Origin of the sequence: Cupriavidus sp. WKF15 (genome assembly GCF_029278605.1) — a bacterium.
Classification (GTDB): Bacteria; Pseudomonadota; Gammaproteobacteria; order Burkholderiales; family Burkholderiaceae; genus Cupriavidus.
In genome coordinates this window covers 114,331-168,800 of record NZ_CP119572.1, presented here as the reverse complement: position 1 = coordinate 168,800, position 54,470 = coordinate 114,331, and the positions used below count along the sequence as shown (strand labels likewise).

The following is a 54,470-nucleotide window of genomic DNA, read 5'->3' as shown; positions in this document are numbered from 1 at the left end:
TCGTTCGTTGCGAAGTCAACTTTTGGCTTAAGATGGAGACGACTCGCACGAATTGACGTTTACGTTAGCGTCAACTCACGCGACTGGCAACCGGCGCCCTCGTGCCTGGTCGGCAAGGCCTGGCATCACGGCAAAGACGAGAAAGCCCCCGCCTGCCCCGGCGTGACACGGCGCAGGGCTTCGATGACGAGACTCCTCATGAACGCACTCGAACACCAGCTCCAATACCCGTTCGCGGACACCATGCCCGAGCCCGGCAGCAAGCAGGAAGTGGCGCCCGGCGTCTACTGGCTGCGCATGCCCCTGCCCTTCGCGCTGGACCACATCAACCTGTGGCTGCTGCGCGACCGGCGCGACGGCACGGACGGCTGGACCATCATCGACTGCGGCATCACCAACGACACCATCAAGGCGCACTGGGAAACCATCTTCGCCAACGAGCTCGAAGGCCTGCCGGTGCTGCGCGTGCTGGTCACGCACAGCCACCCCGACCACGTCGGCCTGGCGCACTGGCTGTGCAAGCGCTTCGACGCGCGGCTGTGGATGAGCCTGGGCGACTACATGAGCGCGCGCGTGATGGGCAGCGGCACCGGCGCGGGCTCCAGCGCCGGCGGCGAACTGGCGGCCGAGCACTTCGCGCGCCACGGCCTGACCGACCCCGACAGCCAGGAAAAGCTGCGCGCCCGCAAGACCTACTACCCGTCGCTGGTGCCGGACCTGCCCACGCAGTACCGCCGCCTGATGGACGGCGATACCGTCGCCATCGGCGCCGATCCGGCCACCGCCGGCTGGCGCGTGATCACCGGCTTCGGCCATTCGCCCGAGCACGTGGCGCTGTACAACGCCGCCGCCAACGTGCTGATCTCCGGCGACATGGTGCTGCCGCGCATCTCGACCAATGTCAGCGTGTTCGACATGGAGCCCGAGGCCAACTCGCTGCAGCTCTATCTGGATTCGCTCGGCAAGTACGAAGGCCTGCCAGAGGACGTACTGATCCTGCCCTCGCACGGCCGCCCCTTCCGCAACCTGCACACGCGCATTGCGCAGCTGCGCGAGCACCATGTCGAGCGCCTGGCCGAGACATTGGAAGCGTGCCGCGAGAAGCCGTGCTGCGCGCATGACATCGTCAGCGTGATCTTCAGGCGCCAGTTCGACATCCACCAGATGACGTTTGCCATGGGCGAATCGCTCGCGCATCTGCACGCGCTGTGGCACCGCGGGGAACTCGTGCGGGAAACGGGGGATGACGGGGTGATCCGCTTCCGGGCGGCCTGATCCCTGCGATGGCTCAGCCGCGCTCGGCCAGCGCGGCCAGATAGCGCACCCCCTCGATGGCGCGGCTGCCGTACCACGACAGCATCTCGCCATCGACAAGCTGCACCGGCTTGCCTAGCTGGCGCTCCAGCGCGTCGGCGTGGTCTTCGGTGAAGCGATAGGGCTCGGTGGACAGCAGCACCTCGTCGAGCCCGCGTACCAGCGCATCATTCCAGCGGAAGCTCGGATAGCGTTCGCCCGCCGTGTTGGGGCGGCTGCAGTCGCCGTCCGCGCAGGCCTGCGGTGCCGCTTCCGGCCAGGTCTGCCAGTTCACCAGCGCCAGCATGCGGCTGATATAGGTGTCGCGCGACACCGTCATCCACGGGTCTTGCCAGATTGCATAGAGCACCTTGCGCGCCGGCCAGACGCGGGCGCGGATGGCACCCAGCTCCGCCTGCAGCGCGGCGCAGAGCGTTTCCGCCTGCGTCTGCCGCCCGAAGATGCCGCCCAGCAGCCGGTAAAGTTCGAGATTGTCTTCCGGCGCGCACGGATGCGTGACGATCACGTTCGGCACGAAGCGGCGGATCTCGTCGACGGTTTCGCGCCGGTTCTCGTCGACATTGACCACGACATGCGTGGGCGCCAGCGCACGCAGACGGTCCAGCTTCACGTCCTTCGTGCCGCCGACCTTGGCCACCGCGCGCACTGCCGGCTCGGGATGGATGCAGAAGCCCGTGCGCGCCACCATCGACCCGCCCAGTTCCAGCGCGAACAGCAGTTCGGTCACCGACGGCACCAGCGAGGCAATGCGGACATCGCCGCTGGCCGCGGCGTGCTGCAGGCCGATGGCGTCGCGCCACATGTCAGTCTCCCGAGCCGCGGCGGGGCTTGCGCGGAGCCTTTGCGGCCAGCGCGTCGTAGAGCCAGCGCGGCATCACGTGCATCAGCGCCGCGACCACGCCCATCTGCCACGGAATCACCTTGAAGCGGCTCCCCGCCGCAATCGCGCGCACGGCCTTGCGGGCGAACACGTCGGCATCCGTCAGGAACGGCATGCGGTAAGGGTTATGCGCCGTCATCGGCGTGCGGATATAGCCCGGCGCAATGGTCACCACGCGGATGCCATGGCGCCGCTGCTCCAGCCGCAGGCTTTCCAGAAGCTTGATCACCGCCGACTTGGACGCGCTGTAGGCGCCGCCGCCCGGCAGCCCGCGCACGCCCGCCACGCTGGCAATGCCCACCAGCGTACCGCGCCAGCCGCCGGCGCCGGGTTCGCGCTCATGCATCGGCTGCAGGAAGGGCTGGAACGTGGTGAGCACGCCGAACCAGTTGGTGTCCATCACCATGCGGAAGGCCTCGAGATCCTCGCGCTCGCTGGCCACCGTGCCGACCGACACGCCGGCGTTGGCGATGACCACGTCGGGCACGCCGATACGGTCCAGGAAGTCGTGCGCGGCACCCGCCATCGCGTCGGCATCGCGCACATCGGCGGCATAGACGTGGACAGCGCCCGGATTGGGCAGGCTCTGCGCAAGATCACGCAAGGCGTCCTCGCGCCGCGCCACCAGGCCGAGGATGGCGCCTTGCCTCGCATACTCGCGCGCCAGCGCCTGGCCGAGGCCGCTGGAAGCGCCGGTGAGGAAGACTTTCAGGGGGCGCATCGGCTTACCTGAGGCTCAAATGAAAAAAGGCCGGTACGGCAACGTACCGGCCTTCGGGAATGCCGCTCAGAGCTTCTTGTCGCGGACCTGGGTCACGAGGTAATCCATGGCCTGGATCGCGCTGGCCTTGGTACCGGCGACGGACGGCGAGGTCACGTACTTGCCCTGGACCACCACGGTCGGCACGCCATCGACCTTGTAGGCGTCGGCGATCTTGTTCGCGCGCTGCGCATTGGTGGTCACCGAGAACGAGTTGTACGCGTCCAGGAAGGCCTTGCGGTCGATGCCGTTCTTGGCCATGAAGTCGGCGATCTCGTTCGGGTCCAGCATGCGCTTGCGGTCGACGTGGATCGCATTGAAGACCTTGGCGTGCATGGCGTCCAGCTTGCCGATGGACTCCAGCGCATAGAAGATCTTGGTGTGCGGCAGCAGGTCGTCGCGGAAGGCCACCGGCACGCGCTTGAAGACCACGTCCTTGCCCTGCTTCTTGACCCACGCCTCGAGCTCGGGCTCGAAGTCGAAGCAGTGGGGGCAGCCGTACCAGAAGAATTCGGTGACCTCGATCTTGCCGGCCGGCACGGGCTGCGGCGCCTTGAGCACCTGGTATTCCTTGCCTTCGGCGGGTGCCGCCTGGGCGGGAGCGGTCATCAGCAGGCCGCCGACAGCGGCGAACGTGGCGATCAGTGCGGCGAGTTTCTTCATCTTGGAGCGGCCTTCCGGTTTTGGGGCGATGAGCGTATGACAGCGGCGGCGGCATCCGGTTCAGCGGGCCGCCAGCCTGGGGGTTACAGCGCGTTACTGCTTGGTGAAGCGGATCACCGAGGCATCGAAGCCGGCCGACTGCAGCCGGTCGCGCGCCTTGTTCATGTCCTCGATGCGGTTGTACGGCCCGATCCGGACCCGGTACATCTTCACGCCGTTGACGTCGCGGTCGGTAATCTTGGCCTCGAAGCCCTGCATGGCCAGGTTGGCCTTCTGGCGGTCGGCGTCGTCGGACGAGCGGAACGCACCCACCTGCAGCAGGTAGCCGACCTTGTTGGCATCCGCCTGGGCGATCTCGGCAATCGGGTCGACCACCGGCTTCTCGGCCGGCTTGTTCATGGCGAGAGGCTTCTCGGCGGGCTTATCCGCCGGCTTTTCGGCAGGCTTTTCGGCAGGCTTTTCCGCCGGGCGCGACACGGCCACCGGCGGCTGCCGCTCGGCCTGCCGCTCCCCGTTATGGTTCTCCGGCGCGGCGGCGACCGGCGCCTGCGGCTGCGCCTCGGGTGCGGGCGCGGGCGCGGGCTGGCCGACCGGCTTGGCCGGGGTCTTGCTCCACAGCGGCTTGTTCGGGTCGGTCGGGGCTTCCGGCTGGGACTGGGATTGCGTGGGACTGGGCAGCGTGCTGGCCACGTTGCCCGGCTCGGACGGCCGCGGCGCGTTCTTTTGCTGGAACGGCGCCGGCGACTTGGTGATATACAAGGCGACCACCACGGCAATGGCCAGCCCGACGATCAGCCCGAGCACCAGGCCCAGGAACGTTCCACCGCGCTGCTGGCTGCGGCGGGCACTGCGCGCCTCGCGCTTGCGTTGCTGTTGCATAAGTCCTCTTAGGTGTTGCCGGGAGATTATAGTGCCAGCGCCGCCCGCGGCGGCACCGGCAACATCGCGGGGCAGCATTGCCCCGCGATGCGACCGGCCCGATCGCACGCGTGTGCCGTGAATGACAGCCGTGGCTTACATGCGGCGCGGCGCCGAAACGCCGATCACCGCCAGGCCGTTGCGCAGCACCTGGCGCGTTGCCGCCAGCAGCGCCAGGCGCGCGCGCTTGACCGTCTCGTCGTCGACCAGCACGCGGTCGGCGTTGTAGAACGCGTGGAAATCTCCCGCCAGGTCGCGCAGGTAGAACGCGACCGCATGCGGCGCCAGCTCGCCGGCGGCGGCGGCCAGCATCTCGGGGAACTCGGCCAGGCGCTGGCCCAGCGCGAGCGCCTGCGGACTGGCGTCGGCGCCGGTGACGGCCGCCAGGTCGGAGCCGGCCAGTTCGGGCAGGCGGCTCTCCCAGTCGGCGCCGCCCCACGACTCGAAGATCGAGCAGATGCGCGCATGGGCGTACTGCACGTAGTACACCGGGTTCTCGTCGTTCTGCTTGAGCGCCAGGTCCACGTCGAACACGAACTCGGTGTCGGCCTTGCGCGACAGCAGGAAGAAGCGCACGGCGTCGCGCCCGCGCGTGAAGTGCGCGGGCCAGTCGGCCACGCCGGCGTCAAGGCAGGCGCGGATGGTTTCGCAGGTGTCATCCTGGCCGTTGGACCATTCGATCAGGTCGCGCACGGTCACATAGGAGCCGGCGCGCTTGGAGATCTTCACCTCCTCGCCGTTCTTCATCACGGTGACCATCTTGTGCAGCACGTAGTCGGGGTAGCCCTTCGGGATGCCGATGTCCAGGCCCTGCAGGCCGGCGCGCACGCGCGCGATGGTGCCGTGGTGGTCGCTGCCCTGCACGTTGATGACCTTGGTGAAGCCGCGCTCCCACTTGGTGGTGTGGTAGGCCACGTCCGGCACGAAGTAGGTGTAGGTACCGTCGGTCTTCTTCATGACCCGGTCCTTGTCGTCGCCGTCGTCGGTGGTGCGCAGCCACAGCGCCCCTTCGCTCTCGTAGGTCTTGCCCTTGGCGACCAGCGCCTGCACCGCGGCTTCGACGCGGCCGTCGGTGTACAGCGACGACTCCAGGTAGTAGTGGTCGAACTTGACGCCGAAGGCCTGCAAGTCGATGTCCTGCTCGTTGCGAAGGTAGGTCACCGCGAACTTGCGGATCGAGTCGACATCCTCGGGGTTGCCCGATGCGGTCACCGGCTCGCCGTCCGAGGCGCTCACGGTCTTGCCGGCCAGGAAGTCGGCGGCGATATCGGCGATGTAGTCGCCGTTGTAGGCGGCTTCCGGCCAGTTGGCGTCGCCCGGCTTGAAGCCGCGCGCGCGGGCCTGGACCGACACGGCCAGGTTCTGGATCTGCACGCCGGCGTCGTTGTAGTAGAACTCGCGGTGCACGTCGTAGCCCTGCCACGACAGCAGGTTGGCGAGCGCGTCGCCGAGCGCGGCCTGGCGGCCGTGGCCGACGTGCAGCGGGCCGGTCGGGTTGGCCGAGACGAACTCGACCAGCACATGGCCGTGCATGCCGCGCTCCTGCGCGCCGTAGTGGTCGCCCTCGGTCAGCACCGCGCGCAGCACATCGGCCTTGGCCGCCGGCGTCAGGCGCAGGTTGATGAAGCCCGGGCCGGCGATCTCCATGGCCGCGACCAGGCCGGCCGCGCGCGGATCGGCCTGGACCGCCGCCACGATGCGCTGGGCCAGCTCGCGCGGATTGCTCTTGAGCGCGCGCGCCACCTGCATGGCGATGTTGCAGGCCAGGTCGCCGTGGGCTGCGGCCTTGGGCCGCTCGAAGGTCACGGCCGGCAGGGTCGCGTCGGCCGGAGCAAGCGCGCGTACCGCATCAGTGAACGCAGCGGCAAGATTGGAGGTCTGAACAGGCAGCATGGATGTCGAAGCCCTGGTGGGCAGTAGTCCGGCAGGCGGCGCGGCGCGCCCGGGTGACAGCCGGCAATGCCGGCGGAAAGCCACGGGCAAGGCGCCGCGAAGTGGCGCGCATGTGAACGCCGCGCCGCGTGACCGGCAATGGAATTCGGAAACGCGGAATTTTATCAGGTGCTATGCTGACATCATGCGCGCGGCTCGCAAGAGCCACAATCCGCGCGGCCGCTCCCGCCCCCGGGGGCCCGCGTTCCGCATGTCCGTAAAAGGAAACAACATCATGCTGATCACCTTCAAATCCCACGCCGCGCAGGACCTGATCATGATGAGAGATCTGGCCGTGACGCTTCTGGGCATCATCGGCAAGCATCTCGGAGAGCGGGGGGTGATCACCGTGGAAGAGCTGCCTCGCGCGATCCACAAGCTCGAAGCCGCCGTCAGCGATGCCAAGCGCAACCACCCCGCCGAAACCTCGGTCAGCGACGGCAAGCATGAAGACGACGAGGAGGAACCGCTGCACCTCGGGCAGCGCGCCTATCCGTTCCTTGACATGCTGCGGGCCTCGCAGCGTGAAGGGGTCGATGTGTTATGGGGCGTGTGATCGGATTCTGGCGACCGAGGACGCGCCTGAGCGGGCTTCTAGGCAATCTTCTTTTCTCGGCAAAAGGCCAAAAAAAGGTTCTTCGCTGAATGCGGGGAAGGGGTAATGACAACCTCATCATTACCCATTCCACCAAACAACCAAAAAAAAATGCCCGACACCGCCACAGCGGAGCCAGGCTTCCGGAACGTGAATGCCATCCGGACAAGGGGGGAATGTTACCGTGGCCGTCGCACCTGCCCGCGGACGGCCGCAGCGTGCTACTCCCGGTGACGAGTCGCCAGCAACAAGCCGATCAGCGCACCGATCGCGGCCGCCAGCCCCACTGACTTGAGCGGGGATTCGGCCACCCGCTGCTGCGCCTGCACCACCGCTCCGTCCATGCGTTCGCGCACGTGGGTGACGCTGTCTCCGGCCTGCGCACGCAGGCGGTCGGTCATCTCGGCGGCACGTTCGCGCAGGCGGCGCCCGGCGTTCAGGCTCTGCTCCGATCCTTCGCTCGCCAGCACCTCGATGGTGTGCTGAAGCTGGGCGATCAGGGATCTCACCTCGTCCGAGATCGGTCCTGCCGCTTCGCGCGTGTCGCGCGCCGCGTGCCGGATCCGGCGAATGGTGCTGTCTGCGCTGTCGGCAAGGTGGTTGATTTCCTTCCGGACATTCGGGTTCTGCGTCAGCATAGGACTACTCCTCAGGGCACAGTTAGGGGGCGCGGATGCGCGTCACCGTCTGCGGACCAGACCCATGACGGCCGCGACCAGTGCCACGATCAGGAAGATGAAGAACAGGATCTTTGCAATCTCTACGGCGCCGGCAGCAATACCGCCAAAACCGAAAACCGCGGCGATCAGCGCAATAACGAAAAAGACGAGTGCATATTGCAGCATGACTGGAACTCCCGATGGTGGCGCCTGCCCGCCTGACGGACAGGTCGCCGGTTAGGGCTTGCGCGGTGACGGACAAGCTCATAGCCTCATCGTAGGAAGCCGTCCCCGGCACAGACACCGACAGCGGGCCGATTCCGCTGTCAGCCGAGTCCTACAGTGCCGTCCGGCGGCGGCACGCGCGCATCACGACCGCCCTGCGCGACGTGGCCGTGGTCACAATTGCTGGTTGACCCCACCCCTGGGATGTGATCCCATGACCACACCCCGGCGGCAAGCGCCTCACCGAGGAATTGCCTCATGTTCAAGCAGTTCAAGCAGTCTTTCCTGCCCCATACCCTGCTGCTCGCTGGCGGCATCCTGCTGACCCTGGCGGTACTGGTCGCCTCCGAGACCGGCAATATCCGCCTGCGCGAGAGCTACAACGATGTCATCCGCTCACAGCGCGTGCAGACGCAGCTGGCCGCGCTCAACGGCGAGCTGGTCAATGCCGAGGCCGGCGAACGCGGCTTCCTGCTGACCGGCAAGGACAGCTATCTGGAGCCCTACTACCAGGCGCTGCCGCGCATCAACGACTTGATGGCGCGCATCCGCGCGGACTACGCCAACGATGCCGAAGGTCTCAAGCTGTTCGGCGAGACCTCCAAGCAGATCAGCAGCAAGCTCAATGAAATGGCGCTGACGCTGCTATACGGCAAGCGCGACCTGGCGGTGGCGCTGGACCTGGTGCGCACCGACTATGGCAAGCAGACCATGGACAACGCGCGCCGCGGCCTGGACGCGCTGCAGGCGCGCGAAGCCGAAACCGTCGCGCATCGGCTGGAGGGCGCCGAGCGCGATGTGCAATTGTCGCGTTACGGCATCGCCCTGCTGACCGCCATCAATATCGTGTTACTGATCGCCGTTGGCCTGGGCCATGCCAAACGCCTGACCTTGTCCGAAGCAGGACGCGCGCAGGCCGAGGAGGAAGGCGTCCGGCTGGACCGCAAGGTGCGCGCGCGCACGCGCCAGCTATCGGCGCTCGCGGGCCACCTGCAACGCGTGACGGAAGACGAGAAGACCCGCCTCGCGCGCGAACTGCACGACGAGCTCGGCGCCATCCTCACCGCGATCAAGCTGGACCTGCACTGGGTCCGCCGGCGCGTGCAGGAAAGCCAGCCGGAAGCCGCGGACAAGCTGACGCGGGTCATGCTCCACGTGGACCAGGGCATCCAGATCAAGCGCCGCCTGATCGAAGACCTGCGCCCCACCGTGCTGCTCAATCTCGGCCTGCGGGCCGCGTTGTGCCAGCTCGTCGAGGACGTCGCGGGGCGCAATCACTGGGAGTCCGAAGTCGACGTGCCGGAAGACCTGCCGCGCCTGAGCGACGCCGCCGCGATTGCGCTCTATCGCATCGCCCAGGAATCCCTCACCAACGCCAGCAAGTATTCGCAGGCGACCCATATCCGCCTGTCGCTGGGCTGCACGGACGAGCAGCTCACGCTGACGATCCACGACGACGGCAAGGGCCTGCCGCCTGATTTCGATGCCGGCAGCACCGCCGGCCACCATGGCCTGCTGGGCATGGAACAGCGCGTGACGGCGCTTGGCGGCAGCATGGAGATCGTGTCCTCGCCCAACACCGGGGTGAGCATCCGCGTCGAGGTGCCGCTCGCCGCGTCGATCCTGGCATCTGCGGAAGAACCGGCCGAAGTCCAGCCGGAATAGAGGAAAAGGCAGAATAGAGGAAAAGGGTCAGGAACCGGCGGCCGCGCGTTCCTCGATGACGCGGAACACCTGTTCGAGCTCCAGCGACTTGTCGAAGAAGTAGTCGGCCCCGGCGTCGGCGCACTGGCTGCGGTACATCGACACCTGCGCGTGGTTGGTATAAACGATGCGCAGGCCCGGCAAGCCTTCGCGCTGCATCGCGCGCAGCACGTTGATGCCGTTGCCCTGGCGCAGCTGCAGGTCGACGATCACCACGTCATAGGGCATGTCGCCGCTCACCATGCGCAGCGCCATGGCCTCGGTATCGGCCCAGTCGACGCTGCGCACATACGGGAAGTCGCTCAGGTATTCGAGGAGCATGCCCCGCAGCACTGCCGAATCCTCGATCAGCAGAACGCGCAGTGCCCGGTGGGGGGAGTTCGAAGCCTGCTCCGACATTCTTCTACGTTCAGTGGGGTGGTTGCAGCCGGCCCGCCATGCGGTCTGCGCAGCGGGTTCGCCTGTCCGTCATTCGACCAGGCCGTTCTTGATGGCGTAGTAGGTCAGGTCGGCATTGGTCTTCATGCCCATTTTCTCCAGAATGCGCGAACGGTAGGTGCTGACGGTCTTCACGCTCAGGAAAAGCTCATCCGCGATCACCGAGACCGACTGGCCGCGCGACAACTTGCAGAAGATCTGGAATTCACGCTCCGACAGCATCTGGTGCACCGGCTGCTCGGTCGGCTTGTCGAGCCCGCCGATCAGCAAGTCCGCCACGGCCGCGCTGACATAGCGGCGGCCCTGGGCCACGGTGCGGATGGCCTTGACCAGGTCGTCCGGATCGCTTTCCTTGGTGAGGTAGCCCGAAGCCCCCGCGCGAATCAGGTTGATTGCGTACTGGTCTTCGGGATAGGTCGAGAGGATCAGCACAGGCAGGTCCGGCTTGCGCTGGCGGATCAGCTTGAGCACATCGATGCCGTTGCGTTCGGGCATCGAAATGTCGAGGACCAGCACGTCGAACTCGCCGTCGCGCAATTGCGCCATGACTTCGTCGCCACTGCCGGCCTCGCCGGTGACCTGGATATCAGGCTCATCAGCAAGAAACTGGCGCAGCCCTGCGCGAACAATCTCGTGATCATCGGCGATCAGGACGCGGATCATCATGGGCTCCACTGGTAGGGCTTTCGCCCAGTCAACTCGGGTGCAGGCGGAACCGCTTGCTGTGTTTGCATTGTAGTGCCGCAAGCGGCCGCGGACTGTCGGTGTCAGGCTGACATTGATGCGCCGGCGCAAAAGACACCGGCACGAGAGAGAGGAAGGGACAAGTGCGGCACAGATAGCGCTACTGCCGCGCCGCATGGACAGCCGATAGCACAAAAGCAAAGCGGGACGGCTGGAGGTCCGTCCCGCTTTGCTGCATTGCATCAGGCCGCATCGGCCCCGTCGGGCCAGATGCGGCCGGCCCGGCTTACTGGGCCTTGGCGCCCGCTTCGGCACCCGCGCTGGCGCCCAGGCTGGCGTCGGCCTTGTCCTTCTTGTGCGACTTCGCGCTGTGCTTGCTCTTGGCCTTGGTGCCGGCATCGGCACTGGCGGCACCACCCATGTCGGCCGAGGTGGCCGAGGTGGCCGCCGCGCCCTTGTCCAGCGAAGTCGATGCGCCCACACCTGCTTGCGCGCCGCCTGCAGCCGGAGCCGGCGTGTTCACTGCGGCGCCGACGTCGGCCCTGACCCCGGGGTTGCCCGTGGTGGTGCCAGTGCCTTGCGCCATGGCCAGCGACGAAGCAGCAGCGATCGACAGGGCGGACAGGGAGATCAGCAGTTTCTTCATGGAAAGGCTCCTTTCAGGGTGATCCGCGGCGAAACATTCGCTGCGGCATCCACGCTGTTGTTCACGTGAACTTGGAGCCAGTCTAGGGGCGCGTCCGCCCCCGGTCTGTGAGCGATTGCAATGCAGTGTAAGGAGTTGTGAAGCGACGCGAACAGCGCTTGCGCCCCCTCCATGCTGCGATGCAAGGCGGATTTCCTGCCGCATCAAGGACCTGCGCCACGCGGGCGCCGCGCGATCGCGGCGCCCTGGCGACGCATGCAGTTACAGGTTGGGTGCCAGCGCCCGCGCGACGGCGTTGCGGTCCTCGTGGCGGCGGGCCGCCATGTCGTCGAGCTGGTCCTGGCCGATCTTGCCGATCGTGAAGTAGGTCGAGTCCGGATGCGACAGGTAGAAGCCGCTGACCGACGCGGCCGGCGTCATCGCCAGCGATTCGGTGATGCCCATGCCGATCTCGGCCGCGTCGAGGAAGCTGAACATCGGGCCCTTGACGGTGTGCTCCGGGCAAGCCGGGTAGCCGGGCGCCGGACGGATGCCGCGATACTTCTCGGCGATCAGTTCGTCGTTGGAAAGCTGCTCCGCCGCGTCATAGCCCCACAGGTCCTTGCGCACGCGCTCGTGCAGGCACTCGGCGAAGGCCTCGGCGAGGCGGTCGGCCAGCGCCTTGAGCATGATGGCGCTGTAGTCGTCGTGGTCGGCCTCGAACTGCGCTTCCTTCTTGTCGACGCCGATGCCGGCGGTGACCGCGAACAGGCCGATATAGTCCGCCACGCCAGACGACTTCGGCGCGATGAAGTCGGCCAGGCAGCGGTTCGGACGGCGCACGCCGTCGACCACCGGGCGCTCGCTCTGCTGGCGCACGTTGTGCCAGGTCAGCGCGACCTTGCTGCGGGTTTCGTCGGTATAGATCTCGATATCGTCGTCATTGACGGTATTGGCCGGCAGCAGCGCCATGACGCCGTTGGCGGTCAGCCAGCGGCCCTGGATCAGGCGCGACAGCATGCTCTTGCCGTCCGAGAACACGCGGCGCGCGGACTCGCCGACGATCTCGTCGTTGAGGATGTCCGGGAATTTGCCGGCCAGGTCCCAGGTCTGGAAGAACGGGCCCCAGTCGATGAAGTTGGCCAGTTCCGCCAGGTCATAGTTGCGGAACACGCGCCGGCCGATGAACTTGGGCTTCGGCGGCACATAGGCGCTCCAGTCGATCGGCGTCTTGTTGGCGCGCGCCTCGGCCAGCGTCACCATCGGCGTGGCCTTCTTGCCGGCGTGCTGCGCGCGGATGCGCTCGTAGTCGGTCTTCAGCTCGTCGAGATACTTCGCCGCGCCTTCGTCCGACAGCAGGCTCGACGCCACGCTGACCGAGCGCGAAGCGTCCGGCACGTACACCACCGGGCCTTCATAGTTCGGCGCGATCTTCACCGCCGTATGCACGCGCGAAGTCGTGGCACCGCCGATCAGCAGCGGGATCTTCTTCACGCGGAAATAGTCGTCGCGCTGCATTTCCGAGGCCACGTAGGCCATCTCTTCGAGCGACGGCGTGATCAGCCCCGACAGGCCGACGATGTCCGCGCCCTCGACCTTGGCCTTGGCCAGGATCTCGTTGCACGGGACCATCACGCCCATGTTGACCACTTCGAAGTTATTGCACTGGAGCACCACCGACACGATGTTCTTGCCGATGTCGTGCACGTCGCCCTTGACGGTGGCGATGACGATCTTGCCGCGCGAGCGGACATCGCCGCCGGCCTCGGCCAGCTGGCGCTTCTCTTCCTCGATGAAGGGCAGCAGGTGCGCTACCGCCTGCTTCATCACGCGTGCGCTCTTGACCACCTGCGGCAGGAACATCTTGCCGGCGCCGAACAGGTCGCCGACGATGTTCATGCCGTCCATCAGCGGGCCTTCGATCACCTCGATCGGACGTCCGCCGCGCGCGGCGATTTCCTGGCGCGCCTCTTCGGTATCGTCGACGATGAAGTTGGTGATGCCATGCACCAGTGCATGCGCGAGGCGCTTCGCGACCGGCACCGGCTGCTCCGGCGTGCCGCGCCAGGCGAGGTTCTCTTCCTTCTTCGCACCACCGCCCTTGAAGCGGTCGGCGATTTCCAGGAGCCGGTCGGTAGCGTCTTCGCGGCGATTGAGCACCACGTCTTCCACGCGCTCGCGCAGTTCGGGGTCGAGCTGGTCATACACGCCGAGCTGGCCCGCGTTGACGATGCCCATGTCCATGCCCGCCTCGATGGCGTGATACAGGAACACGGTGTGGATCGCCTCGCGCACCACGTCGTTGCCGCGGAACGAGAACGACACGTTCGACACGCCGCCGCTCACCTTGGCGTACGGCAGGTTCTGCTTGATCCAGCGCGTGGCTTCGATGAAGTCCACCGCGTAGTTGTTGTGTTCCTCGATACCCGTCGCCACCGCGAAGATGTTCGGGTCGAAGATGATGTCCTCGGGCGGGAAGCCGACCTCGTTCACCAGGAAGTCATAGCTGCGCTTGCAGATCTCGGTCTTGCGCGCGAACGTGTCGGCCTGGCCTTTCTCGTCGAAGGCCATCACCACGGAAGCCGCGCCGTAGCGGCGGATTAGCTCGGCGTGGTGGCGGAACTGCTCCTCGCCTTCCTTCAGCGAGATCGAGTTCACCACGGGCTTGCCCTGCACGCACTGCAGGCCGGCCTCGATCACTTCCCACTTGGAGGAGTCGATCATGATCGGCACGCGCGCGATGTCGGGCTCGGAGGCGATAAGGTTCAGGAAGCGGACCATCGCCGCTTTCGAATCCAGCATCGCCTCGTCCATGTTGATGTCGATGATCTGCGCGCCATTCTCGACTTGCTGGCGGGCCACGGCCAGCGCCTCGTCGAACTGGCCGTTCAGGATCATGCGGGCGAAGGCCTTCGAGCCCGTGACGTTGGTACGTTCGCCGACGTTGACGAAGAGCGTGTCGTCGTCGATCGTGAACGGCTCCAGGCCGGACAGGCGCATCGGGCGCGGGGGCAGTTGGTTCGTGCTCATGTTCTTGTCTCGCTGGCTCAGGCGGCTTCGCTGTACTGGCCCGGCCAGGTGCGCGGGCTCTTGTTGGCCACGCGCTGGGCGATCGCGGCAATATGTTCGGGCGTGGTGCCGCAGCAGCCGCCCACCAGGTTCACCAGGCCGGACGCGGCGAATTCCTCCACCAGCGACGAGGTGACTTCCGGCGTTTCATCGAAGCCGGTCTCGCTCATCGGATTGGGCAAGCCGGCGTTCGGGTAGCAGGAAATCGCCACGTCGCACACCTTCGCCAGTTCGGCGATGTACGGACGCATCAGCGTCGCGCCCAGCGCGCAGTTCAGGCCGAAGGTCACAGGCTTCACGTGGCGCAGGCTGTTCCAGAATGCTTCCACGGTCTGGCCCGAGAGAATGCGGCCCGAGGCATCGGTCACGGTGCCCGAGATCATCACGGGCAGGCGCTCGCCGGTGTCCTCGAACAGCTGGTCGATCGCGAACAGCGCGGCCTTGGCGTTGAGCGTATCGAAGATCGTCTCGACCAGGAACACATCGGCACCGCCCTCGAGCAGCCCCTTGCCCTGTTCGTAGTACGACGCGCGCAGCTCCTCGAACGTGATATTGCGCGCGCCCGGGTCGTTCACGTCGGGCGAGATGCTGGCGGTCTTCGGCGTCGGGCCGAACGCGCCGGCGACGAAGCGCGGCTTGTCGGGCGTGCTGTACTTGTCGCAGGCCGCGCGTGCGAGCCTGGCCGCCACGACGTTCATTTCGTACGCGAGGTCGGCCATCTTGTAGTCTTCCTGCGCCACGCTGGTGGCACCGAAGGTATTGGTCTCGATGATGTCCGCGCCGGCGGCGAGATACTGCTCGTGGATCTCGCTGATGACCTGCGGGCGCGTGAGCAGCAGCAGTTCGTTGTTGCCCTTCACGTCCACCTTGTGTTCCGCGAACCGCTCGCCGCGATAGTCGGCTTCGGTGAGCTTGTAGCGCTGGATCATGGTGCCCATGGCGCCGTCCAGGATCAGGATGCGCTCGCGCAGCAGCCGGGGCAGGTTGGCAGCCCGGGTATAGGGACGCAAGGTGGGTTGGTCAGGGGCACTCATGGCGGGGACGGTGAATAGGCGGGACAAATCGTCAAGAGGCCGATTTTATCAGGTGCATCAAGGCCTTGCGGGTGCCCGAGGTTGCCTGCGCATGGGCGGTGGGCCTACACTGAGAGGCGTAACGATCACCATCGCCGACCTTCCCGCCGGCTCCGCCGCCCTGCCATGGAACACCTCAGCCCCGCCGACGCCCAGAAGCTGCTGCTGGAGTCACCCGACACACTGTTCATCGATTGCCGCAGCGAAATGGAGTACCTGTTCGTCGGCCACCCCAAGAGCGCGCACAACGTGCCGTGGAATGACGGCCCGGACTGGGAGGTGAATCCCCATTTCGTGCAGGTCGTGAAAAAGCTGGCGGGGCACGTCTCGGCGCGGCCCGTGCTGCTGATCTGCCGCAGCGGCAACCGCTCCACGGCCGCGGCGCGGGCCCTGGAAGGCGCCGGGTTCGCGAACGTGTACAACGTGCTGCACGGATTCGAAGGCGATCTCGATTCCGAGCGGCATCGGAATACGGTGAACGGCTGGAGATTCGAGGGATTGCCGTGGGAGCAATATTGATCCCACGGCTAAAACAACAACGCCCGCGTCACCGCGGGCGTTGCCAGATGCCAGGAAGAGCGGAAAGAGCAGACACTCAATGCATCACCAGCGGATGCGTCATCACCGTATCGAACTTCCCGAGGAAATCATCAACCTCTTCCACCGACGGCTCGCTTTCAATCAACCGTTGCACGTCGGCGCGGAAATTCTCGGCCAGCTTGCCGCCGAGGAAAATCTCGCGCTTCATGTTCTTGTCGACGATTTCGTAACCGCCGAATTCGAGAGGCGCTTGCTCGACATCCGCACCGAATTCGACGATGCAGTAGTTGTCGCTGTTGTAGATCATTTGCATGGCACACCTCCTGGCGTCATGGTTGGGCGGCCGGCCTTTTCATTGTTGCGTTGAGAGGGGGGCGCCGGGTCGTTACCTCCAAGCTAGGGGCGGCCCCGGCAATTTCAAGTTTTGCGTGCGGGCCGCCGTACGGATACGACGTTACCTATCTCAGTAAATTGGGCAACGGCAACATCAACAAGTTTCTTGAGAATAGGACATCACTGCGTTGTGCGTTATGGAACGTCGCATTGGCCGCCGCATGCGGCGTGGCCAAGGAAGCTGTCCAGGGCGGCGTGGAAGCGGTCTGGCTGCTCCACCGGCACCAGATGCGCCGCGGGCAAGACTTCGAGCCGCGCACCGGGAATCGCCGCGGCGATGGACTGCGCCATGGCCACCGTCGCACCCTGGTCGTGCTCGCCCGCCACGACCAGCGTGGGGCAATGGATGCGATGCAGCGCACTGGCTGCATCGAACGCCATGATGGCCTGCCCCACGCCGACATAGCCGCGCACCGGCGTGGCCAGCAACATGGCGCGGATGCGCGCGACTTCGTCAGCATGCGCATGGCGAAAAGGTTCGGTCAGCCAGCGCTCCAGCGTGGCATCGGCCAGGCCCGACATGCCATGCGCTTCGACCTGCCCGATCCGGTTGTGCCACATCGGGTGTGCGTCGAGCGGTGTATGGCTGATGGTCGCCACCAGCGTCAGCGACAGCAGGCGCTCGGCATGGCGCACGCCCAGCGTCTGGCCGATCATGCCGCCCACCGAAATGCCGCAGAAATGCGCCTGCGGGATCTGCAGCGCGTCCATGATGGCCGCCACGTCGTCGGCCAGCCGCATCATCGCGTAGGGCCCTACCGGGGCACTGCTACTGCCGTGGCCGCGCATGTCCGGACGCACGACGCGATAGCGCGCGCACAGGTGGCGGGCGGTGGCGTCCCAGAGCGTGTGGTTGGCGCCGAGCGCGTGCGCAAGGACCACCCAGGGCCCGTCGGCGCCGTCCACGCGGACGTGCAGGTCGACGCCATCGACGTGGATGCGATGCGTCTCGCTCGGTGCGGTGGCTACGGTGCTGGCGGTCATGGCGAAACTCCTTGAAGGGGTGGCGGGTGAACGCGGGCAGGCCCCCGCAGGTCCGGTTACTGGCCCTCGGTACTGCGATAGACGAGGTCGATCTGCGTACCGTCCGGCTCGGTCTGGCGCAGCCTCACCGGCATCCAGCCAAGCGCCTGCGCGAGCCAGATCTCGACGCGCCGCCGGTCGCCGGCGTGCCGTTGCAGCCGCACGAAATGCTTGGCGCGTACCATGCCGCGGCCGATATCGATCTCCTCCTCTCCAACATACTGCACCTGCATCGGTTGCATGTCGCGCGTATCGGCCACCTGGAAGGTTTCGGTGACGCCCGGCGACGCATAGCGTTGCGGATTGCCGCGTACCCGCCCGACCAGTTGCAGGAAGACGCTGAACCGGTCCTGCGCGCCCGGGGCCAGCGCCGCCTGCGTGCCTGGCGAGAACGCCACCGTGCCGGCGGCCTGGTCGAAGCGCGCGGCTTCGGACTTGCCACGCCGGTTTTCCTCATAACGCTCCGGCAGCAGGCCGTTCTCGGTCATGGCGCCGCTGCTCTGGAATGCGAAGCGAAACCACAGCACGCGCGTCTCGACCGACAGGCGGTAGCGCTTGCCATCCTGCTCCCAGCGGATCAGCCCATCCGGGTTCTGCACGCCGTTGACGAAGCTGGCGTAGTGCATGGTGGCCGAAGGCGGCGCCACGTATTTCTCGCCGTCCTGCGCGGGTGGGCCCGGGGGGGCCGGCGGGGAAGGCGCAGGCGTGGCGTTCGGCGCGGTACCGCTGCCGCCGGAGCCGGTAACGGTTTCCGTGGTGCCACGTTCGGATGTCGCCACGGCGGGCGCCGGCGGCTCTGGGGGCGTTTCAACCGGCTTGGGCGCGGGCTGCGGCGCCGCCGGGCGTGGCTTTGGCGCGGGCTTTGGCTCGGCGGGGGGCGGGCGCACCGGCTTCGGCGGCGGCAGCAGTACCGCCTCGAGCGCCGGTGTTTCGCTGACATCGAGCGGAATCAGCGGGCCAGGCATGCGCAGGAAGCCGATCACGGCCAGCATGTGCACGAGCAGCACCAGCAAGATGACGAGGATCCAGCGCCGGCGCCGCCACGCGCGCGGGTCGGCGCCGGATCCGGCGCGGGAATCAGGAGTTGCCGGTCCGTCCGGCCGTTTGGGCGGCGCCAAGGTAGCCGAGTTCCGATGAGAGCTGTTGGGCGATCTCACGCACGCGGCGATCGACCGTACCACCCCATTCTGCATCGAATATGCTCTGTGCGCCCAGCACGATCAAACCCATGGCCAGATGGCCATTGGCATCGAACACGGGCATCGAGAAGGCGTTGATGCCGGGCAGCACGCCGCCGCGCGTACGCGCCGCGCCATGCGCGCGCACGTCGGCACAGATGGCATCGTAGTCGGCAGCGCTGGCCGGAATGTCGGGCACATCGTCCTGCCCGCGCGCGGCCAGTTCGCGCTCGATCAGCGGCTGGGTCTGCTTGCGCGACAGGTAGGCGCCGTACAGGCGGCCAGTGGCGGAGTTCAGCATGGGCATCACGTCGCCGAGCCGCAGGCTGACGGTGACCGGGTGGCTCGACTCCTCCCAGTGCACGATGGTGGGCCCGTGATTGCCCCACACGGCGATGCCCGCGGTCAGGTCGATCTCGTCGCGCAACTGCGACAGGATCGGCCGCGCCTTCTTGACCGGATCGAGCCGGTTCAGGCCCGCCAGCCCGAGTTGCAGGGCGAACGGCCCCAGGTCGTAGCGCCCGCTTACCGGGTCCTGCGCCACGGCCCCCAGCCGCAGGAAGCTGACCAGGTAGCGGTGCGCCTTGGCCGGGTTCATCTCGGCGGCGGCGGCAAGGTCGCGCAGCATCATCGCGCGCGGCGAGGCGGCCAGCGCCTGCAGCAGCTTGAAACCCACCTCGATGGACTGGATACCGGAGCGCAGCTTGGCGTCGTCTTCGTCTGGTTCGGTCATGCAGGGCGAGCGTTGGGGCAGCGTGAGAGGGGGCAGGCGGGAAGCACAGCAGGATTGTGGGGTATTCGCCGCCGCCAGCACAGGGGTTCCGGCGAAATCCCTACGTAAATTTACTATAGCGAAATCGATTTACCAATTTTTAAACGGTGAGTAGACTTTGCCGACAGACCCGGTGCGCCGGCCGGTCCGGTATGGACCACGGTGCCGCAAGCCACGCCGGGCTGAGAACACCAGACGGAGACACCCGATGACGCCTTTCCGCCCCGCGCGCGCCGCGCTGCGCGCCACCTGTACCTTTGCCGCCTTCGCCGCCACCGCTGTGCTTTCGCTCGGCGCCGCCGCACCCGCCAGTGCCACAGACGCATGGCCATCGCAGCCGATCCGCTGGGTGGTGCCTTACCCGGCCGGCGGCGGCACCGACGTGGTGGCGCGCACACTGGGCCAGGCCATTTCCCCGGCGCTGGGCAAGCAGGTGGTGGTCGACAACCGGCCGGGCGCGGCGACCATCGTCGGCGCTGACGCCGTCGCCCACGCCAAGCCGGACGGCTACACGGTACTGACCGCCGACACCGCGACGCTGGCTGCCAATCCGTCCCTGTACAAGAAGCTGCCCTACAACGCCGAGAAGGACTTCGTGCACGTTGGCATGGTGGCGCGCTTCCCGCTGGTGCTGGTGGCCGCGCCCAACTTCCCGGCCAAGACGCTCAAGGAAGTCATCGACTACGCGCAGAAGAACCCCGGCAAGGTCAACTTTGCCTCGCCGGGCGCCGGCAGCCCGCACCACCTGGCTATGGAACTGTTCATGGACCAGGCCCACATCAAGATGACCCACGTGCCCTACAAGGGCGCCGCACCGGCCGTGCAGGACCTGCTGGCCGGACAGGTGGACCTGATGTTCGTGGACCTGGCGTCGGGCCAGCAGAACGTCACCGCCGGCAAGCTGCGCGCCATCGGCGTGGCCACGCCCAGGCGCCTGGCCGTGCTGCCCAATGTGCCGACCGTGGCCGAAGGCGGCGTCGCCGGCTTCGAGGCCTACGCCTGGCAAGGGGTCGTGGCGCCGGCCGGCACGCCCAAGCCAGTTGTGACCCGTCTCAATGCCGAACTGGTCAAGGCGCTGAAGAGTCCCGAGGTGCAGAAACGGATGGAAGGCGTCGGCGTGGAGCCGGTCTCGAGCACGCCGGAAGAGTTCGCGCAATATGCGCACGCCGAAGCCGAGCGCTGGGGCAAGCTCATCAAGGCCAAGGGCATCACGGTAGACTAACGGCCGCCGCATGCGGTGCGCCCGATGTTCCCGCACCGCAAGCACCGACCTGATCAAGCCAAGGCTCTACCGACCATGAAACTCGCCACCCTCAAGGATGGCTCGCGCGACGGCCAGCTGGCGGTCGTCTCGCGCGACCTGAAGACCGCCCACTACGCCGCCGATATCGCCGGCCGCCTGCAGACCGTGCTGGACGACTGGGCCTTCTACGCGCCGCAACTGCAGGACCTGTACGACGCCCTCAATGCGGGCCGCGCGCGTCACCCGTTCCCGTTCGATCCGAAGCACTGCATGGCGCCGCTGCCGCGCGCCTACCAGTGGGCCGACGGCTCGGCCTATGTCAACCACGTGGAGCTCGTGCGCAAGGCCCGCGGCGCCGAGATGCCGCCCGAGTTCTGGACCGACCCCCTGATGTACCAGGGCGGCTCCGACGATTTCCTGGGCCCGTACGACGACATCGTGTGCGCCAGCGAAGCCTTCGGCATCGACTTCGAGGCCGAGGTCGCCGTCATCACCGGCGATGTGAAGATGGGTGCCACGGCCGAGCAGGCCGCCGAGGCCATCCGCCTGGTGATGCTGGCCAACGATGTGTCGCTGCGCAACCTGATCCCGGCGGAACTCGGCAAGGGCTTCGGCTTCTTCCAGAGCAAGCCGGCCACGGCGTTTTCGCCGGTGGCGGTCACGCCCGATGAACTTGGCGAGGCCTGGCGCGAGCGCAAGGTGCACCTGCCGATGACCGTGCACTGGAACAGCAAGAAAGTGGGCCATCCCGACTGCGGCACCGACATGGTGTTCGACTTCGGCCAGCTCATCGCGCATATCTGCAAGACGCGCAACGTGCGCGCCGGCAGCATCGTCGGCTCGGGCACCATCTCCAACGTAGACCGCAAGAAGGGCTACGCCTGCATCGCCGAAAAGCGCATGCTCGAGACCATCGAGGACGGCAAGCCTTCCACCGAGTTCATGAAATTCGGCGACGCGGTGAAGATCGAGATGTTCGACGCACAGGGCCATTCCGTGTTCGGCGCCATCGACCAGCTCGTGGCGCAGCCCTGACGGCAAGACCGCAGGCCGGACAGGGTCATGCCGGATGTGCATATAATTTACCGACCGACCGGTTTGTGAATTGATCCAATTGGATCCATGCACCCGGCACGGCCCTTTTTCGATTGCGCAGCCCTGCCATGACGATACCGACCCCAGCTCCCACGCCGCTCTCTTCCCGCTACGAACGCTATCGCGCACTCACGCTGCGCCAGCATGGCCCGATCCTTGAAATCATCATGGGCGCGGCCCAATCGGCCAACCAGAAACTGGCCACCGCGGACGCCAATATGCACCGCGAGCTGGCCGAGATCTGGCGCGACGTGTCGGCCGACCCCGAGGTGCGCGTGGCGCTGATCCGCGGCGAGGGCAAGGGCTTTTCCGCCGGCGGCGACCTGTCGCTGGTGGAGGACATGGCCAATGACTTCGAGACCCGCACGCGCGTCTGGCACGAGGCGCGCGACCTCGTCTACAACGTCATCAACTGCGACAAGCCGGTGGTCTCGGCCATGCACGGCCCGGCCGTGGGCGCGGGCCTGGTGGCCGGGCTGCTGGCCGATATCTCGATCGCGGCGAAGACCGCGCGCATCGTCGACGGGCACACGCGCCTGGGCGTGGCGGCCGGCGACCATGCCGCGATCGTGTGGCCCCTGCTGTGCGGAATGGCCAAGGCCAAGTACTATCTGATGCTGTGCGAGTCGGTCAGCGGCGAGGAAGCCGAGCGGATCGGCCTGGTCTCGCTGGCGGTGGAAGAGGACGAACTGGTCGCGCGCGCGTTCGACGTGGCAAACCGGCTGGCGGCCGGTTCGCAGACGGCGATCCGCTGGACCAAGTACGCTCTCAACAACTGGCTGCGCATGGCCGGCCCCGCCTTCGATTCCTCGCTGGCGCTCGAATTCATGGGCTTTGCCGGCCCCGACGTGCACGAAGGCATGGCGAGCCTGCGCCAGAAGCGGCCGCCTGAGTTCAAGTAGTCCAACCAGACAGGACGGAGACAGACCGCGGCGCCCCTGCCTGCCCGGCTGCTCCATCCACGGAGCGCATGACATGTTCGGACAGATTCCTGATTTCACCAACGGCTTCGAATTCATGCGCAAGCTGTGGGGCAGCGGCGCGGGCTTGTCCGGCAGCCTGATGCCCGGCCTGCAGGCAGCCATGACGCCCCCCATGGATCTCGAAGACCTCGACAAGCGCATCCACGACCTGAAGGCCGTGGAAAGCTGGCTGCAGCTCAACACCAACCTGCTGCACACCACGATCCAGGGCCTGGAGGTGCAGCGCGCCACGCTGGTCGCGCTGCAGACCTTCGGCAATGCACTGTCGCCCGAGGCCATGCAGAACGCAATGGAAAGCGTCGCGCGCGCTGCCAATGCGCCGAGTGCCTCGCCCTCGCCCTCTGCGCAGCGCCCTGCCGCCAGCGACAAGCCGGCAGATGCAGCGGCGGCCTCTGCGCAGGAAGCGGCGGAACCCGGCGCGCAGGCGGGGTCAGGCAAGAGCGCGGACACGGCCCCGCCGCCCAACGCATCGCTATGGTGGGACATGCTGCAGCAGCAGTTTAACCAGATCGCGAGCGGCGCGGCGGCGGCCAGCATTGCCCCGTTCGGCATGAGCGGCTTTGCTACCGGTACGCCCGCCGCGGCGGCGAAGCCGGACGAAAAGCCCGCCGCCAATCCCGCTGGCACGGACAAGTCCGCGTCCGGCCCCGCGCGCAAGAGTGGCACCGCGCCGAAGGGGGCCACGAAGGACGCAGCCAAGAGCACTGCCGCGCGCAAGAAGCCATCGGGCGCTGGCAAGGCAGCCAAACCCGATAACGGCAACGAATAAGCGCGCCGACGTCCGGCGCCCGGCCGCTCTCAGCCCACCGCATGCATCGAGACAGCCTCCTCCACCATGAGGCCACGCCGCCACGCCACGGGCACCATGGCGGCGTGCAACGCAATGCCACCGCGCTGATCATGATGGGCGGCGGCGCGCGCGCGGCCTACCAGGCCGGCGTGCTCAGCGGCGTGGCGCGCATCGCGGCTCGGCATGGGCATGGCCACGAGCCGATACCGTTCGGCATCATCGCCGGCACCTCGGCAGGCGCCATCAACGGCGCCGGACTGGCGATCCAGGCGGCGGACTTCCAGGCCGCCGCGGATAGCCTGTCGGCACTGTGGCATGGCATCCACACCGACGACGTCTATCGCACCGACGTGCTGCGCGCGGGCGTGTCAGGCGCGCGCTGGTTGTCGGCACTGGCGTTCGGCTGGGTCACGCACCGCCGCGCGCCGCGCGCGCTGCTCGACAACGCGCCGCTTGGCAGCATGCTGGGCGAGCTCTTCGAAGGCCAGCGCGTGCAGGCCAGCCTCGATGCCGGCGTGCTGCAGGCGTTCGCGGTCACGGCGCTGTCCTACAGCACCGGACGGCACGTGACGTTCTACCAGTCGCACCGGCGCATCCACCCATGGCACCGCAGCCAGCGCATTGCGGTGCCCGCGCAGATCACGGTGGACCACCTGCTGGCCTCGTCCTCGATCCCGTTCCTGTTCCCCGCCTTGGCGCTTGAACTTGAAGGCCATCACGAGTGGTTCGGCGACGGGACCATGCGCCAGATGTCGCCACTTTCACCGGCCATCCACCTGGGGGCTGCACGCGTGCTTGCCATTGGCTCCGCGTCGCGGCAGCGTCCGGGCTGGTTCGACACCGTGCCGGCCGGCGGCTATCCGTCGCTGGCCCAGGTCGGCGGACAGGCGCTGGCAAGCATCTTCCTGGACGGGCTTTCGGCCGACCTGGAGCGCCTGCTGCACATCAACCGCCTGCTGGCACGCATGCCGGAACTGGCGGGCGATACCGAAGGCTGGCGGCCCGTGCAGGTCATGACGATCTCGCCGAGCGAGCCCATCGAGGCCATTGCCGCCGAGCACCTGCAGCAATTGCCGCGCACCGTGCGCGCGCTGCTGACCCCGCTGGGCGGCACGGAAGCGCGCGGCGCCGCGTTTGCGAGCTACCTGCTGTTCGAGCCCGAGTTCACCCAGGCCCTGATCGCGCTCGGCGAACGCGACGCGGCAACCCAGGCGGATGAACTGGCGGCCTTCCTGTACGGCGTCATCCCGGGCACGCCGTCGACGCGTGGTGCCGACCACACAGGCGCCGCCCAGGTCACCCAGGCACCTGTTGCATAAAGACCGGTCAGCGCGCCGGCAAGCGCCGCCATTGGCACATTGCTGCGCACTTGTACCGCTAATCGCCCAAAATGGCGCCGAATCCGCTCGAACCACGGTGATAGTCGTTGCATTTGCGGCGATCCGCCCTAAAAAAAGGAAATAGAGAATAATTCGCATCTGGTAGAATCCGCCCGTAATTTCAAAGGCTTACCATGCTCTACCCCGAACTGTTCAAATCGTTGGAAGCGGTCCGCTGGCACATGGACAAGGACATCCCCTGGGATAGCTTCGACGCCAGCCTGCTAACCGACGACCAGGCCAAGACCATCCGCATGAACGCCATCACGGAATGGTCGGCCCTGCCGGCGACGGAGATGTTCCTGCGCGACAACCGCCACGACTCCGACTTTTCGGCCTTCATGAGCATCTGGTTCTTCGAGGAGCAGAAGCACTCGCTGGTGCTGATGGAGTACCTGCGTCGCTTCCGTCCGGACCTCGTACCGACCGAGGAAGAACTGCACGCCGTGCGCTTCGAGTTCGACCCGGCCCCGCCGCTGGAAACGCTGATGCTGCATTTCTGCGGCGAAATCCGCCTGAACCACTGGTACCGCCGCGCCGCCGAATGGCACTCGGAACCGGTCATCAAGCATATCTACCGCACGCTGTCGCAGGACGAAGCCCGCCACGGCGGCGCCTACCTGCGCTACATGAAGAAGTACCTGGCGCAGTTCGGCGACAACGCGCGCGCCGCGTTCGCCAAGATCGGCGTGCTGATGGCGTCGGCGCGCCGCACCGAAAAGCCGCTGCACCCGACCAACCTGCACGTGAACAAGGCGCTGTTCCCGAACGACACCGTGCAGTCGCGCCTGCCCGATCCGGACTGGCTGGAGAAGTGGCTGGACGAGCAGATCCGTTTCGACGAAGGCTGGGAAAAGAAGGTGATCGAACGGATCCTGCACAATATGTCGCTGCTGTTCGAGCGCACGTTCGAAACCGTGCAGGACCTGAATCGCTATCGCAAGGAACTGAATTCGCGCCTGCAGGCCAGTGGCGGCGCGCAGCCGGCTTGAGTTGCGGGATTTTCTGCTGCTGACGAAAAGCTCCATCGGATCGATGGGGCTTTTTTTTTGGGGTTCTTCGCTGGATTGCGGGAATCGGGGAGGGGTTGGGGTGGGGTTAGTCATTCCCCATCCCCCATTCACCACGAAATCATTGAAATAAAAACTAAATCACCCCCCTTCAATAACGTGGTAATCAATATCGATTATCCATGCCCACTCCCGCAAACATTGGACGATTTAATCCAGTCCATTTTATAAGCACCGAAATATACGATAAGATAATCTCGCCTCCCACTCCGGCGAGGCCTTGCCCTGGCGGCGTGCAGGCTGAATCGGCTGCCAGGGGTCAAGCCGGGGTACCATTCCGGGGATGAAAAACCTGGCCCCAGACATGTCCGTACCCGATTTCGAATCCAAACTGACCCTGCCCGACGATGCCGCCGCGCTGGCCGCGCGCATCGCGGCGCTGCCGCGCCCGCTGGTATTCACCAACGGCGTCTTCGACATCCTGCACCGTGGCCACGCGACCTACCTGGCCCAGGCGCGGGCGCTGGGCGGCAGCCTGGTCGTGGGCGTCAACAGCGACGCCTCGGTCAGGATGCTGGGCAAGGGCGACGATCGCCCGCTCAACCATGAATCGGACCGCATGGCGCTGCTGGCTGCGCTGGCTTCGGTGGACCTGGTGGCCATGTTCCGCGAGCAGACCCCGGTGGAGCTGATCCGCCAGGTGCGTCCGGATATCTATGTGAAGGGCGGCGACTACGACATCGAGACGCTCGAGGAAACGCGCCTGGTGCGCAGCTGGGGCGGGCAGGCCATCGCCATCCCCTTCCTCCACGACCGCTCCACCACCAAGCTGCTGACCAAGGTCAGGCAGCATCGTTAAGGCAACGCGCCGGGGCCGGGGCCCTGATCCCGGCCCGTTATCCGCTTCTTTTACCGAAGCCGGGTCCTCAGGCGCCCCCGCAGTTCAGCAGCGTTTCCGCGCCGTAGCGCTGGCGCATGGCGTCCAGCCGCGCGCGCGCCGCTTCGTCGGCGCCGCGCACGCGCAGCCACGGGCGCATAAACGGGCGCGGCGCGTCGGCCAGCACGGCGGTGCGCACGCCTTGTCCGCGCAGGGTCTCCAGGTAGTGTTCGGCGTGTTCGCGTTCGCGGAACAGGCCCAGTGACACGGTGAACGACTCTGCTTCCGCTGCGCCGCTGGTCACCACCGAATAGTCGGTCACGTTGCGGCGGCGCAGTTCGGCCAGCTTGCGTTCGAGGTTCTCGCGAGTGGGCTGCGCCGGCAGGTGGATCCACCAGCGCACCTGTTCGCGGCGCTCGAATTGCTCTACCTGCCAGGAACCGCCGGCAAGGTCTTCGGCGGCGCGGCGCACGCCCTGCGCGCTGAACCCGCCGATTTCCACGCACTGGCTGTCGCTGCCCGCGCCCGCTACCGCCAGGACCTTGCCGGCCGGACCGGCGCCGCGCGGCGCCGCTGCGGGGGCCGCGCCGGACGCCGGAGGCGCGGGCTGAAGCTCCATGCGCTCGGTGCGTACCTGCTGGCGCAGCCGCGCCGGTTCTTGTGGCGTGCCGAGCCAGTCCGACAACGGGTCCGGCCCGAACACGCCCAGCACTGTCGCGAGCAAGACAACGTTTGCCAGCAGGAGCAACGGCAGCAGGATCGACAACCAATGCGGCTGGTCGGGCGGGCCTAGGCGGAACATGGGGGCGGTGCGGTGTGAAAAGTCGACGCGTTGACGATTGCGGGGTCGCCGGGATGTGGGCGGCGGTGTGTCCGGCGTGTCGCTCAGGGCGTTGCCATCGCGTGCAGCCCGAGCAGCACGAGATTATCGTGCATCTCGAACGGCACGGCGAGCGCGCCTGCCAGCGCGTGCCGCGCGCCGCCCGACAGCAGGCAGCGCGTGTGGCCGCGCGCGCTCAGCGTACGCCAGGTCCGCTCCACCGCGCCGGCCTGCGCGGCCAGGCAGCCCGCGGCAATGGCGTCATGCGTGTTGTCGGCCCACGGCAGGCGCGTGGCGGCGGCCGTGCCGGTGTCTGCCACATCCAGCGCCGGCAGTTGCGCCGTGTTGCGCGCCAGCGCGCCGAGCATCAGCGCCAGGCCCGGCAGGATCAGCCCGCCTTCAAAGCGCGCCGGGCCGCCCGGCTGCGCCGTGACGATATCGAGCGTGGTGGCCGTGCCCGCCGTGACGATCAGCAGGGTCTCGCCGGGCAGCCAGCGGTGCGCGCCGATGCTGCCGACCCAGCGGTCCACGCCGAGCTGCGTGGGTTCGCGATAGCCATTGACGAGATCGCCGTGCGTGGCGGTGCTACGCACCCATTGCACCGCAGGGCATGCGCCGAACGCTGTCACGAGCGTCGCGTCGACCTGGGTGGCAATCACCGGTCCCGCGACATTGGCGATCCATACCGACGGTATCGGCCCCTTGCCGCGCAGGTCGCGCAACGCACCGGCCAGCGCGCTCATGGCGCCTTCTTCCGTGTGCGCCACGGCGCCGCCGTGCTGCCATGGCGTGGGCAGGTGCCCGGGTTCCGCCGCGGGCCCAGCCTCGCACCAGGCCCATTTCAGGCGGGTATTGCCGATGTCGATCAGCAGCACCGGCGCGCTCATGCCGCGCCTCCGGCGGGCCGCAGCGACAGTTCGCCGCTGGTGATGCGCTCCAGCCCGGCTGGCGTTTCCAGCAGCAGGTGACCGTCGCCGTCGACGCCGCGCGCCATGCCTTCGGCCAGCACCTGGCCGTCGTGTAGTAGGCGCACGGGCTGGTCGCGATAGGCGTCCAGGGCGGACCACTGAGCCGCCATGGGCGCGAAGCCCTGCGCCAGGAACAACTCGCGCATCGCACCCAGCCGCGCGAGCACGGCGGCCAGCAGCCCGGTCGCGTCGCGCTGGGCGTCGAAGCCCGGCACGGCCTCGGCCACGCCGGCCAGTTTGCGCCCGAGCGCTACCTCCATCTGCGGATCGCGCACCAGGTTCAGGCCGATGCCGACCACGGCCCATACGCGCTGCGGACCGGCCGGCACGGCCTCGATCAGGATGCCGGCGAGCTTGCGCCCGTCGATCTGCAGGTCGTTCGGCCATTTCAGGCCGACGCGCGCGCCCAGGCCCGCGTCGACATCGCCCAGCGCCTGCGCGAGCGCCAGCCCCACGGCCAGGCTCAGGCCGCTCAGCTGCGACGGCGCCAGCGCCAGCGGCAGCGCCACCGAGAACGTCAGCCCGGCCTGCCCCTGCCAGGGACGGCCTTGCCGGCCGCGGCCGGCGGTCTGTCGGTAGGCCAGGCGCAGGATGGCGGCATCCGACCAGGGCGCCTGGCGGCAGGCCAGCGTCAGGTCGGCGTTGGTGGAACCGGTCTCTTCGACCAGTTCGAGCGCCCACCCTTGCAGTGCCTGGGGCAGCGCGGCGCGCAGGGCGACGGCGTCGATGCGCCAGGGTTGCGCGTTGGCGGGCTGCGGATCGGGGGCGGCGGTCATGGGAAAGCGTGGAAAGGACGTGGCAAGGACGTGGAAAACCGGTAAGCGGCGCCGGTCTGGCCGGGTTCGGTAACCGCCGTGATGCAAGCGCCGGTTCCAAGGCCGCATTGTAGCCGCGGGCGCCCTTTGCTCGCGCCACCCCGGCCGGTGGCTTAGAATCGGGACTAAGCCATCACATTGCCCAGCCCTTGGAAAGCCAGACGACGCCTGCCTTCAACATCACGCGCCAGGACGGAACCGTCAGCGTGCAGCTGTGTGGCGACTGGACCGCGCTCGCCCTGGCCGGTTGCCACCAGGCGCGCACCATGCGCTCGCGGCTGCACGCGTTGACGGAAACGCCCGAGGACGCCCACTGGTCGCTGGCCGGCGTGGACAAGCTCGACCATGTCGGCGCGCAACTGCTGTGGCAGGCCTGGAACGGCAAGCTGCCGGAGCAGCTCGACGCAAGCGACGGCCAGCGCCGCGTGTTCGAGCGCATTGCCAACCTGCACAGCGACGGCTGGAAGAAACATATTGTCGACCGGTTCAATCCAATCACGGTATTCGGTGGCTCGGTGCTGTCGTTCGGCGCGCAGGCTGCCAACGGCGTCAGCATGCTGGGGCAGCTCGCCTTCGACCTGATCCGCTTCGCGCGCATGCCGCAGCGCGGACCGTGGCGCGAGATTTCGGCCAATATCTACAACATTGGCTACAAGGCGCTCGGCATCACGGCACTGGTCGGCTTCCTGATCGGAATCGTGCTGTCGTACCTGTCGGCCAACCAGTTGCGCACGTTCGGTGCAAGCACCTTCATCGTCAACATCCTCGGCATGGCCGTGATCCGCGAGCTTGGCCCGGTCCTGGCCGCGATCCTGGTCGCCGGGCGTTCGGGTTCGGCCATCACCGCGCAGATCGGCGTGATGCGCGTGACCGAGGAGCTCGACGCCATGCGCGTCATGGGCATTTCCCACGGCTTCCGCCTGATCATGCCGCGCGTGGTCGCGCTGGCTGTGTGCATGCCGCTGCTGGTGGCGTGGACGGACGTGCTGGCCCTGACGGGCGGGATCCTCGCCGCACGCATGCAGCTCGGCATCAGCCCGACGTTCTTCCTGCGCGCACTGCCCGACGCCGTGCCCGTGGCCAATCTGTGGCTGGGCCTGGGCAAGGGGGTGGCCTTCGGCATGCTGATCGGACTGGCCGCCTGCCACTTCGGGCTGCGCATCAGGCCCAATACCCAGAGCCTGGGCGAAGGCACCACGGCTTCGGTGGTGGTGTCGATCACCATCGTGATCATTGCCGATGCCATCTTCGCCGTGATGTTCAAGGACGTAGGCCTGAGACTATGACCACCGCAGCCACAACGACCACCCTGCCCGCCCTGCCCGCCGTATCCCCGACCCCGGCCCCCGCCCGCGGCGATGCCGTCATCGAGGTGCACGACCTGGTCAAGCGCTACGGCAAGGCCGTCGTGCACGACGGGGTGAACCTGGACGTGTACCGCGGCGAAGTCCTGTCCATCGTAGGCGGCTCGGGCAGTGGCAAGACGGTGCTGCTGCGACAGATCGTCGGGCTGGAGCGGCCCACCTCGGGGTCGATCCGTGTCTTTGGCGAAGATCCGACCCGCCTGAAGCCCGCACAGCTGCAGGCACTGCGCAATCGCTGGGGCCTGCAGTTCCAGGGCGGGGCGCTGTTCTCGGCATTGTCGGTCATCGACAACATTGCGCTGCCGCTGCGTGAACTCCGGGCCCTGCCCGACAATCTGATCTGCCAGGCGGCCCTGCTCAAGCTGCAGATGGTGGGCCTGTCGGCGCGCGATGCCGACAAGATGCCCTCGGACCTTTCCGGCGGCATGACCAAGCGCGTGGCGCTGGCGCGCGCGCTGGCGCTGGAGCCGGAACTGCTGTTCCTGGACGAGCCCACCGCCGGCCTGGACCCGATGGCCTCCGACGGTTACGTGGCATTGATCCGCGAGTTGCGCCGCGAACTGGGACTGACCGTGGTGATGATCACGCACGACCTCGACACGCTGGTGGCGCTGTCCGACCGCGTGGCCGTGCTGGCCGACCACAAGGTGCTGGCCGCGGCGCCGATCGAGGAAGTCGTCAAGGTGGACCACCCGTTCATCCACGACTACTTCCTCGGCGAACGGGCGCAGCGCGCGATGCAGGCCCTGCAGCCGGCCTCCGGCGGCGCGCAACCTGGAGAAGCATGATGGAAAACAAGTCACACGCATTCCTTGCCGGACTGTTTACGATCGGCCTGGCCGTGCTGGTGCTGTTCGCGATCTTCTGGTTCAGCAGCGACCACGCCGTGCGCGTGCCGTACGACCTGATCACGCGCTCGACGGTGAACGGCCTGGGGCCTCAGGCAGACGTAAAGTACCGCGGCCTCGAAGTGGGCAAGGTGGTGTCGATCCGCTTCGACCCGCAGGTGCCCGGCCAGATCATCGTGCGCGTCAATGTGAACAAGGACACGCCGATCACGCGCACCACGTACGCCACGCTGGGCTTCCAGGGCGTGACCGGCATCGCCTACGTGCAGCTCGACGACACCGCTGCGGAGGAAGGCGCTGTCACGTCGCCGCCGCTGCAAACCTCGCCCAAGGCCGTGGCGCGCATCGCCATGCGTCCTGGCTTCTTCGAGGAGCTGGAAAAGCGCGGCGACTCGCTGCTCACGCAGGTCGAGACGATCATGACCTCGCTCAACGACATGTTCCAGGCCAACAACCGTGCCGAGCTGATGGCGGCGATCCGCTCGATCCACAAGACCGCTGACGACTACTCGAGGCTGTCGGCTTCGCTCGCGCCCGCGGCGGCGCAGTTCCCGCAGGTGACCGACAACCTCAATGCGACGCTGCAATCGACACGCCGGCTCACGCATGAACTGGCCAACCCGAACGGCACGGTGCTGCGCACGGTCGATACGGTCGGACACGACCTGCAGGGCGCGGCCGAGTCGATCCAGTCCGCCGCCGGTACGCTCAGCCAGGAAACGCTGCCGCAGGTCAACGGCCTGGCGCGCGACGCACGTCAGACCGCGCGCACCTTCGAACGCGCGGCCGGACAGTTCAGTGACAGCCCGAACAGCCTTCTGTTCGGCTCGCCAACGCCGGTGCCGGGTCCGGGCGAGCCCGGCTTCAGCGCCCCGTGACCGGCAGGCCAGCCCTGATGACCCACCGAGGCCAACCGTGACATCGACACCAGACCTGCCCACTGCCCGCCGCGCCGCCAGGACCCTGTTCGCCGCGCTGGCCATTGTGTCCGCCCTTGCCGGCTGCGCGCTGACCCGCTCGTCGCCGCCCGTCACCACCTACGACCTGGGGCCGCCGCTATCCGTGGAGAATTCGGCCGGCACGCTGCCGAAACTGAGAATCGCCCAGACCGACGGTCCGACCTGGATGGAAGGCAATGCGCTGTTTTACCGCCTGCAGTACGCGCAGGCGCAGCGGATGCAGTCCTATGCCACGCAGCGCTGGGTGGTCCCCCCCACGCAACTGTTCGACGGCCGCCTGCGCGAAGCCGTGGCCGCGCGCGGCGCGCTCACATGGTTTGGCGACACCTCCGTGCCCGCGCTCAAGGTCGACATGCTCGAGTTCGAGCAGGTCTTCGACAGCGCCACTGAAAGCCGCGGCGTGGTGCGCGTGCGCGCCACCGTGTACCACCAAGGCATGATTGGCCAGCAGACCTTTACCGCGCGCGAGCCGGCGCCCAGCGCCGACGGCGCGGGTGGCGTCAAGGCGCTGGCGGACAGCACCGACAAGGTGATCGCCGACATGCTGGCGTGGGCCGCCACGCTGCCCTTGCAGGGCAAGTAGGACAACAGCATCATGGTGCCGGCCCCCACGCCGCCTCCCATGCCACCGCAGGCACCGCCGCCGGAGGCGAACGAGCCCAGGCACTCGCCACTGGCGCGGGTGGGTCTCGTGTGCTTCACGCTGCTGGTGGTCTACGCCAGCCTGTACCCGTTCAGCGGCTGGACCGATAACGGCATCTCGCCGTTTGCGTTCCTGAGCGCGCCCAAGCCGCGCTACATCACCGAGTTCGACCTGCTGACCAATGTGCTCGGCTACTGTCCGTTCGGCGCGCTGGTGGTGCTTGCCTTGCACCCGCGCGTATCGGGCGCGCGCGCCACGCTGATCGCGTTCGTCGCGGGGGCCCTGCTCTCCTGCTGCATGGAGGCGTTGCAGACCTGGCTGCCGAGCCGCATCTCCTCGAACATCGACCTCATCACCAATGCGCTGGGCGCGCTGCTTGGCGGTGCCGTCGTGGCGCCGTTCACCTCCGCGCTGATCGACCGCGGCACGCTCACGCAACTGCGCACCGCGTGGTTCGAACCGCATGCGAGCTTCGCCATCATCCTGCTGCTGCTGTGGCCGTTCGCGCAGCTCTTTCCGCAGGAGCACCTGTTCGGCATGGGCGGCATCGTGCGCGAATGGCTGACCGACCCTGACTCGTGGCCCATGCAGGTGCTGCAGATGCTGGTGCCGTCGCTGCCGGCGTGGCAGGAAAGCATCGGCCTGCGCCCGGAGGACATGCAGAGCCAGCAGTTGCTCGAAACGCTGGTGACGGCCAGCAGCTGGCTGGGCACCGGGCTGTTCGCATCGATCGCGATGCGCCGGCACGCGCCGATGCTGCGCATCCTGGCCGGTCTGCTGGCCACGGCGCTGCTGATCAAGGCCGCCGTGGCGGAACTGCAATTCCCCGATGGCAACGCCTTCATCTGGTTGTCGGAAGGCGGCCGCTTTGCGCTGCTGACCAGCTCGCTGGCCCTGGCCCTGCTGCTGTATGTGCCGCGCTGGCTCCGCGCGGTGCTTGCCCTGGCCGCGCTGCTCACGCTGGTGGTGCTGACCAATGTGCTGCCGTCCAATCCGTATGCGTGGATCTCCGAACAGGGCTGGCGCATGGGGCGCTTCGTCCATTTCAACAGCCTGGCGCAATGGCTCGGATGGCTGTGGCCGTTCCTGGCGTTCTGCTATGTGATGTGGCGCTTTGAACAGGTGAGCCTGGGGCGGCATGAGCGGCGCAAGGCGGCGGCGGCGCGCAGGGCGGCGGTGAAGAGGGAGAAGGTGACATAGCGGCGCGCGAGGCAACGATGGCGATTGCCACCGGATTCGGCGCTTGCAGAAGGGAGTTCGCGGAGAAGTGGCCGCCGGTCTGGAGACCGGCCGGCTACAGTAGTGGATGGGCTCAGTGCAACTGCCCACCCTGTTCACGTACATCGACCTCCGTTGCCAGCGTTGTGGCAACAGCCTGGCGGATACCGCGGATCATCATCTCCAGGGACATGCTGGGCTGGCCCGGATGACGCGCTGCCTGCTCGGGCAGGTAAGGTATATGGATAAAGCCGCCACGCACGCCTGCGCCGGCAGGCGTCGCGAGGGCGTGCATCAGTCCGTAGAACACGTGATTGCAGACGAACGTTCCTGCCGTTTGCGAGACAGCGGCAGGGACACCGGCCTCGCGCATGTCACGCACGATAGCCTTGATCGGCAGCGTCGAGAAATACGCAGCCGGACCGTGCGCGGCGATCTCGGTATCGATGGGTTGCGCACCGGCGTTGTCGGCGATGCGGGCATCGTCGACGTTGATTGCCACGCGCTCGACCGACATCTCGGCGCGTCCGCCTGCCTGTCCAACCGCGATGGCCACGGCGGGCTTCTGTTCGCGCAGCAGCGCGCCCATGGCGTCGATCGCCGCGCCAAACACGCACGGCAACTGGCGCGCAATGACGATGGCATCGCCAATACGCTCGCCATCGAGCGCGCGCACCGCTTCCCATGACGGATTGACCGGCTCGTTTTCGAACGGCTCGAAGCCTGTGAGCAATACGGTGCGCATGTCGGGTCTCCGGATTACATGAGGAAGTACAGCAGTGCGATATTGGCGGTCAGGATGGCCAGCGCGGTAGGCACCTGCGCGCGAATCACGGCGTTCTTGTCTTCGAGTTCCAGCAGCGCGGCCGGCACGATGTTGAAGTTCGCCGCCATCGGCGTCATCAGCGTACCGCAATAGCCCGAGAACATGCCGATGGCCGCCATCACCGCCGGGTTGCCGTGGAACATGCCGACCAGGATCGGCACGCCGACGCCGCCGGTCATGACCGGGAACGCGGCAAAGCCGTTGCCCATGATCACCGTGAACAGCGCCATGCCGACGCAGTACACCACCACCGCGACCAGCTTGTAGTCCATGTTGATGTACGCGGTGGTCAGGTACGCCACGGCCTTGCCCACGCCGGCGTCAGCAAACACGAGCCCAAGCATCGCCAGCATCTGCGGCAGCACCAGCGCCCAGCCGAGCGACTCCGTCAGCCGGCGCGATTCGCGCACGCCCTGCACAACCGAGTCGCGCGTGAGCCAGCACACCACGCCCAGCGAGATCAGGCAGCCGATGCCGAGCGAAACGAAGGTCACGTTCTTCGGATCAAGCAGGGGGATACCTGCGATCTTCACATCCTTGAACAGCACGGTGCCGATCACCGTCACCAGCGGAATCAGCAGCGCGGGCACGAACAGCTTATTGCCAAGGCGGCGCGCGCTGGCGCGGCGCTCTTCTTCGGGCAGCGTGTCGTGCTTGCCGTGGCCGACGCCGCCAAAGCCGGCAATCAGCGCCATCACCACGGCGCCGATGCCCACTGCCGCGGGCGGCAGGCGGTCACCGATCAGGAAGACGATGGCATACAGCAGCCAGAACAGGCCCGTGCTGAAGCGGCGCGGATGCTCGCGGTCGGCGAAGGTCAGCAGCGCGGTAATGGCAAGAACCAGCCCCGCGAGCCAGTACAGGTATTCGATGGAGATGATCATGGCTTACTCCCCGCTCTTGGCAGCGACATTGACGGCGGGAGCCTTGCCCCCAAGCTCGCGCTCCAGCCACCCATCCAGGCGCTTCAGGCGCACCGCGTGGATCAGGAACGCGCAGATCGCGGTCGGGATGCCCCATGCGGCGATATGCAGCGGCTCCACGTCGATGTTCGACGACAGCAGGAAGGTATGCATCAGCGCAATCGCGCCGAAGGCCACGAAGATATCCTCGCCGAAGAACAGGCCGACGTTGTCGGTGGCCGCGCAGAACGCCAGCACGCGCTGGCGGATCGGTTCCGGCAGGTGGCCGAAGCGGTTCTCCGCCGCGCCTTCCGCCATCGGCGCCAGCAGCGGGCGCACCATCTGCGGATGGCCGCCGAGGCTGGTGAGGCCCACCGCCGCGGTCAGCTCGCGCACGCCGAGGTAGACGATCAGCAGGCGGCCCACCGTGGCCGATGCGATGCGCGCGATCCATGCCTGCGCATGTTCGCGCAGCCCGTGCCGCTCCAGCAGGCCGATCACGGCCAGCGGCAACAGGATGATCAGCGGCAAGTTGCGCGCCTTGACGAAGGCGGTGCCGATCGCGGTGAAGATCTGCATGACCGGCATCGATGCCGCAAGGCCCGTGGCAATGGCGGCGAGCGCCACCACCAGCATGGGATTGAAGCGCAGCACGAAGCCGATGATGATGACGCCGACCCCGATCAGGGGCCAAAGGTTGACTGCCTGTTCCATAAGAGACCCCTGAGAGCGTGATGGAAACGAGCGGCCTTCAGCCGTCGGACGGAATGACGGGGAAGGCCGTGGGAAATACCGGTAGCCGGGCTTGCCGCCTCAGGCTCCGGCGCGGACCGCGATGCCTTCGGCGCCGAGCCGCTCGCGGATGCGGCGCGCGAAGTCGAGCGCGTGGGCGCCGTCGCCGTGCAGGCACACGGTTTCGGCACGGATCGGTACCCAGCTGCCGTCGATGGCGCGCACGCGCTGCTCGCGCACCATGGTCAGGGTCTGGTTCAGGGCGACTTCCTCGTCTTCGTGCAGCGCGCCGGGCGTGCCGCGTTTGACGAGCGAGCCGTCAGGGTTGTAGCCGCGGTCGGCAAAGACTTCTTCCTTGACGCGCAGGCCGGCCTGGCGCGCCACCTCGATCATCTTGCTGCCGGCAAGGCCGAAGAAAACGAGGTCGGAATCGAAATCGCGCACGGCACGGACGATTGCCCCGGCCAGCGCCGGATCGCGCGCGGCCTGGTTGTACAGCGCGCCATGCGGCTTGACGTGATGCAGCTGCCCGCCCTGCGCGCGCACCATGGCGGCGAGCGCGCCGATCTGGTACAGCACGTCGGCGTATACGGCTTCCGGGTCGCGCTGCATCTCGGTGCGGCCGAAGTTGTCGCGGTCCGGGAAGCTCGGGTGCGCGCCGATGGCGACGCCCCGTTCGATGGCCCACTTCACGGTCTGCAGCATGGTGGCGGCATCGCCCGCATGCCAGCCGCACGCCACGTTGGCGGAACTGATCAGCGCGAGCAGCGCCTGGTCATTGCCACAACCTTCGCCAAGGTCGGCGTTCAAATCGATCTGCATTGCGTTTCTCCTTAGGCTGCGGCGCGCGTACGGGTGCGGCGGCGCGCGGCTATGGTCATGCCATCGCCCTGCCATTGCAGGGCCTGGTCTATCTGGCGCAGGTAGCGATCCACTGCCGCCTGCGCGGCAGCGGCCTCTTCGAGCGTGACGCGCACAAAGCGTACCGGCGCGCCCAGCGGCACCTGCGCCAGGCGCCACAGGTCGGCGCCAATCACGACGCCGATCTTCGGGTAGCCGCCGGTGGTCTGCGCATCGGCCATCAACGCGATCGGCTGGCCGGCCGGTGGCACCTGGATCACGCCGGGCACCACGCCATGCGAGAGCAGGTCGGCACTGCGCTCTGCCTTGCGCGCGAGCGCCGGACCTTGCAGGCGCAGGCCCATGCGGTTGCTGTTCGGCGTGATGGTCCAGTCGGACTCCCACAGCGCGGCCTGCGCGGCGGGCTCGAAATCGTCATACTCGGGGCCGGGCAGCAGGCGGATCGGCATGGCGCCGCCGGCGTCGGCAACAGGCAGCGCCCACGACGGCGCCTGTACGCCGAGCCAGCCCGGGTCCCCCGTCACACCGGGGCGTGCCGCAGGCAGGCGATCGCCCTCACGCAGCGCACGGCCGGCATAGCCGCCGAAGCCGGCCTTGAGGTCGGTGCTGCGCGAGCCCATCACCGGTTCCACGTCGATGCCGCCCGCGACGCACAGGTAGGCACGCGTGCCGCCGCGCGTGGCGGGCAGTGTCAGCGTGCTGCCGCGGCGGACGTCGAAGGCATGCCAGGACCAGACCGGCACGCCGTCCAGGTTGGCGCTGCACTCGGCGCCGGCCAGTGCCACGCGCAGATCGTCATGGAAGCGCACGGCCGCACGACCGAGCGTGAATTCGATGGCGGCGCAGCCAGGCGCATTGCCGAGCAGCCGGTTGCCGAGGGTCAGCGCCAGCGGATCCATGGCGCCGGCGCGCCCCACGCCGAAGCGGCGAAAGCCGGTGCGGCCAAGGTCCTGCACCGAGGCCAGCGCTCCGGGCCGGATGATCTCGATCACGCGATGACCTCCTCGACAACAAAACGCACGGTATCGCCGGGGGCGAACAGCGAAGGCGGATCGCGATCGGCCACGAACAGCGCGGCATCGGTACGCCCGATCAATTGCCAGCCGCCCGGGGCGGACGCCGGATAGATGCCGGTCTGCTCGCCGCCAATGCCGACCGAGCCGGCCGGCACCGCCAGCCGTGGCTCGCGCCGGCGCGGCGTGGCCAGTTCCGGCGCCAGTCCGCCCATGTAGGCAAAGCCGGGCTGGAAGCCCAGGAAGTACACCACGTACTCGCCTGCGCTGTGGCGGCGCACCACTTCCTGCGGGCTCAGGCCCGTATGCGCGGCCACATCGGGCAGGTCGGGCCCGTGCTCGCCGCCGTAGCGCACGGGGATCTCCACGAGCCGGCCGGCGGCCTGGCTCGCCTCGCCCGACGCCCACGCGAGCTTCAGGTTGCGCTGGAGCGCCGCGATATCGGCCGTCTCGTCGAAGATCACTGTCAGGTTATTCATGCCGGGCACGACGTCGACCACGCCACGCCAGTCGCCCGCACGTGCCGCCATGGCCCAGATGCGCCGCTGGACCTCGAGCGAGGCCGGCGGCGGCACGCTGCAGAGCAGCGCCTGTTCGGCAAGACGGTGGACGGTACAGGAAGTCATGGGCAACACCGGCAGGAACCCTGCTGATCAGTGTAGGCCCGTATGGCACCAGATGTGACCCACCAGCAATTCATCGACAATTTATCGATGAATTCATCATAACGAAACATGGAAGGGCCCGGCACTAAGGATTGACCCTAATAGGGACGAACAAAAGCAAAACGGCCGGGTTTCCCCGGCCGTTTTGCTCATTCCGATGCGATGGTGCCGATCAGGCAAACCCCGCCTGGTGCGCCTGCTGGTCGGCGTGGTACGAGCTGCGCACCATCGCGCCCACGGCGGCGTGCGTGAAGCCCATCTTGTAGGCCTCTTCCTCGAACATCTTGAAGGTGTCGGGATGGACGTAGCGCAGCACCGGCAGGTGGTGGTTCGACGGCGCGAGGTACTGGCCGATGGTCAGCATGTCGATGTCGTGCGCGCGCATGTCGCGCATGACTTCGAGGATTTCCTCGTCGGTCTCGCCCAGGCCGACCATCAGGCCGGACTTGGTCGGCACGTTCGGGTTGCGGCGCTTGAACTCCTGCAGCAGCTTGAGCGAGTGCGCGTAGTCGGCGCCCGGGCGGGCCTGCTTGTACAGGCGCGGCACGGTTTCCATGTTGTGGTTCATCACATCGGGCGGGCAGGCCTGCAGGATGTCCAGGGCCTTGTCCAGGCGGCCGCGGAAGTCCGGCACCAGCACTTCGATGCGGGTTGCCGGCGACAGCTCGCGGGTCTGGCTGATGCAGTCCACGTAGTGCTGGGCGCCGCCGTCGCGCAGGTCATCGCGGTCGACGCTGGTGATCACCACGTAGTTCAGCTTGAGCTGGGCGATGGTGCGGGCCAGGTTGCCCGGCTCGTTCACGTCGAGCGGATCGGGACGGCCGTGGCCGACATCGCAGAACGGGCAGCGGCGCGTGCACTTGTCGCCCATGATCATGAAGGTGGCGGTGCCCTTGCCGAAGCATTCGCCGATGTTCGGGCAGCTCGCTTCCTCGCACACCGTCACCAGGTTGTTCGCGCGCAGGATGTCCTTGATCTCATAGAAGCGCGAGTTGCCGGTTGCGGCCTTCACGCGGATCCAGTCCGGCTTCTTGAGCTTCTCGGCCGGCACGATCTTGATGGGAATGCGCGCGGTCTTGTCGGCAGATTTCTGCTTGCGGGTCGGATCGTACTGCTCCGCGGGGGATTGCGGGGTGTCGCTGGAGGAGGCGATCAGGGCGTCGCTCATAAATATCTCCGCACGCCAGGGCGTGCAATTCGCTTGTCAGCTTGTCACTAAGAGGCCAGGGCCGGCGTGGCGGCAGTTTTGTCTGCCGCCAGCGCACGGGCTTCGCGCGCTGCCAGCACCTCGCACAATGCCGCCGCCAGGCGTCGCGCGATGTCAGGTTGTTGTGCGGCGGTCACGGGCTGGTCCTGCCAGTGTCCACCTGCGGTGGCCATGTCGACTGTTTCCAGGCCGGCATAGCCACAAGGATTGATGCGCAGGAACGGCGCCAGGTCCATCTGCACGTTCAGGCTGACGCCGTGGTAGCTGCAGCCATTGCGGATCTTGAGCCCGAGCGCGGCAATCTTGGCGCCCCGGTGCGGCCCGTCCGACAGGTAGATGCCGGGGGCGCCGGGCTTGCGCTCAGCCGCGAGATTATACGCCGCGAGCGTGTCCAGCACGGCCTGCTCTATGTCGGAAACCAGCTCCCGCACCATCAACTTGCGGCGCTTGAGATCGAGCAGCAGATAAGCTACCACCTGACCGGGGCCGTGATAAGTGATCTGTCCACCACGATCGATCTGCACCATCGGAATGCGCTCGTCCGGTGCCAGCAGGTGCGCGGGATCGCCCGCCTGGCCCAACGTGTAGACCGGCGGATGCTCGACCAGCCAGAGCTGGTCGGGCGTCTCGGGCGTGCGCGCGGCGGTGAAGGCGCGCATGGCGTCGAAGCAGGGCTGGTAATCCTCGCGGCCCCGCTCGATGACTTGAATCGGATGCATGGCGAGAGTGTAACGAAAAGGGCCGGCTTGCGCCGGCCCCTGCCACGTTCACGCGGGTATCCGTCAGGCCCGCCGCGCGTCCGGGCTGCCTGGTTCATCACCTGGCTTCGACCAGACCAGGCGCAGCTGTGCCGCGCTTGGCGAGGATAGCCTGTTCATTGGCTCAGGCGGCCGTGACGTGATCGTCGCCTGGCGTCCATTCCGTGCCTCGAACCAGGCGCCGCAGTGCGCGGTACACGAGGTGCGGGACATCGGCCAGCGTCGGCACCGGGCGGCGCGCCTCGGCAATCAGCGCCAGGCGCACGGCGCGGCGCGCGCGCGGATCGATGCTCAGCACCACTTCATCGCCACGCCGCAGCAGCAGGCTCGCGCCACAACGCAGCCAGTAGTCCTCGGAATCGCCTTCGCGCGTGATCCACAGGTCGACGCCGGCGGCGTCCTCCACATGAAGGCGCTGTGCCGCGTGAATCGACAGCGCGGTGACTTCGCCGGGGCTGAGGGTGAATACTGTCGTTGTGAGCAGGGCTTGCATGTTGGATCTCCTATCCGCCGGCCTCGGCAGGTTTGCCGAGTCTTGCCATCTGACCGGTACTGGCCTGGTTTTCCCGCCAGGCCACTTCACTTCGCAGAGGCAATGGGGCGCCGGTGATCTGAATTCTAGTGATTGCCCGCGCACTGGCAAAACGATATATTTTTGAAGTTCTTGTTAGGCAAATTCACAAAGCGGAGGCTGTCATGGCATGGAAGGGTGCATGGGAAAGGGACATGCCGCGCGGCTGGCACCGTGAACTGCCACGCCTGCCGGCCCTGACGGCGCTGCGCGCGTTCGAAGCGGCGGCACGGCACGAGAGCTTTTCGCGCGCGGCGACCGAGCTGTTCGTCACGCACGGCGCGGTCAGCCACCAGATCCGCGCACTGGAAGACGAGCTGGGCATGCCGCTGTTCGAGCGCCACGGCAAGCGGGTGGCGCTGACGCCGTCCGGGCGGCTGTACGCCGAGCGCATCCGCGATGCCCTGTTGCAGATTGCCGACGCCACGCGCGTGCTGCAATCCGGCAACCGCGACAAGCGGCTGACCATCAGCACCATGCCGTCCTTTGCCGCGCGCTGGCTCACGCCGCGCATCGGCAGCTTTATCGAACGGCATCCGGAACTCGACGTCGAGTTGCTGTCATCGAACACGCTCGTGGATTTCGGCCAGGAAGAGGTCGATATCGCGCTGCGCATGGGAACGGGCGACTACCCGGGACTGTATGTGGAAAAGCTGCTCGATGATGTGTTTTTTCCGGTCTGCAGCCCGGGTTTCAACGGCGGGCGCCTGCCGGAACAGCCAAGTGACCTGGCCGGCCTGAACCTGCTGCGCGGCGAAGGCGACCCATGGAAGCCGTGGTTCGAAGCCGCGGGGCTGGACTGGCCCGAGCCGCGCAAGGGGCTGCTGCTCGAAGATTCGTCCCTGCTGCTGCAGGCAGCGGCCGAAGGCCAGGGCATTGCGCTGATCCGCTCCTCGCTCGCCTACAACGACCTGCTGTCCGGGCGGGTGGTGCGGCTGTTCGATGTCGGCATTCCGTGCCCGTGGCTGCTTTACTTCGTATGCGCACCCGGGGCACTGGATACACCCAAGGTGCAGGCGTTCCGGGGATGGCTGTTGCCAGAGATAGACCGCTTCCGGGAAGTGCTGGCGCAGTGGGCGGACTGAGGGCTCAATCCTTCAACGGCGACGCCTCGTCGTCGCCGGCATCGTTCTTCGCCGCAGCGCGCCCGGCCCTTGGATGGGCCTTGTCATAAACCTTCGCCAGATGCTGGAAATCCAGCGACGTGTAGATCTGCGTGGTGGCAATGCTGGCATGTCCGAGCAGCTCCTGCACCGCCCGCAGATCGCCGGACGACTGCAGCATATGCGTGGCGAACGAATGCCTCAGCATATGCGGATGCACGTCGGCGGGCACGCCTGCGCGAATGGCCTGCTCCTTGAGCCGCAACTGCACCACGCGCGTCGACAGCCGTTGTCCGCGCGCGCCAAGGAACAGTGCACACGCTTCCTCGGGAGCGGCCCTCGGCTTCAGTAGCTGATCGCGCACGGCAAGCCATGCGCGCAACGCCTCCATCGCCTTGCTTCCAACCGGAACGGTACGCCGCCTGGAGCCCTTTCCGGTCACGGTCAGTTCCGCACTGGCCAGGTCCAGCCAGCCGGCCGACTCGTAGCCGTCCAGCCTTTCATAGCGCAGGTCGAGCTGCACCAGCTCCGACAAGCGCAATCCGCTGGAGTAGAACAGCTCCCACACGGCCTGGTCGCGCAGTGCCGCGGCATCCGTCCCCGCGGGATGCGATACCAGCGCCACGGCATGTTCGACGGAAAGCGCCTTGGGCAGCCGGTGTCCGGAGCGCGGTGCGCGCACGCCCTCCACGGGATTGGCCTGGACGCCAAGACCGTGCTGCGCCGCCCACAGATAAAGGCCACGCCAGGCCGACAAGGTGCGGGCAATGCTGGTGCCGGCCAGTCCTTCGCCATGCAGGCGCGCGGCAAAGGCGCGGATATGGCGGGTCTCCAGCGTCAGCAACGCAACCCCCGGCGCGTGCCTGGCGGCGTGCGCCTGCAACGTGGTCAGGTCGCGGCGATAACTGCGGATGGTGTGTTCAGCAAGCTTGCGGCTGCCTTGCAGCCACGCGAGGTAGCGCGCGATGGCCGGGTCGGCCGCCGGCGTATCCGCATCCGCCCCGGAGGCGTTGGTCGGATCGGTGGTCATGGCTGCCAGGCTCCGGACCGGGCTATCAGTCGCGCAGGCGGTTCAGCGCGGCGCCGGCCACTTCGCCGATCTGTGCCAGGTAGGCCGTGCCCATGCCTTCGAGGAAACGACGCGGGTCGGGCGAGCCCAGCACCAGCAGGCCGAAGGCCGCGCCCGGCACCTCGCCGGCGGTACGCACGGGCGGACGCAAGGCCACCATAGCGATAGAGGCAACTTCGTCGAGTTCCAGCAGGCCGGCTGCCTCGAAACCCGCGTTGGCGCCGCAGTATGGTGCGCGCAGGCCTTCGGAGAACAGCCGCAAGTCATCGCTGCCACCCTGCGCCACTTCCATATGGGCATACTGTTCGGCCACGTTCCACAGCTTGAGCGCCACGGCGGGCACGTCGAACACCTGCTGCAGGCCATCCTGTACGGCATAGGGCAGCGCGTGAGAGTCCGGCTCGCCCATCAGGCGCAGTTGCCAGGCGTGCATGCGCTGCTGGGTGCGGTCGTTGTCGTGCCCGTGGCGCATCAGGTCGGCCAGGCGCAGTTCCAGCACCTTGTTCTTTTCACGCAGGATTTCCATCTGCCGTTCCTGCAGCGACACCGCGCGGTGGCTGTGCGGGCTGGTCAGCTGCACGGTGGCCAGCAGCTCGGCATGGTCTTCGAAGAAGTCGGGATGGCTCTGCAGGTAGGCGGCAACGTCTTGGGCGTTCATGGGCTTCGAACCGAGAGAATTTTGCATGGCAGTTTAGCAAAGCGGGGCGCATGCGCGCCGCCCCTTGCCATCCGCCCTCTCAATTACGTCTGGATCAGCCGTTTCTGTCGGGAAATCGCCATCAGGATGCCGATGCCCGCGCCCAGCGTCACCAGCGCCGTGCCGCCGTAGCTCATCAGCGGCAGCGGCACGCCCACCACGGGCAGGATGCCGCTCACCATGCCCATGTTGACGAAGGCATAGGTGAAGAAGATCAGCGTGATCGAACCGGCCAGCAGCCGCGAGAACAGCGTCGGCGCATTGGCCGCGATGAACAGCCCGCGGAAGATCAGCAGCAGGTACAGCACCAGCAGCACGGCATTGCCGATCAGGCCGAATTCCTCGGAATACACCGCGAAGATGAAGTCGGTGTGCTTTTCCGGGATGAACTCCAGGTGGGTCTGGGTGCCCTTGAGCCAGCCCTTGCCTTCGACCCCGCCCGAGCCGATCGCGATGATCGACTGGATCGTGTGGAAGCCCTTGCCCAGCGGGTCGGTGGTCGGATCGAGCAGCGTACACACGCGGTGCTGCTGGTAGTCATGCAGGATCGGCCAGTTCACGCCGGGCGCGCAGATATCGTTCTGGAACGTAATCAGCAGCGAGACCGCCACCACCAGCACACCCAGCAACGGCAGGATGATGCGCCACGACAGCCCGGCAAAGTAGATCACGTAGATGCCAGCCGCCATCACCAGCAGCGCGGTGCCCAGGTCAGGCTGCTTGGCGATCAGGCCGACCGGGATCAGCAGTAGCACCAGCGCCACCACGAAGTCGTACCATCGCACCACGCCCTCGCGTTTCTGGAAATACCACGCCAGCATCAGCGGCATCGAGATCTTCATGATCTCGGACGGCTGGATCACCATGCCGACGTTGAGCCAGCGGCGCGCGCCCTTGCGGATCAGGCCGAACATGGCCACCGCGATCAGCAGCGCCACGCCCACGGTATAGATCGGCACCGCTACCCGCATCAGCGTCTGCGTGGGCAGGTAGGCGATCACCAGCATGATCACGTAGGACAACAGGATGTTGCGCAGCTGGTCCTCGACCTTGCCTGGCATGTCGATGGCGGCCGAGTACACGGCCACGATACCGGTGGCGAACAACAGGAACACGATCAGCGCGAGCGGCTTGTCGAAGCCGGTGAACGCCGTCTTGATGAGCGACAGGACGCGACGCTTGTCCATGCGCGTCTCCTTCAGCGGGTGACGTCGGCGCCCGTCGCCGCCGTGGCGGCAACGGGCTTGACGCGTGGTTTGGGCGCGGGCGCCTTGGCGGCGGCCGGCACGGAGGCGGGTGCCGCGGGCCGCGGCTTGCTGTGGCCCAGCGCCTGCAGCATGCGCTCGTCGAGCGTCTGCACCGCCGAAGCCGGCGGGATCGCGGCCGGGTCAAGCGTCGGGGCCGCCGCGGAGGCGCTCGCCACCGCGGAAGCGCTCGCCACCGCGGACGAAGCCGACGCCACGGATGACGCACCCACCGCGCTGGCCGCCACGGCGCTGGCGCCGCCGGACATGACCGTTGCGCTCGCAATGCTTGCCGTCTGGCCGGTGGTAAAGACGCTGGCCGTGTCGACCGGCGCGCGCTCGGCCGGCGGCGGTGCCGAGGCCTCGAGTTCGGCGGGCCACTTGCCGAGCAGGTAATAGTCCATCACCTTGCGCGCGATCGGCGCCGCCACCGCGGCGCCGAAGCCCGCGTTCTCGACGATCAGCGCAAGCGCGATCTTGGGGTTGTCTGCGGGCGCAAACGCGGTATAGAGCGAGTGGTCGCGCTTGCGTTCATCCAGCGCGTGGTGGTTGTACTTCTCGTTCTTGCCGAGCGTGTAGGTCTGGGCCGTGCCGGTCTTGCCGGCGGACTCGTAGGCGGCGCCGGCAAATGCCCGCGCGGCCGTGCCGGAGTGCGTCACCGCGACCATCGCGCGCTTGATCACGTCGATATCGGCCTGCTTGAAGTCCAGGCGGTAGCTTTCCTTGGGCACGGTCAGCGTGCGCTTGCGCGTGACCGAGTCCTCCACGGCCTTGACCAGGTGCGGCTTCATCGCCGCGCCGTTGTTGACGATGATCGAGATCGCATTGGCGAGCTGCAGGATCGTGAAGCTGTTGTAGCCCTGGCCGATGCCCAGCGAAATGGTCTCGCCGTCATACCACTTCTGCTGCTCGGGCTTGCGGTAGGTCTTGCGCTTCCACTCGGGGGACGGCAGGATGCCGCGGCTTTCGCCCTCGATGTCGATGCCCGTGATCTGGCCGAAGCCCAGCGGCTTCATGAAGTCATGGATGGCATTGACGCCCATGTCGCGCGCCAGCGAATAGTAGTAGGTGTCGCACGACTGCACGATCGAGGCCTGCATGTCCACCCAGCCGTGGCCGCCCGGCTTGTCGTCGCGGAAGGTATGGTTGCCCAGCGTGAACGAGCCCGGGTCATGCATGCCCCAGGCGGCGGTGCGCTTGCCGGTGGTGAGCGCCGCCAGCGCCATGAAAGGCTTGTAGGTCGATCCGGGCGGATACGTACCCCGAAGCGGGCGGTTCAGCAGCGGCTTGTCCGGCGAATTGTTGAGCTCGTTCCAGGTGTTGCTGTCGATGCCCTCGACGAACAGGTTCGGGTCGAAGGTCGGCTTGGACACGAAGGCCAGGATATCGCCCGTGGAAGGCTCGATCGCCACCAGCGCACCGCGGCGGTCGCCGAACAACTCTTCGGCCAGTTGCTGCAGCCGGATATCGAGCGACAGGATCAGGTTGTTGCCCGGCGTGGCGGGCGAGGTCGACAGCGTGCGGATGGGCCGGCCGCCCGCGCTCACCTCGACCTCCTCGAAGCCGGTGAGCCCGTGCAGTTCGGTTTCGTAGCTCTGCTCCAGGCCAATCTTGCCGATGTAGTTGGAGCCCTTGTAGTTGTCGGCGTCCTTGCGCGGGTCGTACTTCGCGCCGTCCGCATCATTGGCCTCGTCCATGGCCTCGATGCGCTCCTGGTCGCGCTGCGAGATGCGCCCGAGATAGCCGATCACGTGCGAGGCCGACTCGCCCAGCGGATATTGCCGGAACAGGCGCGCGCGCACGTCCACGCCCGGGAAGCGGAAGCGCTGCGCGGAAAAGCGCGCCACTTCCGCGTCGCTGAGCTGGCTGCGGATCGGCAGGCTCTCGAAGCTGCGCGATTCCTCCATCAGGCGCTTGAAGCGGCGCCGGTCGCGCGGCTGGATATCGACCAGCGACGACAGCGCCTCGATGGTGTTGTCCAGCGTATCGGTCAGCTTGGACGGCGTGATCTCGAGCGTGTAGGCGGAGTAGTTGCGCGCCAGCACGATGCCGTTGCGGTCCATGATGATGCCGCGGTTGGGCTCGATCGGCGCCACCGAGATGCGGTTGTCCTCGGCCTTGGCCGAGTACTGGTCGTGCTTGTACCACTGCAGCCACAGGAAGCGCGTGAACAGCAGGCCGAAGCAGATCACCGTGAACAGCGCCGCGGCCGCCACGCGGAGGCGGAAGCGGCCGATTTCCAGTTCGACGTTGCGGATTTCGGTCATGGTACTGCCGGGTTGGATACGTTGGTCGCGGTCAGATCGGACGCGTTTCGTCCACGTCGACCGAACGGCGCTGCGGTGCGAGCAGCACGGCGGTAGCCATCGGCCAGAGCAGGGCTTCGATGCCGGGCGCCAGCAGCAGCGGCCAGCCCGGCAGCGGTGCGCCCATGGCCAGGCGGATCACCACGGGCACCGCATGCGCGATGAACAGCAGCGGCAGCACGTGCAGCGCCTGCGTATAGACCGTGAACCACAGCACGCGGCGGTGGATCGTAATGGCGAAATAGGCCAGCAGCGTATAGGCCACCGCGTGCTCGCCGAGCAGGCGCGCGTCATGCACGTCCATCAGCAGGCCCAGTGCGAACGCCACGCCCATGCCGACCTTGCGCGGCTGGTGGATGTTCCAGAACACCAGCACCAGCGCCACCATGTCGGGAATCCACAGGATGGTGCCCCACGGCATCAGGTTGAACAGGAAGGCGATGACAAAGCTGAACGCGATGAACGCGGGGTTCACCGGGCGCAGCAGGTACTGAGGATTGGTCACTGTTGAGCCTCCTTGGCAGCCGGGGCGGAGCCAGCCTTGGCCGCCGCTGCGCTGGCCGCCGCGGCACGCGCAGCGGCTGACCTGGCCCCCTTGAGGGGCGCCTCGGGCTTGTCCTCGACCGCCTCGCGCGGCGGCATGGCCGAGTCGTAGCGCACCACCAGCAATTGCCGGTGCGCCCGCACGCCCGCCACGGGTTCGCACCACACGCGCGAGAATGCGGTATCGGCCTTGCGCTCGATATGCGAGATCTTCGCCACCGGCAGGCCGGGCGGATACGTGCCGTCGAGCCCCGACGTCACCAGCAGGTCGCCCTGCTGCAGGTCGGCCGCCGCGGCCATGAAGCGCAGGTCGAGCTGGCCCGCGCGCGCGCCGCCGAAGGCAACGCTGCGCAAGCCGTTGCGTACCACCTGCACGGGAATCGCCTGGTCCTTGTCGGTCAGCAGCGTGACTTCGGACTGGAACGGCGAGACACGCGTCACCTGCCCCACCACGCCGCGCTCGTCGATCACCGGATAGCCTGCGCGCAGTCCGTGCTGGCTACCCTTGTCGATAACGATGCGCTGCGAGTACGGATCGCGCGCGTCATAGAGGATTTCCGCCGCCGTGACCGGCGTGGCCGACTCCTGTTGCAGGCTCAGCAGCTTGCGCAACTGGTTGTTCTCCGCCTCGAGCTGCGCCTGGCGCACCGAGGCCTCGGCCTGCTGCACGGCGCTCAGGCGCAGTTCGCGGTTCTCGCTGGCCAGCGAAGCGGACGACTGTGCGTAGTCGAACACCGCGCGCAGCGCGTCGCGCGGCACCAGCACGACGCGCTCGACGGGCATCAGGACTGTGGCGGCCACCTGGCGCACGATGCTGAGCGCATTGAAGCGCGCATCGACGATCAGCAGCGCCAGCGCGATGGCCACGTACAGGACCAGGCGTGCGACGGCCGAAGTCCCTTGCTTGAAAAGCGGCGGTGGAGAGTAATCCATTTAGCCGGGCGCGGGCGTTGACGGGAGGGAAGACGGAAGCGATGACGCAAAGACATTGCCGCCCCGGCGTGCCGGGGCGGCAATCGGTGCCGCGGGAGCGCTCCCGCGGGCGCGGCGTTGCCCCGCAGCCCTGATCGCGAGATCCGGCAGGCGGCGCATCGTCGCGTGCAGTCCTGTGCGCTTACTCGTACGAGAAAATGCTGCCCAGCTTGTCCATGCGTTCCAGCGCCATGCCGGAGCCGCGCACCACGCAGGTCAGCGGGTCTTCGGCGACCAGCACCGGCAGGCCGGTTTCCTCGGCCAGCAGGCGGTCCAGGTCGCGCAGCAGCGCGCCGCCGCCGGTCAGCATCATGCCGCGCTCGGCAATGTCGGCGCCCAGTTCCGGCGGCGTCTGTTCCAGCGCGATCTTGACGGCCGACACGATCTGGTTGAGCGGATCGGTCAGCGCTTCCAGGATTTCGTTGGACGATACCGTGAAGGCACGCGGAATGCCTTCGGACAGGTTGCGGCCCTTGACTTCCATCTCGCGGACCTCGGAACCCGGGAAGGCCGAGCCGATTTCCTTCTTGATGGCCTCGGCGGTCTGTTCGCCGATCAGCATGCCGTAGTTGCGGCGGATGTAGTTGACGATGGCCTCGTCGAACTTGTCGCCGCCGACGCGCACCGAACCCTTATAGACCATGCCGCCCAGCGAGATGATGCCCACCTCGGTGGTGCCGCCGCCGATGTCCACCACCATCGAGCCCGACGGCTCCGACACCGGCAGGCCGGCGCCGATCGCGGCCGACATCGGCTCCTCGATCAGGTACACCTGGCTGGCACCGGCACCCAGCGCCGATTCGCGGATGGCGCGGCGCTCGACCTGGGTCGAACCGCACGGCACGCAGATGATGATACGCGGGCTCGGACGCAGCAGCTTCGAGTCATGCACCATCTTGATGAACTGCTTGAGCATCTGCTCGGTGACGGTGAAGTCGGCGATCACGCCGTCCTTCATCGGGCGGATGGCTTCTATATTCCCGGGCACCTTGCCCAGCATCTGCTTGGCTTCCTTGCCCACCGCCTGGATGGTCTTCTTGGCGTTGGGGCCGCCTTCCTGGCGGATGGCCACGACCGAAGGCTCGTCCAGGACGATGCCCTTGTCGCGCATATAGATCAGCGTGTTGGCGGTGCCGAGGTCGATGGCCAGGTCGTTGGAAAAATAGCTGCGGAGAAATCCGAACATCAGGAATCCTGTTTCTGTTGGGTTCGCGGGTAGGCGAAGTGGCCGGCACCGCCTGCGGGCCGGCCACAAAATAGGTTCATGCGGGTAAGGTCGAGGCTTCCCGGGCGCCGGAAGTCCGTCATCCGCCCCCTGGGGAGGATGACGCCGGCAGACCGCCGCAGTGCACTCCCGCGCACCGCTCTACGGGAACCTTTGATTAGACCTCACGAAAAAGTTCGCGAAAAGACTACGTCGGTGCCACTTTGCGGAAGATCAGCAAAGCAACGGAGGGCTAATCAGAGGAACCCAGACCATCGTGCTTTGGACACCACCCCCACAGTGTGGCGGCCAGTGCAGCCCGAAGCACGTTTCATGACAGCGAAGCCCACCGCCGCAAAAGTGACAAATCGTTCACTCATGCAGCCGTGCCGGCGGAGATGTGGCGAGGACGCTGCCAAAGGTCGGGAGCACGGAATGATACCTTATAATTCCTGCTGATTCGGGCGGTTACGACCTGAAAACCACAGCTAATCCGATGACCCGGGGCGCCCCTCCGGCACCCTGCCCCGGCGGCGCGACGCACCCGCCGCATGCCTCGGGCGCCTGTGCCGCAAGCGCCTTTTTGCACCCGACATTTCACCTCGCCATGGCCCTCGACCTTTCCGACGTCAAGCGCATCGCCCATCTGGCCCGCATCGAAACCAGCGATGAAGAGGCCTCCCAGACGCTTGCGCAGCTCAATAACTTCTTTTCGCTGGTCGAGCAGATGCAGGCGGTCGACACCACCGGCATCGAGCCCCTGGCCCACCCGCTGGCCACCGTGCGCGAGATGGCCCAGCGCCTGCGTGAGGACGCCGTGACCGAAAGCGACCGCCGCGACGACTACCAGCGTCCCGCGCCGGCCACCCAGAATGGCCTGTACCTGGTGCCCAAGGTCATTGAATGACCGGCGCCCTGCCCCGCTGCGCCCGCACCCAAGCACGCCACCCCTGATGCCAACCGACTGTCATGCCCTTTTCCGCTGATTCCGTGACCTCCCTGCGCCAGCTTGCCGATGCCCTGGCCGCGCGCACCGTCTCCGCCGAGGAACTCGCCCGCACCTACCTGGCCCGCATCGAGCAGGCCGGCGCCCTGAACGCCTTCACCCATGTCGACGCCGAACGCACGCTGGCCCAGGCACGTGAAGCCGACGCGCGCCGCGCGCGCGGCGAGGCGACGCTGCTCACGGGCGTGCCCGTGGCCCACAAGGACGTGTTCGTCACGCGCGGCTGGCGCTCGACGGCCGGCTCGAAGATGCTGGCCAACTATGAAAGCCCGTTCGATGCCACCGTGGTCGAGCGCATGGCCGCCGCCGGCATGGTCACGCTGGGCAAGACCAATATGGACGAGTTTGCGATGGGCTCGTCCAACGAGAACTCCTTCTTCGGCGCGGTGCGCAACCCGTGGGACACCGACCGCGTGCCGGGCGGCTCGTCGGGCGGCTCGGCCGCCGCCGTGGCCGCGGGCCTGGCGCCGGCCGCCACCGGCACCGACACTGGCGGCTCGATCCGCCAGCCGTCGTCGTTCTCGGGCATCACCGGCATCAAGCCGACCTATGGCCGCGTGTCGCGCTACGGCATGATCGCGTTCGCGTCGTCGCTGGACCAGGCTGGCCCGATGGCTCACACCGCCGAGGACTGCGCCCTGCTGCTCAACGCCATGGCCGGCTTCGACCCGAAGGATTCGACCAGCATCCCGCCCGAGCAGGGCGGCGTGGACGAGGACTTCACGCGCCACCTGGGCCGTGCCCGCGCCGGCGCCACCGAAAGCCAGCCCCTGGCCGGCCTGCGCATCGGCCTGCCGCGCGAATACTTCGGCAAGGGCCTGTCGCCCGACGTGGAAGAGACCGTGCGCGCCGCGCTGCGCCAGTACGAGCAGCTCGGCGCCACGCTGGTGGAGGTGTCGCTGCCCAAGACCGAGCTGTCGATCCCCGTTTATTACGTGATTGCACCAGCCGAGGCTTCGTCGAACCTGTCGCGCTTTGACGGCGTGCGCTACGGCCACCGCGCGGCCGAGTACCGCGACCTGCTCGACATGTACAAGAAGTCCCGCGCCGAAGGCTTCGGCGCCGAGGTCAAGCGCCGCATCATGGTGGGCACCTACGTGCTGTCGCATGGCTACTACGACGCCTACTACCTGCAGGCCCAGAAGATCCGCCGCATCATTGCCGACGACTTCCAGCGTGCCTTCGCCCAGTGCGACGTGATCATGGGCCCGGTGGCACCGACGGTGGCATGGAAGCTCGGCGAGAAGAGCTCCGACCCGGTGCAGATGTACCTGGCCGACATCTTCACGCTGTCGACCAGCCTGGCCGGCCTGCCTGGCATGAGCGTGCCGTGCGGCTTTGGCGAGGGCAATATGCCGGTCGGCCTGCAGCTGATCGGCAACTACTTCGACGAAGCGCAGCTGCTGCAGACCGCGCACGCGTTCCAGCAGGCCACTGACTGGCACCTGCGCCGTCCCGCCAAGGGGTGAGCATGAATCGGCTTGCGCAAGGCTTCCGCCTGATCCTCGCCGCGGCACTGGCCGCGGTGGTGGCCGGCTGCATCCAGTTGCCGATCATCGGCAAGCCGACGCCCATCGCCAGCCGCGATATCGACGTCGTCGGCGACTGCCGCCGCACCGAGGAAGACGGCTTCCGCGAGGACGCCCAGCTGCGCGTGTCGGACAACAGCGTGCAGCAGCTCTCGTGGAAGCTGTGGGTCGGCAAGCGCGGCTCGTGCACCTTCAACCTGGCCGATTTCCGCCAGGTCCAGAAGAAGCCGCACATCGAGCTGCGCGCCAATGACGGCAGCGGCTGCAAGCTGATGGTCTGGCAGGATCCGCGCCGCATCACGCTCGCGCACGCCAACTGCGCGCAACGCTGCACGCCGGGGATCTACGAACAGGCCTGGCCGGTGATGTTCGAGCCGGGCAGCGGCGCCTGCGCGCAAACCCGCTGAGGCCACCCGCGATGACCGCCAGGCCCGCCAGCAACTGCCCGCATTGTCTGCACCGGCTCGCCACGCGCGTTGCCGGCGCGGCCGGCATGCTGCTGGCTGGGACCGTGCTCGCGCACACGCCCGCGCCGCCGACACCGGCACTCGTACAGCCGGCCAATACCGCCCCGCTCACCGCGCTCGCCCCCGGCGCCACCACGCGCACGGCGCCGGCCGTGCGACCGGCTACGCCGGCACTGCGCGTGCAGCTCCCCGGCGAACAGGGCGCGCCGGCGCTGAATGCCTACTGGTTCGTGCCGCGCGAAGCCAGCACGCCGCGTACCCAGGCTCTGCCCGTGGTGATCGCACTGCACGGCTGCAACGGCCTGACGGCCTCGCGCCCCGAGGCCACGCGGGTGGAA

General features: G+C 67.2%; 56 protein-coding genes (1 of these 56 running past the window's edge). 21 read left to right on the top strand and 35 right to left on the bottom strand.

What is annotated here, in order from left to right:
- The first annotated feature begins 198 nt into the window (after positions 1-198).
- Positions 199-1,275: an MBL fold metallo-hydrolase gene (locus CupriaWKF_RS00745; RefSeq protein WP_276099151.1), complete on the top strand. Its 1,077-nt coding sequence runs from the start codon at positions 199-201 to the stop codon at positions 1,273-1,275.
- Between the two features lie 13 nt (positions 1,276-1,288).
- On the opposite strand, the gene CupriaWKF_RS00740 is transcribed toward CupriaWKF_RS00745, so the two are convergent.
- From CupriaWKF_RS00740 to argS, 5 genes are all read right to left on the bottom strand, one after another.
- A complete protein-coding gene (locus CupriaWKF_RS00740; protein WP_276099150.1) occupies positions 1,289-2,116 on the bottom strand; it encodes a helical backbone metal receptor in 828 nt (275 codons plus the stop codon).
- A gap of 1 nt (position 2,117) precedes the next feature.
- Entirely contained in the window at positions 2,118-2,915 is a 798-nt protein-coding gene (locus tag CupriaWKF_RS00735; RefSeq protein WP_276099149.1) for an SDR family oxidoreductase, read from the bottom strand.
- Between the two features lie 66 nt (positions 2,916-2,981).
- A complete protein-coding gene (locus CupriaWKF_RS00730) occupies positions 2,982-3,617 on the bottom strand; it encodes a thiol:disulfide interchange protein DsbA/DsbL (RefSeq protein WP_276099148.1) in 636 nt (211 codons plus the stop codon).
- A gap of 93 nt (positions 3,618-3,710) precedes the next feature.
- Positions 3,711-4,496 (bottom strand): SPOR domain-containing protein, encoded by a 786-nt coding sequence (locus CupriaWKF_RS00725; RefSeq protein WP_276099147.1) that lies wholly within the window; start codon positions 4,494-4,496, stop codon positions 3,711-3,713.
- Positions 4,497-4,631: 135 nt separating this feature from the next.
- Positions 4,632-6,428 (bottom strand): arginine--tRNA ligase, encoded by a 1,797-nt coding sequence (gene argS / locus CupriaWKF_RS00720; protein ID WP_276099146.1) that lies wholly within the window; start codon positions 6,426-6,428, stop codon positions 4,632-4,634.
- A gap of 274 nt (positions 6,429-6,702) precedes the next feature.
- Between argS and CupriaWKF_RS00715 the strand changes: the two genes are divergently transcribed.
- Positions 6,703-7,023, top strand: coding sequence for a DUF1840 domain-containing protein (locus CupriaWKF_RS00715; protein WP_276100872.1), 321 nt, complete (start codon positions 6,703-6,705; stop codon positions 7,021-7,023).
- 260 nt (positions 7,024-7,283) lie between these two features.
- On the opposite strand, the gene CupriaWKF_RS00710 is transcribed toward CupriaWKF_RS00715, so the two are convergent.
- On the bottom strand, positions 7,284-7,700 hold the full coding sequence (locus CupriaWKF_RS00710) for a DUF883 family protein (protein ID WP_276099145.1): 417 nt from the start codon (positions 7,698-7,700) through the stop codon (positions 7,284-7,286).
- 42 nt (positions 7,701-7,742) lie between these two features.
- Entirely contained in the window at positions 7,743-7,907 is a 165-nt protein-coding gene (locus tag CupriaWKF_RS00705) for a DUF1328 domain-containing protein (RefSeq protein ID WP_211946877.1), read from the bottom strand.
- Positions 7,908-8,204: 297 nt separating this feature from the next.
- On the opposite strand from CupriaWKF_RS00705, the gene CupriaWKF_RS00700 reads away from it, so the two are divergent.
- Entirely contained in the window at positions 8,205-9,611 is a 1,407-nt protein-coding gene (locus CupriaWKF_RS00700; protein WP_276099144.1) for a CHASE3 domain-containing protein, read from the top strand.
- 27 nt (positions 9,612-9,638) lie between these two features.
- Here the strand turns inward: CupriaWKF_RS00700 and CupriaWKF_RS00695 are convergent, their stop codons facing one another.
- The 5 genes from CupriaWKF_RS00695 to CupriaWKF_RS00675 form a co-directional block, all read right to left on the bottom strand.
- Positions 9,639-10,049, bottom strand: a complete 411-nt coding sequence (locus tag CupriaWKF_RS00695; RefSeq protein WP_276099143.1) for a response regulator — start codon at positions 10,047-10,049, stop codon at positions 9,639-9,641.
- A 69-nt stretch (positions 10,050-10,118) separates the two neighbouring features.
- Entirely contained in the window at positions 10,119-10,751 is a 633-nt protein-coding gene (locus CupriaWKF_RS00690) for a response regulator transcription factor (RefSeq protein WP_276100871.1), read from the bottom strand.
- Between the two features lie 307 nt (positions 10,752-11,058).
- Positions 11,059-11,418 carry a hypothetical protein gene (locus CupriaWKF_RS00685; RefSeq protein WP_276099142.1) on the bottom strand — a complete coding sequence of 120 codons (360 nt, stop codon included), beginning with the start codon at positions 11,416-11,418 and terminating at the stop codon, positions 11,059-11,061.
- A 261-nt stretch (positions 11,419-11,679) separates the two neighbouring features.
- Positions 11,680-14,427, bottom strand: a complete 2,748-nt coding sequence (gene metH, locus CupriaWKF_RS00680) for a methionine synthase (protein ID WP_276099141.1) — start codon at positions 14,425-14,427, stop codon at positions 11,680-11,682.
- A 17-nt stretch (positions 14,428-14,444) separates the two neighbouring features.
- A complete protein-coding gene (locus tag CupriaWKF_RS00675) occupies positions 14,445-15,500 on the bottom strand; it encodes a homocysteine S-methyltransferase family protein (protein WP_276099140.1) in 1,056 nt (351 codons plus the stop codon).
- Between the two features lie 165 nt (positions 15,501-15,665).
- Here CupriaWKF_RS00675 and CupriaWKF_RS00670 point away from each other — a divergent pair, with 165 nt between their 5' ends.
- A complete protein-coding gene (locus CupriaWKF_RS00670; protein WP_276099139.1) occupies positions 15,666-16,058 on the top strand; it encodes a rhodanese-like domain-containing protein in 393 nt (130 codons plus the stop codon).
- Positions 16,059-16,134: 76 nt separating this feature from the next.
- Here CupriaWKF_RS00670 and CupriaWKF_RS00665 read toward each other — a convergent pair whose 3' ends face one another.
- The 4 genes from CupriaWKF_RS00665 to CupriaWKF_RS00650 all read right to left on the bottom strand — a co-directional run bounded on the left by CupriaWKF_RS00665 (position 16,135) and on the right by CupriaWKF_RS00650 (position 19,406).
- A complete protein-coding gene (locus CupriaWKF_RS00665; protein ID WP_011296306.1) occupies positions 16,135-16,392 on the bottom strand; it encodes a DUF3567 domain-containing protein in 258 nt (85 codons plus the stop codon).
- Between the two features lie 215 nt (positions 16,393-16,607).
- Positions 16,608-17,456 carry an alpha/beta fold hydrolase gene (locus CupriaWKF_RS00660; protein ID WP_276099138.1) on the bottom strand — a complete coding sequence of 283 codons (849 nt, stop codon included), beginning with the start codon at positions 17,454-17,456 and terminating at the stop codon, positions 16,608-16,610.
- Between the two features lie 56 nt (positions 17,457-17,512).
- On the bottom strand, positions 17,513-18,487 hold the full coding sequence (locus CupriaWKF_RS00655; protein WP_276100870.1) for a DUF3108 domain-containing protein: 975 nt from the start codon (positions 18,485-18,487) through the stop codon (positions 17,513-17,515).
- 85 nt (positions 18,488-18,572) lie between these two features.
- Complete coding sequence (locus tag CupriaWKF_RS00650; RefSeq protein WP_276099137.1) at positions 18,573-19,406, bottom strand: IclR family transcriptional regulator; 834 nt, start codon at positions 19,404-19,406, stop codon at positions 18,573-18,575.
- A 247-nt stretch (positions 19,407-19,653) separates the two neighbouring features.
- Between CupriaWKF_RS00650 and CupriaWKF_RS00645 the strand changes: the two genes are divergently transcribed.
- The 7 genes from CupriaWKF_RS00645 to rfaE2 all read left to right on the top strand — a co-directional run bounded on the left by CupriaWKF_RS00645 (position 19,654) and on the right by rfaE2 (position 26,804).
- Positions 19,654-20,667, top strand: a complete 1,014-nt coding sequence (locus tag CupriaWKF_RS00645) for a tripartite tricarboxylate transporter substrate binding protein (RefSeq protein WP_276099136.1) — start codon at positions 19,654-19,656, stop codon at positions 20,665-20,667.
- A 75-nt stretch (positions 20,668-20,742) separates the two neighbouring features.
- On the top strand, positions 20,743-21,723 hold the full coding sequence (locus CupriaWKF_RS00640) for a fumarylacetoacetate hydrolase family protein (protein ID WP_276099135.1): 981 nt from the start codon (positions 20,743-20,745) through the stop codon (positions 21,721-21,723).
- A 128-nt stretch (positions 21,724-21,851) separates the two neighbouring features.
- Complete coding sequence (locus CupriaWKF_RS00635; RefSeq protein ID WP_276099134.1) at positions 21,852-22,685, top strand: enoyl-CoA hydratase/isomerase family protein; 834 nt, start codon at positions 21,852-21,854, stop codon at positions 22,683-22,685.
- A gap of 73 nt (positions 22,686-22,758) precedes the next feature.
- Complete coding sequence (locus tag CupriaWKF_RS00630; protein WP_276099133.1) at positions 22,759-23,535, top strand: PhaM family polyhydroxyalkanoate granule multifunctional regulatory protein; 777 nt, start codon at positions 22,759-22,761, stop codon at positions 23,533-23,535.
- Between the two features lie 131 nt (positions 23,536-23,666).
- Positions 23,667-24,875: a patatin-like phospholipase family protein gene (locus CupriaWKF_RS00625; RefSeq protein ID WP_276100868.1), complete on the top strand. Its 1,209-nt coding sequence runs from the start codon at positions 23,667-23,669 to the stop codon at positions 24,873-24,875.
- Between the two features lie 194 nt (positions 24,876-25,069).
- On the top strand, positions 25,070-25,927 hold the full coding sequence (locus tag CupriaWKF_RS00620) for a ferritin-like domain-containing protein (protein ID WP_276099132.1): 858 nt from the start codon (positions 25,070-25,072) through the stop codon (positions 25,925-25,927).
- Between the two features lie 382 nt (positions 25,928-26,309).
- Complete coding sequence (gene rfaE2 / locus CupriaWKF_RS00615) at positions 26,310-26,804, top strand: D-glycero-beta-D-manno-heptose 1-phosphate adenylyltransferase (RefSeq protein WP_276099131.1); 495 nt, start codon at positions 26,310-26,312, stop codon at positions 26,802-26,804.
- Positions 26,805-26,871: 67 nt separating this feature from the next.
- Here the strand turns inward: rfaE2 and CupriaWKF_RS00610 are convergent, their stop codons facing one another.
- From CupriaWKF_RS00610 to CupriaWKF_RS00600, 3 genes are all read right to left on the bottom strand, one after another.
- Positions 26,872-27,624, bottom strand: a complete 753-nt coding sequence (locus CupriaWKF_RS00610) for an SPOR domain-containing protein (protein ID WP_276099130.1) — start codon at positions 27,622-27,624, stop codon at positions 26,872-26,874.
- Between the two features lie 83 nt (positions 27,625-27,707).
- The gene (locus tag CupriaWKF_RS00605) at positions 27,708-28,529 is read right to left on the bottom strand and encodes a type III pantothenate kinase (RefSeq protein ID WP_276099129.1); all 822 of its coding nucleotides are present in this window, start codon (positions 28,527-28,529) and stop codon (positions 27,708-27,710) included.
- The gene (locus tag CupriaWKF_RS00600; protein ID WP_276099128.1) at positions 28,526-29,386 is read right to left on the bottom strand and encodes a biotin--[acetyl-CoA-carboxylase] ligase; all 861 of its coding nucleotides are present in this window, start codon (positions 29,384-29,386) and stop codon (positions 28,526-28,528) included. Before CupriaWKF_RS00600 ends, CupriaWKF_RS00605 begins: the two co-directional genes overlap by 4 nt.
- Positions 29,387-29,574: 188 nt before the next feature.
- Here CupriaWKF_RS00600 and CupriaWKF_RS00595 point away from each other — a divergent pair, with 188 nt between their 5' ends.
- From CupriaWKF_RS00595 to CupriaWKF_RS00575, 5 genes are read left to right on the top strand one after another with little or no spacing between them, the layout of a single operon-like run.
- Positions 29,575-30,711 (top strand): ABC transporter permease, encoded by a 1,137-nt coding sequence (locus tag CupriaWKF_RS00595; RefSeq protein WP_276099127.1) that lies wholly within the window; start codon positions 29,575-29,577, stop codon positions 30,709-30,711.
- Positions 30,708-31,577 carry an ABC transporter ATP-binding protein gene (locus CupriaWKF_RS00590; protein WP_276099126.1) on the top strand — a complete coding sequence of 290 codons (870 nt, stop codon included), beginning with the start codon at positions 30,708-30,710 and terminating at the stop codon, positions 31,575-31,577. The genes CupriaWKF_RS00595 and CupriaWKF_RS00590 overlap by 4 nt, the downstream gene beginning before the upstream one ends.
- A complete protein-coding gene (locus tag CupriaWKF_RS00585; protein WP_276099125.1) occupies positions 31,574-32,515 on the top strand; it encodes an MlaD family protein in 942 nt (313 codons plus the stop codon). Before CupriaWKF_RS00590 ends, CupriaWKF_RS00585 begins: the two co-directional genes overlap by 4 nt.
- A 37-nt stretch (positions 32,516-32,552) precedes the next feature.
- A complete protein-coding gene (locus CupriaWKF_RS00580; RefSeq protein WP_276099124.1) occupies positions 32,553-33,179 on the top strand; it encodes an ABC-type transport auxiliary lipoprotein family protein in 627 nt (208 codons plus the stop codon).
- 12 nt (positions 33,180-33,191) lie between these two features.
- The gene (locus CupriaWKF_RS00575) at positions 33,192-34,439 is read left to right on the top strand and encodes a VanZ family protein (RefSeq protein WP_276099123.1); all 1,248 of its coding nucleotides are present in this window, start codon (positions 33,192-33,194) and stop codon (positions 34,437-34,439) included.
- Between the two features lie 112 nt (positions 34,440-34,551).
- Here CupriaWKF_RS00575 and pcp read toward each other — a convergent pair whose 3' ends face one another.
- The 9 genes from pcp to CupriaWKF_RS00530 form a co-directional block, all read right to left on the bottom strand.
- Positions 34,552-35,202, bottom strand: a complete 651-nt coding sequence (gene pcp, locus CupriaWKF_RS00570; RefSeq protein ID WP_276099122.1) for a pyroglutamyl-peptidase I — start codon at positions 35,200-35,202, stop codon at positions 34,552-34,554.
- Positions 35,203-35,216: 14 nt separating this feature from the next.
- A complete protein-coding gene (locus tag CupriaWKF_RS00565) occupies positions 35,217-36,167 on the bottom strand; it encodes a DUF979 domain-containing protein (protein ID WP_276099121.1) in 951 nt (316 codons plus the stop codon).
- A 3-nt stretch (positions 36,168-36,170) separates the two neighbouring features.
- On the bottom strand, positions 36,171-36,899 hold the full coding sequence (locus tag CupriaWKF_RS00560) for a DUF969 domain-containing protein (protein WP_276099120.1): 729 nt from the start codon (positions 36,897-36,899) through the stop codon (positions 36,171-36,173).
- A 99-nt stretch (positions 36,900-36,998) separates the two neighbouring features.
- Complete coding sequence (pxpA, locus tag CupriaWKF_RS00555) at positions 36,999-37,739, bottom strand: 5-oxoprolinase subunit PxpA (protein WP_276099119.1); 741 nt, start codon at positions 37,737-37,739, stop codon at positions 36,999-37,001.
- An 11-nt stretch (positions 37,740-37,750) separates the two neighbouring features.
- Complete coding sequence (locus tag CupriaWKF_RS00550) at positions 37,751-38,770, bottom strand: biotin-dependent carboxyltransferase family protein (RefSeq protein ID WP_276099118.1); 1,020 nt, start codon at positions 38,768-38,770, stop codon at positions 37,751-37,753.
- Positions 38,767-39,417: a 5-oxoprolinase subunit PxpB gene (gene pxpB / locus CupriaWKF_RS00545; RefSeq protein WP_276099117.1), complete on the bottom strand. Its 651-nt coding sequence runs from the start codon at positions 39,415-39,417 to the stop codon at positions 38,767-38,769. Before pxpB ends, CupriaWKF_RS00550 begins: the two co-directional genes overlap by 4 nt.
- A gap of 211 nt (positions 39,418-39,628) precedes the next feature.
- Positions 39,629-40,624, bottom strand: a complete 996-nt coding sequence (gene lipA, locus CupriaWKF_RS00540) for a lipoyl synthase (protein ID WP_224082877.1) — start codon at positions 40,622-40,624, stop codon at positions 39,629-39,631.
- Between the two features lie 47 nt (positions 40,625-40,671).
- Positions 40,672-41,382 (bottom strand): lipoyl(octanoyl) transferase LipB, encoded by a 711-nt coding sequence (gene lipB, locus CupriaWKF_RS00535; protein WP_276099116.1) that lies wholly within the window; start codon positions 41,380-41,382, stop codon positions 40,672-40,674.
- Between the two features lie 163 nt (positions 41,383-41,545).
- The gene (locus CupriaWKF_RS00530) at positions 41,546-41,914 is read right to left on the bottom strand and encodes a DUF2917 domain-containing protein (protein WP_276099115.1); all 369 of its coding nucleotides are present in this window, start codon (positions 41,912-41,914) and stop codon (positions 41,546-41,548) included.
- A gap of 203 nt (positions 41,915-42,117) precedes the next feature.
- On the opposite strand from CupriaWKF_RS00530, the gene CupriaWKF_RS00525 reads away from it, so the two are divergent.
- Positions 42,118-43,077: a transcriptional regulator GcvA gene (locus CupriaWKF_RS00525; protein ID WP_276099114.1), complete on the top strand. Its 960-nt coding sequence runs from the start codon at positions 42,118-42,120 to the stop codon at positions 43,075-43,077.
- Positions 43,078-43,081: 4 nt separating this feature from the next.
- On the opposite strand, the gene xerC is transcribed toward CupriaWKF_RS00525, so the two are convergent.
- The 7 genes from xerC to CupriaWKF_RS00490 form a co-directional block, all read right to left on the bottom strand.
- Complete coding sequence (gene xerC, locus CupriaWKF_RS00520) at positions 43,082-44,125, bottom strand: tyrosine recombinase XerC (RefSeq protein ID WP_276099113.1); 1,044 nt, start codon at positions 44,123-44,125, stop codon at positions 43,082-43,084.
- A 25-nt stretch (positions 44,126-44,150) separates the two neighbouring features.
- Positions 44,151-44,822: a DUF484 family protein gene (locus CupriaWKF_RS00515; RefSeq protein WP_276099112.1), complete on the bottom strand. Its 672-nt coding sequence runs from the start codon at positions 44,820-44,822 to the stop codon at positions 44,151-44,153.
- 83 nt (positions 44,823-44,905) lie between these two features.
- A complete protein-coding gene (gene rodA / locus CupriaWKF_RS00510; RefSeq protein ID WP_276099111.1) occupies positions 44,906-46,048 on the bottom strand; it encodes a rod shape-determining protein RodA in 1,143 nt (380 codons plus the stop codon).
- An 11-nt stretch (positions 46,049-46,059) separates the two neighbouring features.
- Positions 46,060-48,372 (bottom strand): penicillin-binding protein 2, encoded by a 2,313-nt coding sequence (gene mrdA, locus CupriaWKF_RS00505; protein ID WP_276099110.1) that lies wholly within the window; start codon positions 48,370-48,372, stop codon positions 46,060-46,062.
- Between the two features lie 31 nt (positions 48,373-48,403).
- The gene (gene mreD, locus CupriaWKF_RS00500) at positions 48,404-48,916 is read right to left on the bottom strand and encodes a rod shape-determining protein MreD (protein ID WP_276099109.1); all 513 of its coding nucleotides are present in this window, start codon (positions 48,914-48,916) and stop codon (positions 48,404-48,406) included.
- Entirely contained in the window at positions 48,913-49,887 is a 975-nt protein-coding gene (mreC, locus tag CupriaWKF_RS00495; protein ID WP_276099108.1) for a rod shape-determining protein MreC, read from the bottom strand. The genes mreD and mreC overlap by 4 nt, the downstream gene beginning before the upstream one ends.
- A 181-nt stretch (positions 49,888-50,068) precedes the next feature.
- Positions 50,069-51,112 (bottom strand): rod shape-determining protein, encoded by a 1,044-nt coding sequence (locus CupriaWKF_RS00490; protein WP_011296266.1) that lies wholly within the window; start codon positions 51,110-51,112, stop codon positions 50,069-50,071.
- A 625-nt stretch (positions 51,113-51,737) separates the two neighbouring features.
- On the opposite strand from CupriaWKF_RS00490, the gene gatC reads away from it, so the two are divergent.
- From gatC to CupriaWKF_RS00470, 4 genes are all read left to right on the top strand, one after another.
- Positions 51,738-52,037, top strand: coding sequence for an Asp-tRNA(Asn)/Glu-tRNA(Gln) amidotransferase subunit GatC (gatC, locus tag CupriaWKF_RS00485; RefSeq protein ID WP_276099107.1), 300 nt, complete (start codon positions 51,738-51,740; stop codon positions 52,035-52,037).
- 62 nt (positions 52,038-52,099) lie between these two features.
- A complete protein-coding gene (gene gatA, locus CupriaWKF_RS00480; protein WP_276099106.1) occupies positions 52,100-53,605 on the top strand; it encodes an Asp-tRNA(Asn)/Glu-tRNA(Gln) amidotransferase subunit GatA in 1,506 nt (501 codons plus the stop codon).
- Between the two features lie 2 nt (positions 53,606-53,607).
- On the top strand, positions 53,608-54,072 hold the full coding sequence (locus CupriaWKF_RS00475) for a hypothetical protein (RefSeq protein WP_276099105.1): 465 nt from the start codon (positions 53,608-53,610) through the stop codon (positions 54,070-54,072).
- 11 nt (positions 54,073-54,083) lie between these two features.
- Positions 54,084-54,470, top strand: the 5' end (the start) of a protein-coding gene (locus tag CupriaWKF_RS00470) for a dienelactone hydrolase family protein (protein WP_276099104.1). 684 nt of this gene lie beyond the right edge of the window; only the first 387 of its 1,071 coding nucleotides appear in the window; its start codon is at positions 54,084-54,086; the stop codon falls past the right edge of the window.

Excerpts from the sequence above, each read along its gene's own strand:
- CupriaWKF_RS00590 (WP_276099126.1), top strand. The coding sequence starts at position 30,708 with ATGACCACCGCAGCCACAACGACCACCCTGCCCGCCCTGCCCGCCGTA.
- CupriaWKF_RS00645 (WP_276099136.1), top strand. The coding sequence starts at position 19,654 with ATGACGCCTTTCCGCCCCGCGCGCGCCGCGCTGCGCGCCACCTGTACC.
- CupriaWKF_RS00700 (WP_276099144.1), top strand. The coding sequence starts at position 8,205 with ATGTTCAAGCAGTTCAAGCAGTCTTTCCTGCCCCATACCCTGCTGCTC.
- CupriaWKF_RS00730 (WP_276099148.1), bottom strand. The coding sequence starts at position 3,617 with ATGAAGAAACTCGCCGCACTGATCGCCACGTTCGCCGCTGTCGGCGGC.
- CupriaWKF_RS00695 (WP_276099143.1), bottom strand. The coding sequence starts at position 10,049 with ATGTCGGAGCAGGCTTCGAACTCCCCCCACCGGGCACTGCGCGTTCTG.
- gatA (WP_276099106.1), top strand. The coding sequence starts at position 52,100 with ATGCCCTTTTCCGCTGATTCCGTGACCTCCCTGCGCCAGCTTGCCGAT.
- CupriaWKF_RS00735 (WP_276099149.1), bottom strand. The coding sequence starts at position 2,915 with ATGCGCCCCCTGAAAGTCTTCCTCACCGGCGCTTCCAGCGGCCTCGGC.
- CupriaWKF_RS00620 (WP_276099132.1), top strand. The coding sequence starts at position 25,070 with ATGCTCTACCCCGAACTGTTCAAATCGTTGGAAGCGGTCCGCTGGCAC.
- CupriaWKF_RS00525 (WP_276099114.1), top strand. The coding sequence starts at position 42,118 with ATGGCATGGAAGGGTGCATGGGAAAGGGACATGCCGCGCGGCTGGCAC.
- mrdA (WP_276099110.1), bottom strand. The coding sequence starts at position 48,372 with ATGACCGAAATCCGCAACGTCGAACTGGAAATCGGCCGCTTCCGCCTC.
- CupriaWKF_RS00685 (WP_276099142.1), bottom strand. The coding sequence starts at position 11,418 with ATGAAGAAACTGCTGATCTCCCTGTCCGCCCTGTCGATCGCTGCTGCT.
- CupriaWKF_RS00605 (WP_276099129.1), bottom strand. The coding sequence starts at position 28,529 with ATGAGCGCGCCGGTGCTGCTGATCGACATCGGCAATACCCGCCTGAAA.
- CupriaWKF_RS00740 (WP_276099150.1), bottom strand. The coding sequence starts at position 2,116 with ATGTGGCGCGACGCCATCGGCCTGCAGCACGCCGCGGCCAGCGGCGAT.
- rfaE2 (WP_276099131.1), top strand. The coding sequence starts at position 26,310 with ATGTCCGTACCCGATTTCGAATCCAAACTGACCCTGCCCGACGATGCC.
- CupriaWKF_RS00690 (WP_276100871.1), bottom strand. The coding sequence starts at position 10,751 with ATGATCCGCGTCCTGATCGCCGATGATCACGAGATTGTTCGCGCAGGG.
- pcp (WP_276099122.1), bottom strand. The coding sequence starts at position 35,202 with ATGCGCACCGTATTGCTCACAGGCTTCGAGCCGTTCGAAAACGAGCCG.
- CupriaWKF_RS00565 (WP_276099121.1), bottom strand. The coding sequence starts at position 36,167 with ATGATCATCTCCATCGAATACCTGTACTGGCTCGCGGGGCTGGTTCTT.
- CupriaWKF_RS00585 (WP_276099125.1), top strand. The coding sequence starts at position 31,574 with ATGATGGAAAACAAGTCACACGCATTCCTTGCCGGACTGTTTACGATC.
- CupriaWKF_RS00560 (WP_276099120.1), bottom strand. The coding sequence starts at position 36,899 with ATGGAACAGGCAGTCAACCTTTGGCCCCTGATCGGGGTCGGCGTCATC.
- CupriaWKF_RS00640 (WP_276099135.1), top strand. The coding sequence starts at position 20,743 with ATGAAACTCGCCACCCTCAAGGATGGCTCGCGCGACGGCCAGCTGGCG.
- lipB (WP_276099116.1), bottom strand. The coding sequence starts at position 41,382 with ATGCATCCGATTCAAGTCATCGAGCGGGGCCGCGAGGATTACCAGCCC.
- CupriaWKF_RS00745 (WP_276099151.1), top strand. The coding sequence starts at position 199 with ATGAACGCACTCGAACACCAGCTCCAATACCCGTTCGCGGACACCATG.
- CupriaWKF_RS00635 (WP_276099134.1), top strand. The coding sequence starts at position 21,852 with ATGACGATACCGACCCCAGCTCCCACGCCGCTCTCTTCCCGCTACGAA.
- CupriaWKF_RS00515 (WP_276099112.1), bottom strand. The coding sequence starts at position 44,822 with ATGAACGCCCAAGACGTTGCCGCCTACCTGCAGAGCCATCCCGACTTC.
- CupriaWKF_RS00705 (WP_211946877.1), bottom strand. The coding sequence starts at position 7,907 with ATGCTGCAATATGCACTCGTCTTTTTCGTTATTGCGCTGATCGCCGCG.
- CupriaWKF_RS00630 (WP_276099133.1), top strand. The coding sequence starts at position 22,759 with ATGTTCGGACAGATTCCTGATTTCACCAACGGCTTCGAATTCATGCGC.
- CupriaWKF_RS00725 (WP_276099147.1), bottom strand. The coding sequence starts at position 4,496 with ATGCAACAGCAACGCAAGCGCGAGGCGCGCAGTGCCCGCCGCAGCCAG.
- argS (WP_276099146.1), bottom strand. The coding sequence starts at position 6,428 with ATGCTGCCTGTTCAGACCTCCAATCTTGCCGCTGCGTTCACTGATGCG.
- CupriaWKF_RS00670 (WP_276099139.1), top strand. The coding sequence starts at position 15,666 with ATGGAACACCTCAGCCCCGCCGACGCCCAGAAGCTGCTGCTGGAGTCA.
- gatC (WP_276099107.1), top strand. The coding sequence starts at position 51,738 with ATGGCCCTCGACCTTTCCGACGTCAAGCGCATCGCCCATCTGGCCCGC.
- pxpB (WP_276099117.1), bottom strand. The coding sequence starts at position 39,417 with ATGACTTCCTGTACCGTCCACCGTCTTGCCGAACAGGCGCTGCTCTGC.
- CupriaWKF_RS00675 (WP_276099140.1), bottom strand. The coding sequence starts at position 15,500 with ATGAGTGCCCCTGACCAACCCACCTTGCGTCCCTATACCCGGGCTGCC.
- CupriaWKF_RS00625 (WP_276100868.1), top strand. The coding sequence starts at position 23,667 with ATGATGGGCGGCGGCGCGCGCGCGGCCTACCAGGCCGGCGTGCTCAGC.
- CupriaWKF_RS00490 (WP_011296266.1), bottom strand. The coding sequence starts at position 51,112 with ATGTTCGGATTTCTCCGCAGCTATTTTTCCAACGACCTGGCCATCGAC.
- CupriaWKF_RS00660 (WP_276099138.1), bottom strand. The coding sequence starts at position 17,456 with ATGACCGCCAGCACCGTAGCCACCGCACCGAGCGAGACGCATCGCATC.
- xerC (WP_276099113.1), bottom strand. The coding sequence starts at position 44,125 with ATGACCACCGATCCGACCAACGCCTCCGGGGCGGATGCGGATACGCCG.
- CupriaWKF_RS00575 (WP_276099123.1), top strand. The coding sequence starts at position 33,192 with ATGGTGCCGGCCCCCACGCCGCCTCCCATGCCACCGCAGGCACCGCCG.
- CupriaWKF_RS00665 (WP_011296306.1), bottom strand. The coding sequence starts at position 16,392 with ATGCAAATGATCTACAACAGCGACAACTACTGCATCGTCGAATTCGGT.
- metH (WP_276099141.1), bottom strand. The coding sequence starts at position 14,427 with ATGAGCACGAACCAACTGCCCCCGCGCCCGATGCGCCTGTCCGGCCTG.
- lipA (WP_224082877.1), bottom strand. The coding sequence starts at position 40,624 with ATGAGCGACGCCCTGATCGCCTCCTCCAGCGACACCCCGCAATCCCCC.
- CupriaWKF_RS00610 (WP_276099130.1), bottom strand. The coding sequence starts at position 27,624 with ATGTTCCGCCTAGGCCCGCCCGACCAGCCGCATTGGTTGTCGATCCTG.
- CupriaWKF_RS00530 (WP_276099115.1), bottom strand. The coding sequence starts at position 41,914 with ATGCAAGCCCTGCTCACAACGACAGTATTCACCCTCAGCCCCGGCGAA.
- CupriaWKF_RS00650 (WP_276099137.1), bottom strand. The coding sequence starts at position 19,406 with ATGACCGAACCAGACGAAGACGACGCCAAGCTGCGCTCCGGTATCCAG.
- CupriaWKF_RS00710 (WP_276099145.1), bottom strand. The coding sequence starts at position 7,700 with ATGCTGACGCAGAACCCGAATGTCCGGAAGGAAATCAACCACCTTGCC.
- CupriaWKF_RS00715 (WP_276100872.1), top strand. The coding sequence starts at position 6,703 with ATGCTGATCACCTTCAAATCCCACGCCGCGCAGGACCTGATCATGATG.
- pxpA (WP_276099119.1), bottom strand. The coding sequence starts at position 37,739 with ATGCAGATCGATTTGAACGCCGACCTTGGCGAAGGTTGTGGCAATGAC.
- CupriaWKF_RS00475 (WP_276099105.1), top strand. The coding sequence starts at position 53,608 with ATGAATCGGCTTGCGCAAGGCTTCCGCCTGATCCTCGCCGCGGCACTG.
- rodA (WP_276099111.1), bottom strand. The coding sequence starts at position 46,048 with ATGGACAAGCGTCGCGTCCTGTCGCTCATCAAGACGGCGTTCACCGGC.
- CupriaWKF_RS00655 (WP_276100870.1), bottom strand. The coding sequence starts at position 18,487 with ATGCTGGCCGTGATCGGCTTCCTGCGCATGCCTGGCCCGCTGATTCCG.
- CupriaWKF_RS00600 (WP_276099128.1), bottom strand. The coding sequence starts at position 29,386 with ATGACCGCCGCCCCCGATCCGCAGCCCGCCAACGCGCAACCCTGGCGC.
- mreC (WP_276099108.1), bottom strand. The coding sequence starts at position 49,887 with ATGGATTACTCTCCACCGCCGCTTTTCAAGCAAGGGACTTCGGCCGTC.